49 protein-coding genes and 4 tRNA genes (2 of these 53 running past the window's edge) are annotated in these 57,671 nt (G+C 66.9%); 19 read left to right on the forward strand and 34 right to left on the reverse strand.

The window, feature by feature from the left end; genetic code table 11:
• From mutM to coaD, 5 genes are all read right to left on the reverse strand, one after another.
• Positions 1 to 100: the start of a bifunctional DNA-formamidopyrimidine glycosylase/DNA-(apurinic or apyrimidinic site) lyase gene (mutM, locus tag FB478_RS05120; protein ID WP_144599841.1), read on the reverse strand. The gene continues 869 nt to the left of window position 1, outside the view; only the first 100 of its 969 coding nucleotides appear in the window; it begins with the start codon at positions 98 to 100; its stop codon lies beyond the left edge, outside the window.
• 6 nt (positions 101 to 106) lie between these two features.
• The gene (gene rnc, locus FB478_RS05125; RefSeq protein ID WP_056387882.1) at positions 107 to 835 is read right to left on the reverse strand and encodes a ribonuclease III; all 729 of its coding nucleotides are present in this window, start codon (positions 833 to 835) and stop codon (positions 107 to 109) included.
• Positions 836 to 855: 20 nt separating this feature from the next.
• Positions 856 to 1,059 (reverse strand): 50S ribosomal protein L32, encoded by a 204-nt coding sequence (rpmF, locus tag FB478_RS05130; RefSeq protein WP_009356569.1) that lies wholly within the window; start codon positions 1,057 to 1,059, stop codon positions 856 to 858.
• 36 nt (positions 1,060 to 1,095) lie between these two features.
• Positions 1,096 to 1,620 (reverse strand): DUF177 domain-containing protein, encoded by a 525-nt coding sequence (locus tag FB478_RS05135; RefSeq protein WP_082581631.1) that lies wholly within the window; start codon positions 1,618 to 1,620, stop codon positions 1,096 to 1,098.
• 122 nt (positions 1,621 to 1,742) lie between these two features.
• Positions 1,743 to 2,243 carry a pantetheine-phosphate adenylyltransferase gene (gene coaD, locus FB478_RS05140; protein ID WP_056387888.1) on the reverse strand — a complete coding sequence of 167 codons (501 nt, stop codon included), beginning with the start codon at positions 2,241 to 2,243 and terminating at the stop codon, positions 1,743 to 1,745.
• 43 nt (positions 2,244 to 2,286) lie between these two features.
• Between coaD and FB478_RS05145 the strand changes: the two genes are divergently transcribed.
• Both FB478_RS05145 and FB478_RS05150 read left to right on the forward strand, forming a co-directional pair.
• Positions 2,287 to 3,516, forward strand: coding sequence for an aminotransferase class I/II-fold pyridoxal phosphate-dependent enzyme (locus tag FB478_RS05145; RefSeq protein ID WP_186447729.1), 1,230 nt, complete (start codon positions 2,287 to 2,289; stop codon positions 3,514 to 3,516).
• The gene (locus FB478_RS05150) at positions 3,516 to 4,304 is read left to right on the forward strand and encodes a spermidine synthase (RefSeq protein ID WP_186447730.1); all 789 of its coding nucleotides are present in this window, start codon (positions 3,516 to 3,518) and stop codon (positions 4,302 to 4,304) included. The genes FB478_RS05145 and FB478_RS05150 overlap by 1 nt, the downstream gene beginning before the upstream one ends.
• Positions 4,305 to 4,317: 13 nt before the next feature.
• Here FB478_RS05150 and rsmD read toward each other — a convergent pair whose 3' ends face one another.
• Genes rsmD through thiL form a run of 4 tightly spaced genes read right to left on the reverse strand, consistent with a single transcriptional unit; the run spans position 4,318 to position 9,305 of the window.
• Positions 4,318 to 4,947 carry a 16S rRNA (guanine(966)-N(2))-methyltransferase RsmD gene (rsmD, locus tag FB478_RS05155; RefSeq protein ID WP_056388174.1) on the reverse strand — a complete coding sequence of 210 codons (630 nt, stop codon included), beginning with the start codon at positions 4,945 to 4,947 and terminating at the stop codon, positions 4,318 to 4,320.
• Positions 4,948 to 4,989: 42 nt separating this feature from the next.
• On the reverse strand, positions 4,990 to 7,260 hold the full coding sequence (locus FB478_RS05160; protein WP_018768310.1) for an ATP-dependent DNA helicase RecG: 2,271 nt from the start codon (positions 7,258 to 7,260) through the stop codon (positions 4,990 to 4,992).
• Complete coding sequence (locus tag FB478_RS05165; protein ID WP_134163917.1) at positions 7,250 to 8,236, reverse strand: DAK2 domain-containing protein; 987 nt, start codon at positions 8,234 to 8,236, stop codon at positions 7,250 to 7,252. The genes FB478_RS05160 and FB478_RS05165 overlap by 11 nt, the downstream gene beginning before the upstream one ends.
• Positions 8,237 to 8,258: 22 nt before the next feature.
• On the reverse strand, positions 8,259 to 9,305 hold the full coding sequence (gene thiL / locus FB478_RS05170) for a thiamine-phosphate kinase (RefSeq protein ID WP_056387892.1): 1,047 nt from the start codon (positions 9,303 to 9,305) through the stop codon (positions 8,259 to 8,261).
• A 69-nt stretch (positions 9,306 to 9,374) separates the two neighbouring features.
• Here thiL and FB478_RS05175 point away from each other — a divergent pair, with 69 nt between their 5' ends.
• A complete protein-coding gene (locus FB478_RS05175) occupies positions 9,375 to 9,878 on the forward strand; it encodes a DUF3515 domain-containing protein (protein ID WP_018768313.1) in 504 nt (167 codons plus the stop codon).
• Positions 9,879 to 9,920: 42 nt separating this feature from the next.
• Here FB478_RS05175 and FB478_RS05180 read toward each other — a convergent pair whose 3' ends face one another.
• The 6 genes from FB478_RS05180 to leuC all read right to left on the reverse strand — a co-directional run bounded on the left by FB478_RS05180 (position 9,921) and on the right by leuC (position 16,447).
• Entirely contained in the window at positions 9,921 to 11,069 is a 1,149-nt protein-coding gene (locus FB478_RS05180; RefSeq protein WP_056387895.1) for a D-alanine--D-alanine ligase family protein, read from the reverse strand.
• 2 nt (positions 11,070 to 11,071) lie between these two features.
• Complete coding sequence (locus FB478_RS05185; RefSeq protein ID WP_056387897.1) at positions 11,072 to 12,121, reverse strand: NAD(P)H-dependent glycerol-3-phosphate dehydrogenase; 1,050 nt, start codon at positions 12,119 to 12,121, stop codon at positions 11,072 to 11,074.
• Positions 12,118 to 12,885, reverse strand: a complete 768-nt coding sequence (locus FB478_RS05190) for a 1-acyl-sn-glycerol-3-phosphate acyltransferase (RefSeq protein WP_144599842.1) — start codon at positions 12,883 to 12,885, stop codon at positions 12,118 to 12,120. Before FB478_RS05190 ends, FB478_RS05185 begins: the two co-directional genes overlap by 4 nt.
• Before the next feature lie 9 nt (positions 12,886 to 12,894).
• Positions 12,895 to 14,220, reverse strand: coding sequence for a UDP-N-acetylglucosamine 1-carboxyvinyltransferase (murA, locus tag FB478_RS05195; RefSeq protein ID WP_026265620.1), 1,326 nt, complete (start codon positions 14,218 to 14,220; stop codon positions 12,895 to 12,897).
• A 159-nt stretch (positions 14,221 to 14,379) separates the two neighbouring features.
• Complete coding sequence (gene leuD / locus FB478_RS05200) at positions 14,380 to 14,982, reverse strand: 3-isopropylmalate dehydratase small subunit (RefSeq protein WP_018768318.1); 603 nt, start codon at positions 14,980 to 14,982, stop codon at positions 14,380 to 14,382.
• Positions 14,983 to 14,992: 10 nt separating this feature from the next.
• The gene (gene leuC / locus FB478_RS05205) at positions 14,993 to 16,447 is read right to left on the reverse strand and encodes a 3-isopropylmalate dehydratase large subunit (protein WP_026265621.1); all 1,455 of its coding nucleotides are present in this window, start codon (positions 16,445 to 16,447) and stop codon (positions 14,993 to 14,995) included.
• A 113-nt stretch (positions 16,448 to 16,560) separates the two neighbouring features.
• Between leuC and FB478_RS05210 the strand changes: the two genes are divergently transcribed.
• Both FB478_RS05210 and FB478_RS05215 read left to right on the forward strand, forming a co-directional pair.
• Entirely contained in the window at positions 16,561 to 17,280 is a 720-nt protein-coding gene (locus tag FB478_RS05210; RefSeq protein WP_009356552.1) for an IclR family transcriptional regulator, read from the forward strand.
• Between the two features lie 44 nt (positions 17,281 to 17,324).
• A complete protein-coding gene (locus tag FB478_RS05215) occupies positions 17,325 to 17,870 on the forward strand; it encodes a DUF1697 domain-containing protein (RefSeq protein WP_056387902.1) in 546 nt (181 codons plus the stop codon).
• 23 nt (positions 17,871 to 17,893) lie between these two features.
• On the opposite strand, the gene FB478_RS05220 is transcribed toward FB478_RS05215, so the two are convergent.
• The 4 genes from FB478_RS05220 to FB478_RS05235 all read right to left on the reverse strand — a co-directional run bounded on the left by FB478_RS05220 (position 17,894) and on the right by FB478_RS05235 (position 21,730).
• Positions 17,894 to 19,510, reverse strand: a complete 1,617-nt coding sequence (locus FB478_RS05220; protein WP_144599843.1) for a GTPase — start codon at positions 19,508 to 19,510, stop codon at positions 17,894 to 17,896.
• Positions 19,507 to 21,273 (reverse strand): dynamin family protein, encoded by a 1,767-nt coding sequence (locus tag FB478_RS05225; RefSeq protein ID WP_018768322.1) that lies wholly within the window; start codon positions 21,271 to 21,273, stop codon positions 19,507 to 19,509. Before FB478_RS05225 ends, FB478_RS05220 begins: the two co-directional genes overlap by 4 nt.
• A gap of 180 nt (positions 21,274 to 21,453) precedes the next feature.
• Positions 21,454 to 21,529 (reverse strand) — tRNA-Glu (locus FB478_RS05230).
• A gap of 129 nt (positions 21,530 to 21,658) precedes the next feature.
• Positions 21,659 to 21,730, reverse strand: a tRNA-Gln gene (locus tag FB478_RS05235).
• Positions 21,731 to 22,032: 302 nt separating this feature from the next.
• On the opposite strand from FB478_RS05235, the gene FB478_RS05240 reads away from it, so the two are divergent.
• A complete protein-coding gene (locus FB478_RS05240) occupies positions 22,033 to 23,637 on the forward strand; it encodes a hypothetical protein (RefSeq protein WP_395858337.1) in 1,605 nt (534 codons plus the stop codon).
• A gap of 89 nt (positions 23,638 to 23,726) precedes the next feature.
• On the opposite strand, the gene FB478_RS05245 is transcribed toward FB478_RS05240, so the two are convergent.
• The 6 genes from FB478_RS05245 to FB478_RS05270 all read right to left on the reverse strand — a co-directional run bounded on the left by FB478_RS05245 (position 23,727) and on the right by FB478_RS05270 (position 30,129).
• A complete protein-coding gene (locus FB478_RS05245; protein ID WP_056387906.1) occupies positions 23,727 to 24,467 on the reverse strand; it encodes an HAD family hydrolase in 741 nt (246 codons plus the stop codon).
• Complete coding sequence (gene gltX / locus FB478_RS05250) at positions 24,467 to 25,981, reverse strand: glutamate--tRNA ligase (protein ID WP_018768325.1); 1,515 nt, start codon at positions 25,979 to 25,981, stop codon at positions 24,467 to 24,469. Before gltX ends, FB478_RS05245 begins: the two co-directional genes overlap by 1 nt.
• A gap of 56 nt (positions 25,982 to 26,037) precedes the next feature.
• Entirely contained in the window at positions 26,038 to 26,814 is a 777-nt protein-coding gene (locus tag FB478_RS05255) for a fumarylacetoacetate hydrolase family protein (RefSeq protein ID WP_018768326.1), read from the reverse strand.
• Between the two features lie 10 nt (positions 26,815 to 26,824).
• Positions 26,825 to 27,646, reverse strand: coding sequence for an MBL fold metallo-hydrolase (locus tag FB478_RS05260; RefSeq protein ID WP_056387908.1), 822 nt, complete (start codon positions 27,644 to 27,646; stop codon positions 26,825 to 26,827).
• A 216-nt stretch (positions 27,647 to 27,862) separates the two neighbouring features.
• Positions 27,863 to 28,975, reverse strand: coding sequence for a branched-chain amino acid aminotransferase (locus tag FB478_RS05265; protein ID WP_018768328.1), 1,113 nt, complete (start codon positions 28,973 to 28,975; stop codon positions 27,863 to 27,865).
• 104 nt (positions 28,976 to 29,079) lie between these two features.
• The gene (locus tag FB478_RS05270; RefSeq protein WP_144599844.1) at positions 29,080 to 30,129 is read right to left on the reverse strand and encodes a 3-isopropylmalate dehydrogenase; all 1,050 of its coding nucleotides are present in this window, start codon (positions 30,127 to 30,129) and stop codon (positions 29,080 to 29,082) included.
• 150 nt (positions 30,130 to 30,279) lie between these two features.
• Between FB478_RS05270 and FB478_RS05275 the strand changes: the two genes are divergently transcribed.
• The 4 genes from FB478_RS05275 (at position 30,280) to FB478_RS05290 (ending at position 35,619) form a co-directional block, all read left to right on the forward strand.
• Complete coding sequence (locus tag FB478_RS05275) at positions 30,280 to 31,473, forward strand: sensor histidine kinase (protein ID WP_056387910.1); 1,194 nt, start codon at positions 30,280 to 30,282, stop codon at positions 31,471 to 31,473.
• A 2-nt stretch (positions 31,474 to 31,475) separates the two neighbouring features.
• Positions 31,476 to 32,204 (forward strand): response regulator transcription factor, encoded by a 729-nt coding sequence (locus FB478_RS05280; protein ID WP_186447731.1) that lies wholly within the window; start codon positions 31,476 to 31,478, stop codon positions 32,202 to 32,204.
• Between the two features lie 101 nt (positions 32,205 to 32,305).
• Positions 32,306 to 33,082 carry an ABC transporter ATP-binding protein gene (locus tag FB478_RS05285; protein ID WP_056387913.1) on the forward strand — a complete coding sequence of 259 codons (777 nt, stop codon included), beginning with the start codon at positions 32,306 to 32,308 and terminating at the stop codon, positions 33,080 to 33,082.
• Between the two features lie 2 nt (positions 33,083 to 33,084).
• Positions 33,085 to 35,619 carry an FtsX-like permease family protein gene (locus tag FB478_RS05290; RefSeq protein WP_144599845.1) on the forward strand — a complete coding sequence of 845 codons (2,535 nt, stop codon included), beginning with the start codon at positions 33,085 to 33,087 and terminating at the stop codon, positions 35,617 to 35,619.
• 88 nt (positions 35,620 to 35,707) lie between these two features.
• Here FB478_RS05290 and metG read toward each other — a convergent pair whose 3' ends face one another.
• The 8 genes from metG to ilvD form a co-directional block, all read right to left on the reverse strand.
• The gene (gene metG, locus FB478_RS05295) at positions 35,708 to 37,267 is read right to left on the reverse strand and encodes a methionine--tRNA ligase (protein WP_144599846.1); all 1,560 of its coding nucleotides are present in this window, start codon (positions 37,265 to 37,267) and stop codon (positions 35,708 to 35,710) included.
• Between the two features lie 36 nt (positions 37,268 to 37,303).
• Positions 37,304 to 38,059, reverse strand: coding sequence for an ABC transporter ATP-binding protein (locus FB478_RS05300; RefSeq protein WP_018768336.1), 756 nt, complete (start codon positions 38,057 to 38,059; stop codon positions 37,304 to 37,306).
• Positions 38,056 to 40,854: an FtsX-like permease family protein gene (locus tag FB478_RS05305; protein ID WP_018768337.1), complete on the reverse strand. Its 2,799-nt coding sequence runs from the start codon at positions 40,852 to 40,854 to the stop codon at positions 38,056 to 38,058. Before FB478_RS05305 ends, FB478_RS05300 begins: the two co-directional genes overlap by 4 nt.
• A gap of 218 nt (positions 40,855 to 41,072) precedes the next feature.
• Complete coding sequence (serA, locus tag FB478_RS05310) at positions 41,073 to 42,662, reverse strand: phosphoglycerate dehydrogenase (RefSeq protein WP_144599847.1); 1,590 nt, start codon at positions 42,660 to 42,662, stop codon at positions 41,073 to 41,075.
• 125 nt (positions 42,663 to 42,787) lie between these two features.
• Positions 42,788 to 43,813: a ketol-acid reductoisomerase gene (gene ilvC, locus FB478_RS05315; RefSeq protein ID WP_026265624.1), complete on the reverse strand. Its 1,026-nt coding sequence runs from the start codon at positions 43,811 to 43,813 to the stop codon at positions 42,788 to 42,790.
• A gap of 83 nt (positions 43,814 to 43,896) precedes the next feature.
• On the reverse strand, positions 43,897 to 44,409 hold the full coding sequence (ilvN, locus tag FB478_RS05320) for an acetolactate synthase small subunit (protein ID WP_018768340.1): 513 nt from the start codon (positions 44,407 to 44,409) through the stop codon (positions 43,897 to 43,899).
• Between the two features lie 2 nt (positions 44,410 to 44,411).
• Entirely contained in the window at positions 44,412 to 46,319 is a 1,908-nt protein-coding gene (locus FB478_RS05325; RefSeq protein ID WP_056387920.1) for an acetolactate synthase large subunit, read from the reverse strand.
• Between the two features lie 376 nt (positions 46,320 to 46,695).
• Positions 46,696 to 48,414 (reverse strand): dihydroxy-acid dehydratase, encoded by a 1,719-nt coding sequence (gene ilvD, locus FB478_RS05330; RefSeq protein ID WP_056387922.1) that lies wholly within the window; start codon positions 48,412 to 48,414, stop codon positions 46,696 to 46,698.
• A gap of 261 nt (positions 48,415 to 48,675) precedes the next feature.
• Between ilvD and FB478_RS05335 the strand changes: the two genes are divergently transcribed.
• The 3 genes from FB478_RS05335 to FB478_RS05345 all read left to right on the forward strand — a co-directional run bounded on the left by FB478_RS05335 (position 48,676) and on the right by FB478_RS05345 (position 51,218).
• Positions 48,676 to 49,842 carry a hypothetical protein gene (locus FB478_RS05335; RefSeq protein ID WP_144599848.1) on the forward strand — a complete coding sequence of 389 codons (1,167 nt, stop codon included), beginning with the start codon at positions 48,676 to 48,678 and terminating at the stop codon, positions 49,840 to 49,842.
• A gap of 55 nt (positions 49,843 to 49,897) precedes the next feature.
• A complete protein-coding gene (locus FB478_RS05340) occupies positions 49,898 to 51,028 on the forward strand; it encodes a PQQ-dependent sugar dehydrogenase (RefSeq protein WP_144599849.1) in 1,131 nt (376 codons plus the stop codon).
• Positions 51,029 to 51,142: 114 nt separating this feature from the next.
• Positions 51,143 to 51,218 (forward strand) — tRNA-Lys (locus FB478_RS05345).
• 168 nt (positions 51,219 to 51,386) lie between these two features.
• On the opposite strand, the gene FB478_RS05350 is transcribed toward FB478_RS05345, so the two are convergent.
• A complete protein-coding gene (locus tag FB478_RS05350; RefSeq protein WP_018768344.1) occupies positions 51,387 to 51,845 on the reverse strand; it encodes a MarR family winged helix-turn-helix transcriptional regulator in 459 nt (152 codons plus the stop codon).
• A 96-nt stretch (positions 51,846 to 51,941) separates the two neighbouring features.
• On the opposite strand from FB478_RS05350, the gene bcp reads away from it, so the two are divergent.
• The 6 genes from bcp to FB478_RS05380 form a co-directional block, all read left to right on the forward strand.
• On the forward strand, positions 51,942 to 52,415 hold the full coding sequence (bcp, locus tag FB478_RS05355) for a thioredoxin-dependent thiol peroxidase (RefSeq protein WP_056387926.1): 474 nt from the start codon (positions 51,942 to 51,944) through the stop codon (positions 52,413 to 52,415).
• 120 nt (positions 52,416 to 52,535) lie between these two features.
• Positions 52,536 to 52,617, forward strand: a tRNA-Leu gene (locus FB478_RS05360).
• Positions 52,618 to 52,847: 230 nt separating this feature from the next.
• Positions 52,848 to 53,540 (forward strand): fasciclin domain-containing protein, encoded by a 693-nt coding sequence (locus FB478_RS05365; protein ID WP_056387927.1) that lies wholly within the window; start codon positions 52,848 to 52,850, stop codon positions 53,538 to 53,540.
• A gap of 160 nt (positions 53,541 to 53,700) precedes the next feature.
• Positions 53,701 to 55,368 (forward strand): ABC transporter substrate-binding protein, encoded by a 1,668-nt coding sequence (locus tag FB478_RS05370; RefSeq protein WP_261377347.1) that lies wholly within the window; start codon positions 53,701 to 53,703, stop codon positions 55,366 to 55,368.
• A gap of 79 nt (positions 55,369 to 55,447) precedes the next feature.
• Positions 55,448 to 56,950, forward strand: a complete 1,503-nt coding sequence (locus tag FB478_RS05375) for a malate:quinone oxidoreductase (protein ID WP_056387928.1) — start codon at positions 55,448 to 55,450, stop codon at positions 56,948 to 56,950.
• 68 nt (positions 56,951 to 57,018) lie between these two features.
• Positions 57,019 to 57,671, forward strand: partial view of an efflux RND transporter permease subunit gene (locus FB478_RS05380; RefSeq protein ID WP_144599850.1) — the 5' end (the start) only. The gene runs 2,578 nt beyond the window's last position; the window shows 653 of its 3,231 coding nt (coding positions 1–653); it begins with the start codon at positions 57,019 to 57,021; its stop codon lies off the right edge, out of view.

Here is a 57,671-nt window from a genome sequence, read left to right on the forward strand (position 1 = left end):
TGGAGCGGGGATCGATGACGTCCACGGCGCGGATGGTCCTGCCGCGGACCCAGTTCACCAGGCCGCGGCGCACCACTTCGACCTCTGGCAATTCAGGCACGGAGCGCTACTTGGCGGCTATGGAGCCTGCGGAGGTGCTGGGGTCAGCCTGGGCCCCGGCTCCGGAGAGCACCCGCCAGGCGTCTTCCGCTGCCTCCTGTTCGGCTTCCTTCTTGGAATGGCCGGAGCCCTTGCCGTAGGCCTTGCCGCCAATGTTCAGCACCGCCGTGAAGGTGCGGGCGTGGTCCGGGCCGGAGCCGTCCACTGCATAGTGGATGCTGCCCAGCTGCCGGCTGGCGGCGAGTTCCTGGATGCTGGTCTTCCAGTCGGTGCCGGCGCCCAGGACTGCGGCGTCCTTCAGCAGCGGACCGACCAGCCGCATGACCAGCTGGCGCGCGGTCTCGATGTCGTTGGAAACGTACGTTGCCCCGATCAGGGCCTCCATGGTGTCCGCGAGGATGGAGGCCTTGTTCTTGCCGTGGGTGAGCTTTTCGCCCTGCCCGAGGTAGATATACTCACCGATGCCAAGGCTGCGGCCGATCCCGGCGAGGGCCCGGGTACTGACGACGGCGGACCGGCGCTTGGCGAGTTCGCCTTCGGGCAGGTCCGGGTTGTCCCGGTAGAGGGCATCGGTGACGGAGAATCCCAAAATGGAGTCGCCCAGGAACTCGAGCCGCTCGTTGGTGGGTATGCCGCCGTTCTCGTATGCGTACGAACGGTGGGTAAGCGCAAGACGAAGCGTCCCGGCGTCAATAGTGACACCGAGACGCTTCAGAAGCTCTTCAGTTGAAGACATCAGTCAGCCTGTTGGGCCGATTAGACGTCAGCGACCTTGCGGCCCTTGTACTCAAGGAACAGCGCGGTGCCGGCAGAGTCGGTAACGACCTTTGCCTGGTGCGGCAGGCTGTAGGTGACCTGGCCGTTCTCAACGGTCTTCACCAGGTGGGGGGCGGTCGCCTTCCACTGCGAGCGGCGGGCGCGGGTATTCGAGCGAGACATTTTCCGCTTGGGAACAGCCACGGCTAACTCATTTCTCTCTAGACAAACACGTACAAATCAATTTTGCCGGTCAGGCTTAGCCATATCAGCTAGGGCAGCCCAGCGAGGATCCAGGACCTCGTGGTGGTGCCCCGGCTCGTCTTCCAGGCGAGCTCCGCATTCGGAGCAAAGGCCCTGGCAGTCTTCCCGGCACACCGGCTGGAACGGCAGATTGGTGACAACCGCGTCCCGCAACACCGGTTCAAGATCGATTACATCGTGCTCGACTCGACGTTGCTCTTCATCATCTTCTCCATCCGAAAGCTGAATGCCCTCGTAGAAGAAAAGTTCTTGCACATTGACCTCAAGGTCATACGCAAGGGGATCCAGGCATCGGCCGCACTCGCCAGTAACTTCGGCAACCACGGTTCCTGATACCAGAATTCCTTCGTGTACGGCCTCCAGCCTCAGATCCAGCTCGACATCCGAGCCTTCCTGAACACCAATGAGCGCCACACCAAGATCACCCGGTGCGGGTACATGTTCCTTCAGTGTCCGCATGCTTCCCGGGCTGCGCCCGAGGTCCTTGACGTCGAACGCCAAGGGCGAACCAGCATCTCTGTTAATGAGAACTCCTGTTGAACATATGACCGACGTACCATCTTAGCCTGAAGAGCCGCAGCGACTCAAACCGGCACGAGGAAGCGCCGAAGTACCGATCCAGCCTACCGCTTTGGCTGCTGATCCGCCGAAGGCTCGCCGGAAACCATGCGGCGGTGCACCGAGCGGGGCACGTAGTCGGACACGCTGCCGCCCAGGGACGACACCTCTTTGATCAGGGTGGAGGACAAATGGACGTAGCTGGCCTCTGCCGGGAGGAACACTGTCTCCACCCCGCTCAGCTGCCGGTTCATGGTGGCCATGGGCAGCTCGTAGTCAAAGTCCGACGAGGACCGGAGCCCCTTGACGATGGCCGACACGCCCCGCTGGCGGCAGTACTCCGCCAGGAGCCCCTCGCCCACCGGTTCCACCACGATGCCCCTGAGCAGTGCCAGCGTTTCGCGCGCCATTTCCAGCCGCTCTTCCAGGCTGAACATGTACTTCTTGGCGTAGTTGGTGGAAATGGCCACGATGACCTCGTCGAAAAGACCGGCAGCCCGTGCGATGACTTCGAGATGGCCGTTGTGGATGGGGTCGAAGGATCCGGGGCACACAGCGCGTCTCATGCTCCGAACCTACCCCATGGAAAGGCCGGGATACCATGACTGGATGCATCCACCACGGGAACTTTCCACCCCCTTGGCACCTGCGCCCTGGCAGCGTACGGCGCTCGGTGCCAACCTCCTGGCGCCCGACGGCGGGCTGGGTGTCACCATCTTTGAAGAGATGACCACCCTGGCCGTCCAGACCGGGGCCATCAACCTGGGCCAGGGCTTCCCCGATGAGGACGGGCCTGCCGAAATCCGGGAGGCAGCCCGGGCAGCCATCGCAGCGGGGGCCAACCAGTACGCGCCCGGCAAGGGCCTGCCCGAACTCCGCCAGGCGGTGGCCGCACACCAGGAACGGTTCTACGGGCTTGCGCCGGACCCGGCAACCGAAGTCATCATCACCACCGGAGCCACCGAAGGCATCGCCGCGGCCCTCCTGGCCTTTGCCGGACCCGGCGACGAGGTCCTGACGTTCGAGCCTTTCTATGACTCCTACGGCGCGGTCATTGGGCTTTCCGGCGCCTCCCACGTCACGGTGCCGCTCGCTGCCCCGGACTTCATGCCGGACATGGCGGCCCTGGAGGCAGCGTTCAACGGGCGGACCCGCGTGGTACTGCTGAACAACCCGCACAATCCCACCGGCGCCGTTTTTCCGCCGGCCGTCCTGCAGCGCGTGGTGGAGCTCGCGGAGAAGCACGGCAGCATTGTCATCACGGATGAGGTGTATGAGCACCTCACCTTCGGCGTGGCCCATACCCCCGTTGCCACCCTTCCAGGGGCCGCCGCCCGCACCATCACCATTTCCTCTGCCGGAAAGACCTTTTCCCTGACCGGCTGGAAGATCGGCTGGCTGAGCGGGCCCGAAGAGTTGGTCTCCGCCGTCCGCACGGTCAAGCAATTCCTTACCTACAGCTCAGGCACTCCCTTCCAGGCCGCGATCGCCAAGGGGCTGGCCCTGCCGGACAGTTTCTACACGGGCATCGCCGCCGCCCTTGAGACGAAACGTGACATCCTCAGCGCCGGACTTCGGGCGGCGGGCTTTGACGTTTTCACACCACAGGGAACCTACTTCGTCAATGTGGATACGGCTCCGCTGGGCATCACCGATGCCCTGGACCTCGCACGCCGCCTGCCGGCACTGGTGGGCGTCGCAGCCATTCCCGTTCCGGTCTTCTGCCATGCGGAAGGCGCGAAGCGGATGCGAAGCCTGCTCCGGTTCGCGTTCTGCAAAAAGACAGAAGTCCTGGAGGAGGCTGCGGCGCGGCTGTCCACCCTGCGCGGAAGGCTCTGATGTCCGGCGGCAGCGGCGTGCACGCCAGCCGCTTCCTGCGGACCACCGGCCGGCATGCCACCATCGAACCCGATGCGTTCACTGACGGGGGCTATGTACTGAGCATCGGCGGCTCCGAACAATCCCACGTCAACCTCGACCGGCCGGAGGACATCTTCTACGAATACCTCCGCAGGATCGGGCACCTGGTGGATCTGGCCGCCCCTCCCGGCGAGCCGATCAGCGCCCTCCACCTGGGGGCAGGGGCGCTGACGCTTGCGCGCTACATCCAGGCCACCCGCGCCGGTTCGCTCCAGTACGCGGTCGAGCTGGAACGTGAGCTGCTCGACTTTGTCCTTCGGCACCTTCCCATGCCCGACGGGACAGACCTGACCACCGTCATCGGCGACGCCCGCGAGGCGCTCGGTGCCCTCGATCCGGGACTCACGTTCGACGTCGTAATCCTGGACATCATTTCCGGCCCGGAAGCGCCGGCCCACATCGCCACCAGCGGTTTCTACCGCGAAGCCAGGGAGCGTCTGCGCCCGGACGGCCTGCTGATCGTCAACGTGGGCGACGAGGCGGCCCTCACACTGGTCCGGAGCCAGGTGGCGGCGATGCGCGCGGCAATGGCGGATGTGGGTGCCTTTGCGGAAGCGGGCATGTTCGAGGGCAGGTACCCGGGCAACATCATCCTGGCAGGCACACAGGGCCCCTGGCCGGAATCGTGGACAGCTGAGCTGACCGCCCGGGGGCCCCACCCTGCCCGTGTCCTGGCGGGAGTGGATCTGGACCCCTTCTCGGGCTGAGCGCCTTGGCGGGCTAGGTGCCCTGGGTGTCAGGTCCGGCAACATCGGCCAGGTCATCCGGAGCGATGGCGTCGGGCACGAACGGCTCGGCGAACCACAGCCGGGTTTCCCCGTACTTCTTTTCGGCGAACCTCGTCATCCCGTCCGGCCACTGCGGTTCCGGGGAGCGGGACGAGCGTTCCACCACCACAACGGCACCCGGGACCAGGTGCGCGGCGAGCTTCTGCAGCACCGCCGACAGTGCGGCTTCCTCCAACGGATACGGCGGATCCAGGAACACCAGGTCCCAGGCCGCAGATTCCGCGGCCCGGTCCAGGAAAGGTTCCACCCTGGAGCGGTGCACCGTGACGGCCTTTCGGCCCAGGACTCCGTTAATGAGGTCCGCGTTGCGCTGGCACACACCGCTGGCCTTGGCGTCGGATTCCACCAGGTCCACTGTCGCGGCTCCCCTGCTGGCGCTTTCCACCCCCAGGGAACCCGAACCCGCGTATAGATCAAGCACCCGCGCCCCGGAAATCACCTCGAAGGCGTCCAGGCGGGAGAACAGAGCTTCCTTCACCCGGTCTGTCGTAGGCCTGGTCAAGGACCCGGGAACCGCCGCCAACGGCGTTCCGCCACCAACGCCGGAGATAATCCTGGTCACCGTGCCCACCGCGATCCGCCGGCGCCCGCTCCGCTTTCTTTGCTAACCGCGTTCAAGGAACGCCTCCTTCTCAGGGTTGAGGTATTTCTCGATGGCGTCCGCGAGTTCCGGGTAGCCGGACAGCAACGGGTCGCCGCCTACGATCGCCTGGGCGTCCTCCCTGGCCCGGGCGATGACGTCTTCGTGTTCGAGCACCCGCAGCAGTTTCAATGTGGACCGTCCGCCGGACTGGGAAGCGCCCAGGATGTCGCCCTCGCGCCGCAGTTTGAGGTCTTCCTGGGAGAGCACAAACCCGTCGGTGGTGGCCGCCACGGCATCCAGCCGCCGCCGGCTTGGGTGGCCCGGTTCCAGGGCGGTGACCAGCAGGCAGGTTCCCGGCAGTCCGCCGCGGCCCACACGGCCGCGAAGCTGGTGCAACTGGGAGATGCCGAACCTGTCGGCGTCCAGGATGACCATCAGGGTGGCGTTGTGGACGTCCACCCCCACTTCGATCACGGTGGTGGAGACGAGCAGCTTGATGCGGTTGGCGGTGAACCCGGCCATGGTCTCCGTCTTCAGGTCGGGGTCCTGGCGTCCGTGTAGGGGAGCCAGCGGCACCCCTGCCAGCGAGGGCTCGCCCTGAAGATGGTCCACGACGGCGGTGACCGACGCGAGCTCCCGCGTCTCCTCTGTGTCCATGCCGGGAGGTGCCGCCTCCCCCGGGCTGAAGTCGCCGTCGTCGTCTGTTCCGATCTTGGGACAGACCACGTACACCTGGTGGCCGGCGTCGATCTCTTCCCGGGCACGTGCCCAGATCCGTGCCACCCAGCCGGGATTTTCCGCAAGGCCCACGAGGTAGGTGGTGATCGGGGCCCGGCCCTTTGGCAGTTCGTCGAGGGTGGAGGTCTCAAGGTCGCCAAACACGGTCATCGCTACGGTGCGGGGAATGGGCGTGGCGGTCATGACGAGCAGGTGCGGCGGTTTCCGGGCCTTCGCCCGCAGGGCATCGCGCTGTTCCACACCGAAGCGGTGCTGCTCGTCCACCACGATCAGGCCGAGGTCGTAGAAGGACACGTTGTCACTGAGGAGGGCGTGGGTGCCGATGATGATTCCTGCGGTCCCCGAGGCGGCGTCCAGCATGGCTTGTTTCCGTGCCGCAGTGGGCATGGACCCGGTCAGAAGCGTGACCTGCACGGACGGCCCGTTGCCCCCGGACGGCCCGCCGAGGAGTCCGTCGCTGGAGAGCACGCCCAGGGTGCGGCGGATGGAGTCGTAATGCTGGGCGGCGAGCACTTCGGTGGGCGCCAGAAGTGCGGCCTGGCCGCCGGCGTCGATCACCTGCAACATGGCCCGCAGCGCCACCACGGTTTTCCCTGAGCCCACTTCACCCTGCAGCAGCCGGTTCATGGGGGCTGCCTGCGCCAGTTCCGCGGCGAGGGTCTTGCCGACGGCGGCCTGGCCGGCTGTGAGCGTGAAGGGCAGGTCCTGGTCGAAGGCAGCCAGGAGACCGTCTGTGACAGGGCGCCGTGCGGTGGCTTCCTCGGCGGCGAGCTGGGCCCGGCGCCTGGCAAGCGCTGATTGCAGCACCAGGGCTTCCTGGTACCGGAACCGGTCCCGGGCGCGTTTCCAGTCGGCGGCGATTTCCGGCGCGTGGATGAGCCGGTACGCCTCCGCCACGGGCAGGAAGCCTTCCCTCGCGGCGACCGTAGGTGGAAGCGGATCCGGCAGCGCACCCAGGTCCACGGTTTCGAGCAGGGTGCCGATCACCTTCTGGATCCTCCAGCTGGGAAGCTTGGCTGTGGCGGGATACACGGGGATGGGCATCGCGGCGAGTTTCGCGGGGTCACCGGTGCCCTGCACGAAGGGGTCATCGTCCAGGAGCTGGAAGTCCGGGTTGGTGAGGCCCAGCTGGCCTTTGAAGCTGGTGACTTTTCCCGAGAACAGCGCCCGCCGTCCCTGCAGGAGCTCGGCTTTTGCCTTGTAGCCGTTGAAGAAGCTGATCTTGAGGGTCCCGGGCACTTTGCCGTGGTAGTCCCTGCCGCCCACCAGCCGGAGGCCCTGCTGCCCGTCGTCGTCGGAAACGATGACGTCCGTGATGGTCCCCCGCCGTGCCTGCATTGCCCGCGTGCTGCTGGACAGCACCCGGGCGATGAGGGTGACGTCCTCATTGAGCGGGAGCTCGCTGATGGGAGTCAGCTCACCGCGCATGAGGTAGCGGCGGGGAAAGTAATTGAGGAGGCCTTCGACAGTGGTGATGCCAAGGTGTTTTTCAATGACGGCCGCGGAGCGCTTTCCGATCCGGCGTTCCAGGGCGAGGTCCAGCTCAGCGTTCATGCCCGCCGGTGTTCACCTTTTCCGCATCCGGGTCCCGGGGAAGCGCCAACTCGCTGATGCTGATCTGGGACGGCTCCCCCAGCGACCTGATGATGTCCACGGCCGCGTCAGGTTCCGGAACGTGGACGTGGACCCGCCACCGGTAGTTGCCCTCGGGATCCGAGCCGTTGCCCACCTGGCTCATGATGACGGACTCGCCGATCTCGTCCAGCCGCTGCCGGAGGGTGGCGGCATTCAGGGGCGAAAGGTTGATGGTGCACATGACTTCCACGCCGTCGTCGTCCGGCATGGAAGTGTGGATGTGGGGGTCGGAGACGTCGTAGCCGTGCAGGCCATCGAGGAGTTCGCTCTGCAGTTCCTCGCCCAGGACGGCGGAGCGGAGGCAGTCGAGGATCAGCAGCATGCCCACGCCGCCCGCGTCCACCACATGGGCGGACTGCAGGGCATCGAGCTGCTCCTCGGTGTGGATCACGGCGGCCAGCGCACCCTCCACCGCCGCGTCCAGGGCCAGGCCCAGCGCATGGTTGCTGTCATCGCCGTCCTGGGCGGCGTCGACGGCGGCTGCCGCACGGGCTGCCGCTTCCATGACCGACAACATGGTTCCCGGAACTGGATCACTCAGTGCGGACCATGCGCGGATCTGGGCACGGTTCAGCGCTGCCGACAGGAGCGTGGAGGTCAACCGGGTATGGCCGGCAAGGGGTTCCGCGGCGGCGCAAAGAAACACGGAAAAAAGAGTTCCCGAGTTTCCCCTGGCTTCCTCCATGGCGGCCTGCCCGGCCGTGGCAAGGACTTCCCCGACGTCGACCGGGGCCGGCTGATCCTCGGCGAGCACCAGGGAGCGGGCGGCAGCGCGCACGGTGAGATAGAGGTTGGTGCCCGTGTCGCCGTCGGCCACCGGGAAGATGTTGATGGCGTTGAGCCGGTCGCTGTGGTTTCCCAGGGCAGTTTCAGCCTTGCCCAGCCACCTCTTCATCGCCAGCGCGTTGGCGGCAACCTTAGTGTGCAAAGTGATCCCATCCCCCGGTGTCCGCGGCCCGGCCCGCAATCAGGACGCCCGGGCCTTCGTCGGTACCGAGTGCATGTATCGAGCCTATCGCAGTGAATCCGGGTGGCAGCTGAACGCCCGCCGGGAATGTGGCCAGGAGCCCGTGGTCCTCTCCGCCGCCCAGCACCCATGCCGTGCCGTCCCCGCCCAGGCGGGCGGAGGCGGGGGCCAGGAGGCCCGCCAGTTGCGCCAGGCCGGCCGGATCGAGCGCGACGGCGACGTTGCTGGCGGCGGCCAGCCGCTTGCCGTCCCGCAGGAGTCCGTCCGAGATGTCCAGCATTGCCGTGGCACCCGCCGCCCGGGCTGCAGGCCCGGCATGCAGCGGCGGACGCGGCCGGCACTGCAGGTCCACGAAGGCGCGCTCGGCCGGGGTGAGGGTGTCCACGGCGATGTCCGATTCAAGCAGCGCCAGGCCTGCGGCGGCATGGCCTGCTGTTCCTGCCAGCGCCAGGATGTCCCCCGCCCGGGCGCCGGACCGCAGGACCGGCTGTCCGCCGTCGAGCGTCCCCAGCACCGCCACGGTTACCGAGATTTCGCGGCCCCGGCCCAGGTCCCCGCCGGCCACGGAGCAACGCGCGGCGCCAAGTTCACGGATTCCGGCTGTCAACCCGTCCGCCAGGTCCTCCACCCACCTCACGGGCGTGTCCACGGGGAGGGTGAGGCTGACCACCATGGATATTGCCTGTGCGCCCATGGCGTTGATGTCGCTGAGGTTTTGTGCCGCAGCCTTCCATCCGACGTCGAACCCGGTGGTGCGGTAGCCGTTGGGCCACAGGAGGCGGAAGTCCTGGTCCTGGACCTGGGTGTCGATGCTGATGACGGTTCTGCCGTCCGGGGCTGCGACGACGGCGGCGTCATCGCCGGGACCCAGCAACGTGCTGGCGGTGTGGCCCCCGGCCATCCGGAGGCGCGGAAAAATCCGGTCCAGCAGCTCGGCTTCGGAAAGGCCGGCGACGGTGGGCTGGCAGGCGACGCGGTTACGGAGGTCTTCAGGCACGCCACTACGCTACCGCGCCCGGCCGACATCGTGTCCGGGCGGGGACGACGGCGGCGATAGGCTGGGATCATGCACCATCCCCAGCTGCCCCTGTCCGCCCGTGCCGCCAGGATGGCGATGGTTGGGGGAATTGCCGCCCTTTCCTTGACCGCCTGCTCCCCCGCGGTGGACGTCACGCCCGCCAGGGACGCCGCCAATCCGCTGTGCGCACCGATGATGGTGGCCCTGCCGGACGCCATCGGCGATTCAAAGCTGCGGAAGACCAACAGCCAGGCCACCGCAGCCTGGGGCGACCCGTCGCTTGTCATCCTCCGCTGCGGCGTCAATGTGCCGGGCCCTACGACGGACCGCTGCGTGACCGTCAACGGCGTCGACTGGGTCATCAAGGAGGGCGACCCCGTGTGGACGCTGACCACCTACGGGCGGGAACCGGCCACGGAAATCCTGATGGACCCGGACAAAATCAGCTCCGCAACCGTACTCGCGGACCTGGCAGCAGCTGCCGAAAAGGTGCCGTCAGCACGGAACTGCGTGGGCCAGGAAGACCTGCAGAACCTGCCGAAGAGCCGGTAGGTCCAGGCGGGTGGGCCCACGCCGGGAGGGTTCCGGCGTGGATCAGCGAAGGCCGGTTTTGCGGTTCAGGGCCAGGTGGATGAGTTCGTCGATCAGGTCCGCGTAGCCCAGTCCGGACGCTGCCCACATCTGCGGGTACATGCTCTTGGGCGTGAAGCCGGGCATGGTGTTGATCTCGTTGATGATCAGTTCGCCCTCGGGGGTGTAGAAGAAATCCACGCGGCTCAGGCCCTCGGCGCCGACGGCGTCGAATGCGGCGGCCGCCAGCTCCCGGACCCGGGAGATCGCTTCCGCGGGGATGTCTGCGGGACAGCTCAGGGCTGCGGCATCATCCTCCACATACTTGGCGTTGAAGTCGTAGAACTCGTGCGTCCCCCCGGACACCGAGATTTCGCCCGGCATCGAGGTCCGGGGCGCATCGGTGCCCCTGCCTTCCAGGACAGCGCATTCGATTTCGCGGCCGACAATTCCGGCTTCAATGACCAGCTTGAGGTCGTGGCGGCGGGCCTCTTCGATCGCGGCGTCCAGGTCCTCAAGGGAATCAACCTTGGAGATGCCCATCGACGAGCCGGCACGGGCCGGCTTGACGAAGACGGGGAAACCGAGGCGGTCCACCTGCTTCCTGACGGATTCGGGATCCCGCTGCCACTGCCGGTCGGTCACAGCCACGTAGGGTCCCACGCGGAGTCCGGCGGCCTCGAAGACCACCTTCATGTAGTGCTTGTCCATGCCGACGGCCGATGCCAGGACTCCGGCGCCGACGTAGCGGGTGTCGGAAAGTTCAAGGAGCCCCTGGATGGTCCCGTCCTCGCCGAAGGGGCCGTGCAACAGCGGAAAGACCACGTCGACGGCGCCCAGTTCCTGCGGAACCTCGTTGGGGGACGCCACGATCAGCTGGTGTTCCCCGCCGATCTCAGCAAGCGTGACGGTCTGCGGGGAAGGTACTACCTCGGGGAGTGATGATGCGGCAAGCGACCACTGGGTGGTTTCGGCCGGGGCAAGAACCCACTGGCCGGTTTTGGCAATCCCGATGGGGATGACGTCGTACTTGTCCTTGTTGATCGCGCCCAGCACGCCTGCTGCGGTGACGCAGCTCACGGCGTGCTCGCTGGAGCGGCCGCCGAAAAGCACGGCGACCCGCGGCTTGCGGCTGGTGGCAGTTTCCCCTGTGTTGGGTGTGTCTTGGGACATGGTCAGTAATCGCCTTCAGGTTTCAATTCCCGGGACAGCAGAACCGGCCCCAGTTGGTCAACGGACAGCTTGCCCGCCAGCACCGCGACGACGGCGGCAGTGATGGGCATGTCGACGCCGAGCTTGCCGGCGAGTTCATGGACGGCCTGGCCGGATTTGATGCCTTCGGCGGTCTGGGTCATCTTTCGGCCCACCTCCTCCAGGGTCAGGCCCTGGCCCAGCAGCCTCCCGGCCGTGTGGTTCCGGGACAGCGCGGACGAACAGGTTGCCACAAGGTCGCCCAGCCCGGCGAGCCCGGCCATGGTCTTGGCCTCGCCGCCCAGCGCCAAGGCGAGGCGGGACGTTTCCGCGAGTCCCCGGGTAATCACCGAGGCCTTGGTGTTGTCCCCCATCTGCTTGCCCTCACAGATGCCTACTGCCAGCGCAATCACGTTCTTGACGATGCCGCCGATTTCGACGCCGACCACATCGGCCGTGGTGTAGGGCCGGAAGTAGGGGGCGGTGCAGGTCCGGGCGAGCCAGCCTGCAGTGGCGGAGTCAGCGCATGCCACGACTGATGCCGTAGGCTCTTCCCGCGCAATTTCCATGGCGAGGTTGGGTCCCGAGACAACTGCGATGCGTTCCAGCGGCAGGCCCAGTTCCTGTGCGATGACCTCGCTCATCCGCGCGTCCGTGCCCAGCTCCAGCCCCTTCATCAGGGAGACCACAACAGCTCCGGGAGCGATCATGTCCTTCCATTCGCGCAGCTGCGGGCGCAGCGACTGGGCCGGAACCGCCAGCACCACCAGGTCGGCTCCCGCCAGGACTCCGCGGACGTCTGTGGACGCCGTGATGCTCTCCGGCAGGACGATGTCCTTGAGGTACTCACTGTTGCGGTGGCAGTTGTTGATCTCTTCGACCACCCCGGCGCGCCTGCCCCAAAGCCTGATGACGCGCGGCGTTCCGGCGGCAATCGCAGCGTCCGCGAGGATCTTCGCGAAGGTTGTCCCCCACGATCCCGCACCCAGGACGGCTACCGTGCCCGCCGCCCCCGGCTTTCCGTCAGCGGTCACGGAGCTTCCGTTCCTGATTCGGGCTCGCCGCGGTCAACGAACCGTCCGTGCTTGGCCTGCGGCCGCTTGGCCGGGTCCCAGCGTTCGGCGGGAGGCTGCTCGCCGCGCAGGCCTGCCAGCAAAGCCGTGATCGCGTCCATGATCACTTCCGTCGCCTCCGTCAGGGTGGCCTTGTCCAGCGGGCGGCCGCGGAACGCACTCAGGTCCACCGGTTCGCCCACGACGACGCGTGAGTGCTTCCGGGGGAACACGTGGAACCGCTTGCCGTACCTGGGGAACACCTCGTGCGCGCCCCAGTGGGCAATGGGCACCACCGGAATATCGCCTTCGAGGGCCAGCCTTGCCGCGCCGGTATGCCCCTTCATCGGCCAAAGCCCGGGATCGCGTGTCAGCGTTCCCTCCGGGTAAATGATGATCGCCCCGCCCTCAGCCACAATCTCCTGGGCCACTTGCAGCGATCGGTTCGCTCCCGCCGTCGAGCGCTCCACCGGCACCTGCTTGGTGGCGCGCAGGAGCGCACCCAGGCCGGGAACCTTGAACAGCGCGGCCTTGGCCAGGAAGTGCGGGGCACGCTTCTGGTTGTAGAGCATGTGCCCCACAACAAGGGGGTCGATCTCCGTGCAGTGGTTGGGGGCTGCGATGAAGCCGCCGGCGGGAAGCTTTTCGGTGCCTTCCCACGTCTTGGACATCATCAGGTTCAGCAGCGGCCGGGCGATGCTGGCAATGAAAACAAATGTGGCCTTGCTTTTGGTCGATTCCTTCACGGTGCCGCGCTACTTCGTGGTGGTGATGTCGAAGTCGGCCCCAAGGCCGGCGAGCTTTTCCGTGAACCGCTCGTAGCCCCGGTTGATGATGTCGATGCCGGTGACCCGGGACGTTCCGGTGGCGGCCAGGGCGGCAATCAGGTGGCTGAACCCGCCGCGCAGGTCGGGGACATCAATGTCGGTTCCCTTGAGCTGGGTGGGTCCGGAAATCACCGCGGAGTGCAGGAAGTTGCGCTGGCCGAACCGGCACGGGACACTGCCCAGGCATTCCCGGTGCACCTGGATGCTGGCGCCCATGCGGATCAGGGCGTCGGTGAAGCCAAAACGGTTCTCATACACCGTCTCGTGCACGATCGATACGCCCTCGGCCTGGGTCAGCGCAACCACCAGGGGCTGCTGCCAGTCCGTCATGAAGCCGGGGTGGACATCCGTTTCAAGGACCAGCGGGTTCAGCTTTCCGCCCTTGTGGTAGAACCGGATGCCGTCCTCGCCGATGTCCATTCCGCCGCCCACCTTGCGGTAGGTGTTCAGGAACGTCATCATGTCGCGCTGGGATGCGCCTTCAACGAAGATGTCGCCGCGGGTCACCAGTGCGGCCGAAGCCCAGGACGCCGATTCGTTGCGGTCCGAGAGGGCACGGTGGTTGTAGCCGCCGAGGTCACGGACACCCTCGATGCGGATGGTCCGGTCCGTCTGCACGCTGATGATGGCGCCCATCTTCTGCAGCACGGCGATAAGGTCGATGATTTCCGGCTCGGTGGCGGCGCCGGACAGCTCCGTGATGCCTTCCGCGCGGGTGGCGCTCAGCAGGACCTGCTCGGTGGCGCCCACGGACGGGTACGGCAGCGAGATCTTGGCGCCGTGCAGGCCCTTGGGTGCAGAGATGTGGATGCCACCGGGGCGCTTCTCCACGACGGCACCGAACTGGCGCAGGACATCCAGGTGGTAGTCGATGGGACGGTCGCCGATCTTGCAGCCGCCCAGGTCGGGAATGAAGGCTTCGCCAATGGCATGGATCAGCGGTCCGCACAGCAGGATGGGGATGCGGGAGTCACCGGCATGGGCATCGATCGCGGTGCTCGGCGCCGTCTTTGCGGCCTTGGGATCGAGGGTGAGGTCACCGTTGACCGGGTCCTTCTCCACGGTCACCCCATGCAGCTGCAGCAGGGAGGTGACCACCTCCACGTCCTTGATCTCCGGCACGTTCCGCAACACCGAGGGTTCGTTGCCCAGCAACGCCGCCACCATTGCCTTGGGGACAAGATTCTTTGCCCCACGGACGCTGACGCGGCCTGTAAGCGGGACACCGCCGCGGATTGTCAGAACACTACTCATATACCGGTTTCCTCACGATCACTAGCCCCCAAAACCTTGCAAAGGCTCCAACCAAGCATAGGAGGTCGCGTTACCGAACCGAAATAAGGGGGTACCGGCGGCGGGGCGTGGCGCGGCCTTCGCCCGCTGCGCCACGCCGCCGGGATGGTGGCCCCGGGGCTAGGAAAGCTTCGCCGGCAGGGTCTTGGGCTTGAACGCCTGGCGGGTCGCCTCGTAGGCGGTGATGTCGGCTTCGTGCTGGAGGGTCAGCCCGATGTCGTCGAGGCCTTCCAGGAGCCGCCAGCGGGTGTAGTCGTCGATGTCGAACGGCGCCACGATGTTGCCGCAGACGACGGTCTTGGACTCGAGGTCCACGGTGACCTGGGTTCCCGGGGCGTTTTCGAGTTCCTTCCAGATGAGCTCGATGTCGTCCTGCGCAACCTGCGCGGCCAGAAGTCCCTGCTTGCCCGAGTTGCCGCGGAAGATGTCGGCGAACCGGGAGGACAGGACGGCTTTGAAACCGTAGTCCTTCAGCGCCCAGACCGCGTGTTCACGGGAGGAACCGGTGCCGAAATCGGGGCCTGCCACCAGGACCGATCCCGCGTTGTAGGGCTCCTGGTTCAGGATGAAGGAGGGGTCCTTGCGCCAGGCGGAGAAGAGCGCGTCCTCGAAGCCGGTCCGGGTGATCCGCTTGAGGTAGACCGCGGGGATGATCTGGTCGGTGTCGACGTTGCTCTGGCGCAGCGGGACGCCGATACCGGTGTGCTTGGTGAACTTTTCCATTTGTGCTGTCCTAGGCTGCGTCGATGCGGATGGCGGCGGGTTCGGGAGCCGGGTCAAGGTCCGATGGAGAGCTGAGCGTGCCCCGTACTGCCGTGGCTGCGGCCACCACCGGGGAGACCAGGTGGGTGCGGCCACCCTTGCCCTGCCGGCCTTCGAAGTTTCGGTTGGAGGTTGAGGCGCAACGCTCCCCCACCTCCAGCTGGTCCGGGTTCATGCCCAGGCACATGGAGCAGCCGGCAAAGCGCCACTCGGCACCGAAGTCCTTGAAGACCTTGTCCAGGCCCTCGGCCTCGGCTTCCAGCCGGACGCGGGCAGAGCCGGGGACCACCAGCATCCGGATGTTCGGATCCTTTTGCCGGCCGCGGATGATGTCGGCAGCGGCACGCAGGTCCTCCATCCGGGAGTTGGTGCAGGAGCCCAGGAAGACGGTGTCCACGCGGATGTCCTTCATGGGCGTGCCGGCTTCGAGTCCCATGTACTGCAGGGCGCGCTCGGCAGCGGCCTTGGCGTTTTCGTCACCGAAGTCCCCGGGTGACGGAACGGACTCGGACAGGGACACGCCCTGGCCGGGGTTGGTGCCCCAGGTGACGAACGGCTCCAGGGTGTTGGCGTCCAGGTCAACCTGCACGTCGAAGGTGGCGTCGTCGTCGGTACGCAGCGTATTCCAGTACTCCACGGCGGCGTCCCAGTCCTCGCCTTCCGGCGCGTGGGGGCGGCCCTTCATGTACTCGTAGGTGGTTTCGTCCGGGGCCACCATGCCGGCGCGGGCGCCGGCTTCGATGGACATGTTGCAGATGGTCATGCGCGCTTCCATGGACAGGGCGCGGATCGCCGACCCGCGGTATTCCAGGACGTAGCCCTGGCCGCCGCCGGTGCCGATCTTGGCGATCACGGCGAGGATGATGTCCTTGGCGGTGACGCCGGGACGCAGTGTGCCCTCGACGTTGATGGCCATGGTCTTGAACGGCTTCAGGGACAGGGTCTGGGTGGCCATGACGTGCTCCACCTCGGAGGTGCCGATGCCCATGGCCAGCGCACCGAAAGCGCCGTGGGTGGATGTATGCGAGTCGCCGCAGACCACCGTCATGCCGGGCTGGGTGAGGCCCAGCTGCGGGCCCACCACGTGCACGATGCCCTGCTCGGCATCGCCCAGGCTGTGCAGCCGGACGCCGAACTCCGCGCAGTTGTTGCGCAGGGTCTGGATCTGGGTGCGGCTGGTCAGGTCGGCAATCGGTTTGTCGATGTCCAGCGTGGGGGTGTTGTGGTCCTCGGTGGCAATGGTCAGGTCCGGCCGGCGCAGCTTGCGGCCGGCCAGCCGCAGGCCTTCGAACGCCTGCGGGGACGTGACTTCGTGGACCAGGTGAAGGTCGATGTACAGAAGGTCCGGCTGGGCGTTGGCACCATCGCCGTCACCTTTGCGCACCACATGTGCGTCCCAGACTTTCTCGGCCAATGTCTTTGCCATGGCCATCTCCCTTCACTGCTGTTTGGCTGATTGATCCAACTGAATCAGGACGGCTCCGCGCTGCGCCAGCCGAAAGATTTGCATCTCAGATATTGAGACGGCAATATCATTACATGGACAATTCTAGTGGAGTCGGTGTCATTGATAAAGCGGCCCAGGTGCTCGATGCCCTTGAGGCCGGCCCCACCACGCTGGCGCAGCTGGTAGCCGCCACCGGCCTGGCCCGGCCCACTGTCCACCGCCTCGCTTTGGCGCTGGTGCACCACCGGCTGGTCAGCCGAGACATCCAGGGCCGGTTCGTGCTCGGCAGCAGGCTTGTGGAGCTTGCCTCCGCCGCCGGGGAAGACCGCCTGATCGCCTCGGCCGGGCCCGTACTCATGCAACTGCGCGATGCCACCGGCGAAAGCGCCCAGATCTTCCGCAGGCAGGGTGACTGGCGCGTATGCGTCGCCTCCGCGGAGCGCCCCATCGGCCTGCGCGACACCATTCCCGTGGGCACGCAGTTGTCCATGAAGGCCGGCTCTGCCGCGCAGGTCCTGCTCGCCTGGGAGGATCACGACAGGCTCCTCGAGGGCCTGCAGTCGGCCCGTTTCACGCCGACCGTCCTGGCAGGAGTACGACGCCGGGGCTGGGGACAGAGCCTTGGCGAGCGTGAGCCGGGGGTCGCCTCCGTTTCGGCACCGGTGAGGGGTCCGTCCGGCAGGGTGATTGCCGCCGTCTCCATTTCCGGTCCAATTGAGCGGCTGACCCGCCAGCCCGGCCGCCTGCACGCCGAAGTTGTCTGCAATGCCGGGCGCATCCTCACCGAGGCCCTCCGCAAGAACAACGACTAGGCTCCTGCCGGCCCCACCGGGGCTCCGGCCGCTAGGCTGTGCCCATGGGCAGCTATGCGGTGTTCCTCCGCGGCATCAACGTGGGCGGGATCAATATCAAGATGGCGGACCTGCGGGACGCGCTGAAATCCTGCGGCTTCACGGACGCAAAGACCCTGCTGGCCAGCGGAAACGTGGTGCTCAGCAGCACCCTGGACGCGGCAGCGGTCAAACAGGAATGCGAAAAGTGCCTCCGGGCCGCCTTTGGCTATGAAGCGTGGGTTGTGGTCCTGGACGCCGGGCGGGTGGCCCAACTGGTGGATGGCTGCCCCTACCCGGACGACGACAGGTCCACCCACACCTATATCACCCTGTCCTCGGACACCGCCGTCCTTGACGAACTGGAGGCGGCCGGGTCAGCCCTTGAAAGCCAGGACCAGCAGCGGCTGGGGCCCGAAGCGCTTGCCTGGCTGGCCCCGGCGGGAGGGACACTGGACAGCCCCTTCAGCAAGATCAGCGCGAAAACGAAGTTCAAGGCCGCAACCACCACCCGCAACCTGCGCACCCTCATCAAGGTCCGGGACGCCGCGGCCGCCCTGGCGGGCGGCTAGGTCATTATGGGCCGGTAGCAGCCCTACGGCCCCATGGCCTTCTTCAGCGCCTTGTTGAAGGCTGCCAGCCTGGCAATCTCCTCCTCCACGGGCGCCACCACCAGCTCCTGCGCCGCCGCTGCCACGGCGCTGTTCAGCCGCCGTCGTGCCCTTGCAGCCCGCGCCCGGGCAGCACCGGACGCAATGAAACGGCCGGTGACCGCCAAAAATATCCCCAGCACCAGGCCGAAGGCGATCATCAGGGTGGGTACCGGCCAGCCTTCCGCGCGTGGAACTTCGGGCACCGGCAGCTGCAGGTAGGCCAGTCCGGCCAGGACGCCAAGCCAGCCCAGGCCGCCCAGCACCGTCAGCAGCGCCAGCCACTGAACCACGTTGAAGGCACCCCACCACCACGCCTTGCGGTTGGCCCCGATGTCGGTCCCGGCGATGGCCTGGTCCAGGGCGTCGGGCAGCCGGTCCCGGCCGGCCCTGGCCCTCCCCCTAATCGCTGCCCGCCAGGGTCCCGGAGCCCCCTCGCTGGCCGCGTCCGCAAATTCCCTGACGGCAGCGTCCGTCCGGGCCCGCTCCGGCGCGCCGGCGGCCGGCAGGGAGGTCCGGTTCAGCCCGGCAGGTGAATCCCTGCGGAGATTGAGGCGGCGCAGCGGGTCCGGGCGGAACCTGGAGAGCCAGCGGGTGACGGGCCAGCCGGTGCGCCGGACGGACTCCAGCCGGTAGGACTGGCCGACGGCCCGCACCACGGCAGGCACGTTCGCTGCCACAGCCAGTTCGCCCGCGAGCCGGGACCTGGCGGCCGGCCGGACCCCTGCGGCGTCGCCGTCCCCGGAAGCCTGCCGCAGGTCCTGCCCGGCCTTAGTGATATCCGCCTCCAGCCGCCGGGACTGGGCCTGGCGCTGGACGGCCACCTTCCGGATCGCCGCCCGCACTTCCCCGATCCCCGCCCCCGTCACCGCCGATGAAGGGAGGACCCGCACCTGTCCCAGCCCTTCACCTGCAAGGATTGCGTGCAGCGAGTCGAGCACGGGCTGCACATCGTGTTCCGGGAGCCGGTCCACCTGGTTCAGGACCACAAGCGTGACGGCCCCGTGCGAAGCGTGCGGCGCCAGGAACCCATGGTGGACGGCAGCGTCGGCATACTTCTGCGGGTCCAGCACCCACACCAGGACGTCCACCATCCCCACCATCCGCTGCACGATCTCGCGGTTGGCTGCATGGGTGGAGTCGAAGTCAGGCAGATCGAGCAGGATCAGCCCCGTCTGTTCGTCGGCGAAGCCGTCCACCGGCGCGGCGTGATGCCGGTTTCCCACTTCCAGCCAGTCGAGGAGGGCTTCGCTGCCTGCCGCTCCCCAAACACCTGCCAGTGGTTCCGATGTCGTCGGACGGCGGGCCGCCGCCGTCGCGATCTCCGCGCCGCTGACCGCGTTGAAGAGGGAGGACTTGCCGCTTCCGGTGGCCCCGAAAAATCCCACCACGGTGTGGTCGCCGGACAAGGAACGGCGGGAACTTGCGCGCTCCAGGACGTCGAACACGTCCTGCAGCGCCTGGTCCGGCAGGACCCCCTCCCCCAGCTCCCGGGCGTCCTGGAGCGCCTGGAGCCGGGCGTCCAGTTTGGAGGACGCGTGTGCCCCGCTGTGGCGGCTCACGCGCTCTCCGCCAGCCGGGCCAGTTCCCCGGCCTGCGCAGCAAGGCGTTGTGCGAGGGCGGGATTGCCTTCCGGCAGCCGCTGCAGGAACTTCTCCTGCTCGTCTGCCAGCAGGCGCCGGCACCGCGTGGCCAGATCTTCACGGGCTTTATCAGCCATGCGGCGCACGGCGTCCTCGCCGAACACCGCTTCCAGCAGGCGCTGGCCCACGACGGCGGTTCCGCCCGCCACGCCGATCTCCAGTCCGGTCAGGCCCGCAGTCATCGAAAACACCACGATCATCAGCGCGGCGCCGAGGCCGTTGATGCCAAAGGACAGCCACCGGGCCTGCGTCCGCCGTCCCTGGCCTTCCGTCCGGATCAGCTCCATCAGGGCTTCCTGCCACGCCCGGATTTCCGCTGCTGCCCGTTCGGCGAACCCGGGCGCCGTCCCCGACAGGTCGTCCGGACCCAGCAGCTGCCGCCCCGCGGGGTCTGAGCGCCACCGCTGGTCGGTGTCCTCCGCTGCGTTGGCTGCCTCGTCCACAATGACGGCCTGAAGCCCGGTTTCGATGGCCGCCTCAACCCCGACGGCCGGTGCCGGTTCACCGCGGAAGAAGGCCCCCAGCCTGTCCCGGAACCGCCCCACATTCTGCTCAAGGGCGCGGAAGAATTCACCGGTGCCCACAAAATCCTGCCACCGGGCCAGCACTTCGCCCCGGAGGAGTGCACCGTCGCGGGTGGCATCAAGGATCCGCTTGGCGGCATCCGCGTAAGCCGCCACGGCGTCGGCCTCAAGTCGCGAGGCGGCCAGCTCCTGCTCACGGACGGCGCCGGCGATATCCGGAATCCGATGGGCCAGGGCGCGGACGGTTCCATTCAGGGTCCGCCGTGCGACGGCGGCCCGGCCGGCAGCATCGGCGGCCAGGGCACCAAGCCAGTCCCGCAGCTCATTGACAGCGCCGGGAGGCAGCATGCCGTGCGGATCAAGGACCGTCTCGGCGATGATGAACAGCCGGCTCCCACCGAGCCCCTCCCGGTCGAGCAGGCCGCGGAGGTCCTCGCTTACCTCCGCCTGCGCGCCCGGCGGCACCCGGTCCAGCACCACTGCCACAGTAATGTCCCGCGCCGCCGCGTCCAGGAGGAGCTTCCAGGGAACGGCGTCCGCGTACCGGTTGGCTGTGGTGACAAACACCCACAAGTCCGCGGCGGCCAGCAGTTGCCCGGCCAGCAGGCGGTTTTGGTCGGAAATGGAGTCAACGTCCGGGGCGTCAAGGAGTGCGATGCCGGCCGGAACCGCCGGATCGGCCAGCAGCACCAGCGAAGCGGCGTCGCGCGGCTCCGGCATGGCGCCCGCGGCGGCCGGACTGCCGGCGAGGGTACCGCGGATCCGGCTTAGCCCGGGCAGGACCCGCTGCCCTTCAAACCATGTTCCCTCCGCGGGGTTGTGCAGCAGGATGGGCTGGCGGGTAGTGGGGCGGATGGCCCCGGCCCGCGTGACGGGATGCCCCACGAGCCCGTTCACCAGGGTGGATTTGCCGGCACCGGTGGAACCGCCGACGACGGCAAGCAAGGGGGCGTCCAGGCTCCGGTACCGCGGAAGGATGTAGTCGTCCAGCTGCGCCCTTGCGGCCGACGTTTCGCGGCGTGCCTGGTCCGCGCCCGGCAGCGCGAGCGGCAGCAGCACATCGTCCAGGCCGCTGCGGATCTCCTCCAGCAGGGTCACTGCCGCCATGGCGTGCGGCACCGGCGGGATGGGGCGGCCGTGCTCGTCATGGGAGGTCACAGCTACATCATGCCAGTTGAGTAGGGGGCGCGAAGTTCCACCGCGTGTCGTCCCCAGCAGGGAATTCCCCCGCAGCAGGACGATTTTCTTCGAAACGACAGGCGGTCTCGTCCGGCTGGAGGGGAACCGGCCTGATGCTCATAAAAAATGGCCCCGGGCTAATGCCCGGGACCATTTCGATGGTGACCCCAGCGGGATTCGAACCCGCGTTACCGCCGTGAGAGGGCGGCGTACTAGGCCGCTATACGATGGGGCCAGAGTACTTCCGGCAGCGTTTCCGCCGCTCAAGCTCAGTGAGTATTTCACACACTTTGCCGTGGTTTCAAATCGGCGAACCGAGTGGAAACCTACTGAATTCCAGCTGAAGCCAGCTTTCAAATCAGAGCTGGGATACCAGGACTCGAACCTAGAATGACGGTACCAGAAACCGTAGTGTTGCCAATTACACCATATCCCAATGGCACTTTCGGGCCGGTTTTCAGGGCTTTTTCCCTGCTCCGTGCGCCTCAGCACGAGAAATTACTTTACCCGAGACTTTCGGCTCGCACAAATCGGGATCGACGAAGTCGCCGGCAGCCGCATGGACTTCTCCATGCGGGCCCTTGCCCACGCTCCCGCCGTATGGTTACCCTCGAGTAAGTTACCCATCAGTAACAACTTCCCGTCCCGCTATCCGGGCACCCCCACGAGGAAACAGGATGGCCCTCCCACCAACGGTTTCGACCACCGGGCAGCGTCGCCCGGTGGCCCAGTTAGGAAGTGTCAGCGTTGACAACCCGCACAGAATCCATCGCAACAGCCAAGCCCAAAACCCGGTCCCAATCCATCGCCATCACCGCACTGTCCCTGCTGCTGGCTCTTTTCCTTGCGGTTTATACCTTCCTCACGGGCCAGATCGCCAACGGTGCCGCGCAGCTGATGGACGGAGCAGAGCAGGCTGCCGCGGGGGCCAACCAACTCAAAGACGGTTCGGGCCAGCTGGCAGCAGGAGCAGGGGCCGCGAACAAAGGCGCGGCGCAGGTGAAGGACGGCTCGGACAAGGTCAGGGACGGCAGCAGCGAATTGAATGCCGGCGCCGCGGCCCTGCAGTCGGGGGCCGGCCGGATCTTCTCCGGAGTCCGCGACCAGCTGGCACCAGGGGTGGACAAGCTGCACGCCGGTACCACCAAGCTGCAGAATGATGTGCTGAACAAGCTGGTACCGGGTGTCTACCAGGTGGACGACGGCGCACGGAAGCTTCAGTCCGGCGCCGTCGCTCTTTCCGCTGCGCTGACCCCAACGGCGTCCGGAAACGCACCCAACAACCTTGCTGACGGCGCGGGCCGGATCGCTGCAGGCACGGGCCAGCTCGCCGCAGGTGCCGGCGATCTTGATGCCGGCGCCACCAAGCTGCGCAGCGGGACCGCAGCGCTGAAGGACGGCACCGGCCAGCTGGCAGCCGGAGCAAACCGGCTCAAGGGTTACCCGGGTGCCGGCAACGACCCCGCACAGGGCGACGGGCTCGCCGCACTCAGCCAGGGACTGGACCAGCTCGAAGCGGCAGCGAACGGACCGCAGGGCCTGGTACCCCTTGCAGTGATCAAGGACCAGATAGCCAAGCTGGCCGACGGCGGCCGGAGGGCCTATGCCGGGGCGGTACAGCTTGACGCCGGCGCAGCAAAGGTCAACGGCGGGGCCGGGGCCCTGGACGACGGCGCCGGGCAGCTGAAGACCGGAACGGGCAGGCTGGCCACGGGAGCCGGCGAGTTGAACGACGGCGCCGGACGGTTGAAGGCGGGCTTTGCCACCCTGGCGGAAAAGCTCAATGCGACGGATCCGCAGAACCCGGGCGTGGTGCTGGGCACGTCGATGCTGGCCGAGGGGACGGCGAAGATCCGGGTGGGGATGGACGGTGTGCCGGGCGACCCCGACCGTCCCGGCCTGATCTACGCCGCCAACAACCTCCAGGACGGCACCACCCGGCTCAGCGCGGGCATCAACGGCGGCGGCGACCCGGCGAACCCGGGCCTGCTGGCGGGAACGGAAGCCCTCTCCGACGGAACCGTCAAGCTCAGCAGTGGGACGGGCCAACTGGAATCGGGGTCCGCACGGCTCGCCGAAGGATCCGGTCAGCTGGCCGATGGCAACGGCCGGCTGGACGACGGTTCCGGCAAACTGGCGGAAGGCGCCGGCAAGCTGGCGGACGGCAACGCGAAAATCGCTGCCGGCACGCAGGAGCTGCACACGAAAGTGGCGGCAGTGTCGCCGTCGTCCTGGCTGGACAACCCGGGCATCGCCCTGCTGCTGATCGCGCTGCTCGTGGCCGCCGCCGTCGCGGCCTACCTGCTCCTGCGCCGCCGTGCCGCGGGCCTGCGGGCCCCCTGACAGCTGACGCAGACAGGCCGGGACCGCGGCCCTGCAAAAAAGGGGGCCGCGGTCCCGGCCTGCAACGCCTATGTGGCCGGCTGGTCCGGTTAGGCCAGCAGTTCCTCCAGGGAAGCAACCATGCTGCCCTCGAAGCCCTCCACAACCTCACCCACGCGGTTCAGCCAGACGCCCAGCAGCCCTGCCGCCGTCGAACCCTCCGCATCCAGCAGCCGGTTATCGCCCACGTACAGCGTTTCGCCCGGGGCAGTGCCCAGCAGCCGGACGCCCTCAAGGTACATGGCCGGATCGGGCTTGGCCACGCCAAGCGTGTCCGTGCCCACCAGGTGCGTGATCCGCTCCAGCCCGGCCCCGTCCAACTTGGCGCGCTGGTAGTCATGGACGTTGTTGCTCACGGCGCCGTAGGGCACTCCCGCATTGTCCAGGACGTCCAGGAGGGGCAGCACATCGGGGAACGGCTTCACGTACGCGGGCTGCTTCTCCATGTAGGCCGCCAGCCACCGGTGCGACTCCTCGCCCTCGCCCAGGTCAACGCCGAAGTGTCCCAGTGCCGCACGCCCGCGGAGCAGGCGTTGTTCGTTGAACGTCAGCTCGCCGGCCAGGTAGCGGTCGTAGAAGTGGGTGGTCTCGTGGGTGAAGATGCGGCCGAACCGCTCCCACCCGGCCTGGTCCAGTCCGGGCAGGAGGTGTTCGCTGACCTCGCGCAGCGCGGTGGTCATCGAATACTCGAGGTCCACCAGGGTGTCGTCAATGTCGAACAGGACGCCCCGGACACGGCCGAAAGGTGTCTCCAGTATGCCGGCTCGGGCCGCTTGGCTGGGAGCGGTCATCAGCCGCGGAAGGCGCGGAGCCGGCGCAGGGAGGACTCCTTGCCCAGGATCACCATGGACTCAAACAGCGGCGGCGACACGCGGCGGCCGGAAACGGCCGTGCGCACCGGGCCGAAGGCAAGCCTCGGCTTGATGCCCATGTCCTCCACCAGGGCCTGCTTGAGTGCGGCCTGGATGTTGTCCGGCGTCCATTCCGCCACCGGTTCCAGCGCGGCGATGGCGGCATCAAGGACCTCGGGAAGGTTGGCGGGAAGGCCTTTGCGTGCGTCGTCGGCGATGTCGATGGCGTCATCGGCCTTGAACAGGAACGCCAGCATGTCCGGGGCTTCGCCCAGGAGCGTGATGCGTTCCTGGATCAGCGGCGCCGCCTCGGTGACGATTTCCTCTTCGCGGTCTGTCAGGATCTCCCCCACCAGGCCTGCCTCGCGCAGGTAGTGCGCAACGCGGTCACGGAACACCTTGGGCTCGAGCATCCGGACGTGGGTGCCGTTGATGGCCTCGGCCTTCTTCAGGTCGAAGCGGGCCGGGTTGGCCAGGACGTCGTGGACGTCAAAGTGCTCCACAAGCTGCTCCACCGTAAAGATGTCCTCGTCCGCGCTGAGGGACCAGCCCAGCAGGGACAGGTAGTTCAGCAGCCCTTCCGGGATGAAGCCCCGCTCCCGATGCAGGAACAGGCTGGACTCGGGGTCGCGCTTGGACAGCTTCTTGTTGCCCTGGCCCATGACGTAGGGAAGGTGGCCGAACTCCGGCATGTACTCGGCGACGCCGATGGCGTACAGCGCCCGGTACAGGGCGATCTGGCGGGGCGTGGAGCTGAGCAGGTCCTCGCCGCGCAGCACATGGGTGATGCCCATCAGAGCGTCGTCCACCGGGTTGACCAGCGTGTAGAGCGGAGCACCGTTGGCCCGCACCACGGCGAAGTCAGGGACGGAACCGGCCTTGAACGTGATATCGCCGCGGACCAGGTCGGTGAACGTGATGTCCTCGTCCGGCATGCGCAGGCGGAGGACAGCCTGCCGGCCCTCCGCCCGGTACTGCGCCAGCTGCTCCTCCGTCAGGTGCCGGTCAAAGCCGTCGTAGCCAAGCTTCGGGTCCCGTCCGGCCGCGCGGTGGCGCGCCTCGATCTCCTCCGGGGTGGAGAAGGACTCGTAGATGAACCCGCCGTCATGCAGCCGCTTGATGACGTCCTGGTAGATGTCGCCGCGCTGGGACTGCCGGTACGGCTCGTGCGGGCCGCCGACCTCAACGCCCTCGTCCCAGTCGATGCCCAGCCACTTCAATGCGTCGAGCAGCTGGTGGTAGCTTTCCTCGCTGTCCCGCGCCGCGTCCGTGTCCTCGATGCGGAAAACCAGCGTGCCCTTGGTGTGGCGCGCGTAGGCCCAGTTGAACAGGGCCGTCCGGATCAGTCCAACGTGCGGGGTACCCGTGGGCGACGGGCAGAAACGGACCCGGACGGGCGTCTCGGCGGTAACGGGCGGAATGGCTGCGGCGGGTGACGAAGAAGCGATAGTCATAGTGGCTTCAACTTTACCCGCCTGGCCGGGTCCGGCCTTCCGCCGGCCGGACAGGCCTAGCGGCGGACGATGGGGTTGGAAAGCCGTCCGATGCCCTCGATTTCCACCTCGAAGCGGTCGCCCTCCTTGACCAGGCCCACGCCGGCGGGCGTGCCGGTCATGATCACGTCGCCCGGCAGCAGGGTAAACGCCTGCGATACCACCGACACCAGTTCGCGCACGCCGCGGATCATCTGGCTGGTGCTGCCGTCCTGGCGCACTTCACCGTTGAGCCTGCCCTGGATCCGCAGGTCCTCCGTGTCCAGGTCGGTCTCGATCCAGGGCCCCAGCGGCGCGGAGGTGTCGAAGCCCTTGGCGCGGGTCCACTGCAGGTCCGTTTTCTGGACGTCGCGGGCCGTGAGGTCGTTGCCGCACGTGTAGCCGAAGATGACATCGTCCACGCGGTCTTCCGGCACGTCCTTGCAGATCCGGCCGATCACCACGCAGAGTTCAGCTTCGAAGGAGACCTCTTCGGAGAACTCCGGCAGCACTACGGGGTCGTTGGGGCCCACGACTGCGGTGTTGGGCTTCAGGAAGAGCAGCGGCTGGGCGGGGACCTCGTTGCCGAGTTCATGGGCGTGATCCACGAAGTTCCGGCCAACGCCGATCACCTTGCTCCGCGGGATGATCGGCGCCAGCAGCCGGACGTCCTCCAGCTTGTGGCGCACGGATGTGCGCTCCACGCCATGGAAGAAGGGGTCGCCGTGGATGACAGTGATTTCCTCACTGCCCGGTTCACCTTCCACAACGCCGTACAGGGGATCGGAATCGACTACAAACCTGGCAATACGCATGGCTCCTACCCTACCGTCCCGCCGGTGCCGCCTGGCCCGCGCTGCCGCCACCGCGCAGGTAGGACAGCTGCGCGGCCACGGACAGCTCGGCGGCACGCCGGACGGAAGGCTCGACGTCGGAATAGACGGCGTCGGCCACCTCCTCCGCGGCTGCGTCCTGGCCCAGCCGGTCCAGCGCGGCGCGGATCTGCGCCAGCCGTTCTTCCCGGTGTGTCCGGTAGTCCCGTGCGATGGCTTCAAGGGAGGGCAGCACCGGGCCGTGGGCCGGGAGGACGGTTGCGGGCCCCAGCGCTTCGAGCCGGTCCAGGGATGCCAGGTAGTCGCCCAGCGTGCCGTCCGGATAATCCAGGACGGTGGTGCCGCGGCCAAGGACGGTGTCGCCCGTCAGCACCGATCCATGGTCCCCGTCCGCAGGCAGGTGGAAACAGACGGAGTCTGAGGTGTGGCCGGGCGTGGCCAGGACGACGATCTCCAGCCCTGCGGCCTGGATCACCTCTCCATGGACCAGCGGCACTCCCCCGCCGTGGCAGTGGCCGGGCTCCGCCGCCCGGACCGGCGCGCCCGTCAATTCATGCAGGCGGGCGGAACCCGCCGTATGGTCCGCGTGCCGGTGGGTCACCAAAATCAGTTCGACGGCGGCGGTCCCGGCCAGTGCGTTCAGGTGCGTTTCGTCCCGGGGACCGGGATCCACGACCACCACGGAGGAATGGCCGGGGGCACGCACGAGGTAGGAGTTGGTGCCGTCCAGGCTCATGGGGCCGGGGTTGGGTGCCAGGATGAACTGTGTGAGCCCGGAGCTGCGCTGCAGCCGGGGGCCGGAAACTGAAGTCACCGGTCCATCCTTGCATCCGGCGCTGCCCCACCCCAGCCCCGCAGCGCGTCGGTGTGCCGGCATCCACCCCGCAACAGTCAGCAGCTTGTTCGCACAACCACGCCTTCAAGGTCAGGATCTGCGAACCAGCCCAGGAATGCCTGTTGGCCGGAACGCAGGACGGCGCCTGCCGGACCCAAGTCCGGCAGGCGCCGTCGTACATTGAAAACTGCCAGGCTATGCCAGGCGGGTCAGCCAGCCGTGGGTGTCCGGCTCCGTGCCCGTCTGGATGCCCAAGAGCTTTTCGCGGATGGCCATGGTGGTCTCCCCCGCCTTGGCGTCCTCGGAACCGATGAACTCGGTGGCGTCCTTGAGGACTCCGATGGGAGTGATGACGGCTGCCGTGCCGCAGGCGAACACTTCGGTGATGTCACCGGAGGCCACGCCGTCACGCCACTCGTCAAGGGTGATCTTCCGCTCGGAAACCTCGCGGCCCATGTCCTTGGCCACCTGGATGACGGACATCCGGGTGACGCCTTCCAGGATGGTCCCGGTGAGCGCGGGCGTTACCAGCGAGCCGTCCTTCATGACGAAGAACACGTTCATGCCGCCCAGTTCTTCCACGGCGTTGTCGTTGGCCTGGTCAAGGAACAGGACCTGCTTGCACCCGTTGGCCTCGGCCTCCTGCTGCGCGATCAGCGAAGCCGCGTAGTTGCCGCCGCACTTGGCGTCGCCGGTGCCGCCACGGCCGGCGCGGGCATACTGCCGGGAGATCCAGATGGACACGGGCTTGAGCTCGCCGCCGAAGTAGTTGCCGGCAGGCGAGGCGATCACCCGGAAGGACACCTCGCGGGCGGCGCGGACGCCCAGGAAGGCCTCGGTGGCGATCATGAACGGCCGCAGGTACAGGGCCTCGCCGTCGCCGGAGGGGACCCACTCCTTGTCCACTGCCACCAGTTCGCGGATGGCGCCGAGGAAGTACTCGGCCGGCAGTTCCGGAAGGGCCAGACGGCGGGCGGATTTGTTCAGCCGCGCCGCGTTCGCCTCCGGGCGGAAGGTCCAGATGGACCCGTCCGCGTGGCGGTAGGCCTTCAACCCTTCGAAGATCTCCTGGCCGTAGTGGAAGACGGCGGCGGAAGGATCCAGGACGATCGGACCGTAGGGTTCGATCCGGGCATCGTGCCAGCCGCCGTTGCCGTCCGCGTCCACGCTGTAGTCCACGATGGCGGTGTGGTCGGTGAAGTAGTTGCCGAATCCCGGGTTTGCCAGGATGGCTGCACGCTCTTCGGCGGACTTCGGGTTGGCCGAAGGCTGCCGGGTGAATTCGACGCCATGGGCGGTCTGGGTCATGGTTCCTCCACGATCGGCCGCCACCTCGTTCAGCGCTGAACGGCGGGGCGGCATTTGGTGATTCGAGACAAGCTTACGCCCGATGCCGGATGCCCCGGCGCGGGCTAAAGGCCGGCGGTGATGGCGTCGCCCACGGCCGTGGTGCTGCGTGTGCCGTCACGCTTTTCGACGTCGGCAACCACGGCAGCTTCAATCCTGCGGGCGGCGTCCGTGTAGCCCAGGTGGTCCAGCAGGAGGGCCGCGGAGAGGATCGCCGCGGTGGGATCTGCCTTGCCCTGGCCGGCGATGTCCGGCGCGGAACCGTGGACCGGTTCGAACATGGAAGGCGCGGTGCGGTCCATGTTGATGTTGCCGGAGGCGGCCAGGCCGATGCCGCCGGTGATGGCAGCGGCGAGGTCGGTGATGATGTCGCCGAACAGATTGTCCGTGACGATGACATCGAAGCGGGACGGGTCCGTGACCATGAAGATCGTGGCGGCGTCCACGTGCAGGTAGTCGTGAGTGACGTCCGGGAATTCCTGGGCGACGGCTTCGACGGTGCGCTTCCAGAGGTGGCCGGCGAAGACCAGGACGTTGTGTTTGTGCACCAGGGTGACGTGCTTGCGTTCCCGCGCGCTGGCGCGTCGGAAGGCGTCACGGACCACGCGCTCCACGCCGTGGGCGGTGTTCAGGGAAACTTCGGTGGCTACCTCGTGCGGGGTGCCCGCACGCAGGGTGCCGCCGTTCCCGACGTAGGGCCCTTCGGTGCCTTCGCGGACCACGATGAAGTCGATGGTGCCGGGGTTGGCCAGGGGGCTGCCGACGGTACCGTAAAGCCGGGAAGGCCGCAGGTTGACGTAGTGGTCCAGGCTGAACCGGAGCTTGAGGAGCAGCTCACGCTCGATGATGCCGGACGGGATCCGGGTGTCGCCGGGGGCGGCGCCCACCGCGCCGAAGAGGATGGCGTCGCGGGTCTTCAGGTCGGCCAGGACGTCGTCCGGCAGGGTCTCGCCGGTGCGAAGCCAGTGCTCGGCGCCGAGCTCGTAATGCGTGGGCTTGAGCTCCACGCCCTCCGCCGCAACAGCCTTTTCCAGGACTTTAAGGGCCTCGGCAATGACCTCGGGGCCGATGCCGTCGCCGGGAATAACTGCAAGATCGATGGAGGATGCGCTCATGTCTTCAGGGTAGCCAGACCATCCATATGCTGGTCAAGCCGTCCCATATTCCGGACACCGGGTCCGTCGGCGGCGTTGGAGTCCCGGACGTGTACAGCGATCAGCCCCAGGCATGAGGCACCCGCCACCGCATCAGCATAGAGTTTCGGGGTGGAATTACGGCACAAGGCTTATCACTGGCTCCGGGTCAACACCTTCCGGGTGGACCTGGTCCTCATGCTGGCGCTCCTGCTTTTCTGCGGCCCGGTGTACCTCATCGCGGACCGACCCTGGCACTTCGTGCTGTCGAGCGCACTGGTGGTGCCGCTGGCATGGCGACGCACCCGGCCGGTGCCCGCGGCGGGCGCCATTGTGGTGGCATCTCTGGCGTTATGGGCATCCGGGCTGGAGCCCCTGGCGGGATTGATGGCTGTTCCGCTGATCATCTATGCCGTTGCCGCCTACGGTCCTGCCCGGGCCAGCCGGTCGGTCCTGGGCCTGGGCCTGCTGGGCGGCGTGCTGCTGACCACCCGAAACCTCAGCAGCACGGCCCAAACGGGCGTGCTGGGCCTCACCATTAGTGCCGTGTACACCGTACTGATCTGGATGCTGGTGTTGTTCAGTTGGACCCTCGGGGACCTGACACGCGTCCGCCGTCAGCAACTGCAGACCCTCGCGGACCGTGCCCGTCGGCTCGAAACCGAACAACAGCAGGAACGCTCCCTGGCCGCCGCCGATGAACGCGCCCACATTGCCCGTGAGATGCACGACATCGTGGCGCATTCCCTGTCCGTGATCATCACCCAGTCCGACGGTGCACGATACGCAGCGGCAGCCAACCCTGCCGTGGCCACGGAAACGCTGGCCACCGTCGCCGCCACGGCACGGGAATCGTTGGCGGAAATGCGCCGGCTGCTGGGTGTGCTGCGGCACGGCGATGAGTCCACCACCCGCCCGTTGCCCGGACTTGTGGACCTCGATGAGCTGTTCCTGGGGTTCCGTGCGGCCGGCCTGCCGCTGGACGTCGAACGGCTGGGATCGCCGCGGCGCACCCTGCCTCCGGGCGCCGAACTCACGGCATACCGGGTCCTCCAGGAATCCCTGACGAACGTCCTCAAGCATGCAGGTCCGCGGGCCCGGGCCCGGGTTTTGGTGCGGTGGCAGCCACGCGGGCTGCAGCTCGAAGTGCACGACGACGGCCGGGGCGCTGCTGCCCATCCGGCGGTGGGTGCCGGGGAAGACGGCGGTAACGGGCTGCGGGGCATGCGGGAACGGATCAGCCTTTACGATGGTTCGTTGGCGGCCCGCCCGGCCGCGGGCGGGGGCTTCCAGGTTTCGGCCTTCCTTCCCTACACCGAGGCTTGAGCATGACATTGCCACTAGACCGCGACACAACCGCTCCGATCCGAGTGGCGCTGGTCGATGACCAGCAACTGGTGCGCTCGGGATTCAGCATGCTGATCAACTCCCAGCCGGACCTTGACGTCGTGGTCGAGGCCGGAAACGGGTTCGAGGCACTCCAGGCCCTCGGAGCAGCAGCCGCCGACGTCGTCCTGATGGACGTGCGCATGCCGGGAATGGACGGCATCGAGGCCACCCGCAGGCTTATCGAACGCGCCGCTTCCGCCCCCGCCGGGTCAGCCAGGGCTGAACTTCGCGTCGTGGTGCTCACGACCTTCGATCTGGACGAGTACGCACTGGCGGCCATCCAAGCCGGCGCCAGCGGTTTCCTCCTGAAGGACGCCCCGCCGGAGGAACTGCTGGAAGCCATCCGCACGGTCCACCGCGGGGACGCCGTCATCGCCCCCTCCACCACCCGCCGGCTCCTGGACCACGTAGCTCCGCTGCTGCGCGCGCACGGCAACGAACGGCCCGAGGACCACGAGGCCGTCGAACGGCTCACAGCCCGCGAGCGCGAAGTGTTCACCCTCATGGCACAAGGGCGATCCAACCCTGAGATCGCGGCAGACCTGTTTGTCTCCGAAGCAACCGTCAAAACGCATGTAGGGCACATCCTGGCCAAGCTTGGGGCACGGGACCGGGTCCAGGCAGTCGTGCTCGCCTACGAGACCGGGGTTGTCACTCCCGGGGGCTGACGCCTGGCGCGGTGGTCTCAGACCTGGGTATGAGGCCGGCCCCGGCAGGACCAGACCACCGGCCGATCCCCGGGCGCCGGGTGCGGCCATAGCGTGGAAACATGACAACTTCCGCGCATGCCCATACTGCTTTTAACAGGCAAAACATCACCTCCGCTCCCGCCGTGCAGGCCCTCTCCCTGGCCAAGACGTACGGCCGCGGCGCCACCCGCGTCAGCGCCCTGCGTGAGGTCAGCGTCACATTCGATGCTGGCCGCTTCACCGCAATAATGGGCCCTTCCGGCTCCGGAAAGTCCACCCTGATGCACTGCCTCGCCGGCCTGGACACCGCGGACTCCGGACGGATCCTGGTGGGCGGGACGGACATCACGGCCCTGAACGACAAGCAGCTCACCACTCTTCGCCGCGACAGGATCGGATTTGTCTTCCAGGCCTTTAACCTCGTGCCGACGCTGACAGCCGAACAGAACATCACGCTGCCGCTGGCATTGGCAAACAAGGCCACCGACACCGCCTGGTTCGACACAGTGGTGGCCACGCTTGGCCTTAAGGACAGGCTCCGGCACCGGCCGCACGAGCTCTCCGGCGGTCAACAGCAGCGGGTGGCCGTGGCCCGGGCCCTGCTGACCCGGCCCGACGTGGTGTTCGGGGACGAACCTACCGGCAACCTTGATTCGACCGCCGGCGGCGAGGTCCTGGCACTGCTGCGCCGCAGCAGCCGGGAAATGGGCCAGACGATCATCATGGTCACCCACGATCCGGTGGCGGCCAGCTACGCCGACCGCGTGGTCCTGATGAGTGACGGCGGTCTGGTGGGCGAGATCGCCGAGCCCACCGCCGGGTCCGTCCTCGCTGCCCTCGGCAAGCTGGGAGGCTGATCGTGCTGCGCGTTGCCTTCTCGCAATTCCAGTCCCACAGCCGCCGGTTCATTGCCGTCGGCCTGGCGGTGATGCTGTCAGTGGCGTTCCTGTCCACCACCCTGATGATGGGGGCGAGTACCCGTGCTTCGCTGGGTGCCAGCCTCGGAGAGGCTTACAGCAAGGCCGGCCTCATCGCCACCCCGGACACGGGAACCTTCAATGATGCCGCCCTGGCAGCAGTCCGTGCGGTACCTGGCGTGACCGAGGCCTATGGCCGGATGGAGGCGTACGCCGAGTTCACCGCCGGCGGCCAGGAGGTGTTTGCGCAGGCCCGGAACCTGGCGCCGATGGCCTTGGAAACCGCGGCCGTGACCGACGGCGCCCTCCCGGAGAGTGCTGACGGCGTTGCGGTGGACAGGGCTGCCGCCGCCCGCTATGGGCTGCGCGTCGGCGACTCCCTGACCCTCAGGGCCCCCGACGGCGCCACAACCGTGGCCATGACCGTCACCGGGATCCTTCGCGGCAGCAACGACCCCTTCACCTCTGCCCTCCCGCAGATCGTCGCCGGGACACCGGCCGTCAGTGCCCTGGCAGCCGGTGCCCGGGACCCGCAAGGTGGTACCGGCGCCGGCGCCGGCTACGGGACCATCCAGTTGGCCCTGGCTTCAGGCACCGACGCCGCCACAACCAGCAAGAACGTGCTGGCGGCGCTCACCGGCGTCGGCGCAGGCGCGCAGGTCAAAACAGCAGACGAACAGGTCACCGCCCAGGTGGCGATGATGACCGGAGGCCAGGATGAACTGACAATCATCCTGCTGGCGTTCGCCGGGGTCGCCCTGATTGTCTCCGGCCTGGTGGTGACCAACACCTTCGCGGTGCTGGTGGCCCAACGCACCAGGGAACTGGCGCTGCTCAGGTGCCTGGGGGCGTGCCGGAGCCAGGTACGCAACTCGGTCCTGGCCGAAGCCCTGGTGGTGGGCCTGGTGTCCTCTGCGGCTGGTGTGCTCGCCGCCGTCGCCCTGATGGCTGCCCTGATCGGCTGGGCCGGGACGCAGCCGGACATGGCGTTTGCCACCATGGCCGTCCCGTCGTCGTCCGTCATTGCGGGGCTGGCAGTAGGCACATTCCTGACCCTGGGCGCCGCCCTGGTTCCCGCGAAAGCTGCCACGGCCGTGGCTCCGCTTGCTGCCCTGCGGCCGGCTGACGATGCCGGAATCGGGAACCGGCGCGGCCGAGTGCGACTGGTGCTGGGCCTTGCCGCCCTTGCCCTTGGTATTCCGTTGCTGGCCCTCGGCGCCGCGGGCGTGATGCTGGTGGTGGCCTTCGCCGGCGGCGTGCTCTCCTTCGTCGGAGTCCTGCTCTGCGCCACCCTGTTCGTCCCGCAGCTGGTGGGCCTGGCGGGACGGTTGGCCTCCCCTGCCGGCGTCCCCGGGAAGCTGGCCGCACTCAATGCCGTCCGCAACCCGGCCCGGACTTCCGTCACCGCTGCCGCCCTCCTGATCGGCGTCACGCTGGTGTCCCTCATGATGACCGGGGCTGCCACTGCCCGCCAGGCGTTTGATGACGCCCTCGCCGGTACCTACCCCGTGGATATGGCCATCACCGGGGGTGCACTGACAGCCCTCGAGCGTGACGCAGTAGCACGGATCGACGGCGTCGCTACTGCGGCCTTGCTGCCGGTAGCAGGCACCATGGCCGGCGAAGGCATGGACAGCCCCGTCTATGCCCTCGACGCGGCGGAGGCCGGCCGGCTGCTCCGCGACACCACTATTACCCTTGAACCGGGCAGGATCTACCTGCCCGAAGGCTCCCCGGCCGGATCCGTTGAGGTCAACGGCGCCGCCGGACGGGCCACCTTGGAAGCCGTGGTGCTGCGGACCCGCAACATCCCGGCCCTGGTGTCCACCGACACCGCCCGCCAGTCGGGCCTGACGGGCAGTGGCGTTGCCCCAACAGACAGTGCGCGGACCGATGGCACCGGCCCCGCGGCCAGTGCCGTCTGGCTGCGCCTGGCGGACGCTCCCGGCGGCGCACCGCTGTCCGCAGACCGGATCAAGGACATCCAGTCCGCTGTTGCCCAGGCAGCAGGCGTGTCCGCGGGTGCGGTCAGCGGCGCCGCCATAGAGCGGGTCACCTTCAATGAGGTCATCGACGTACTGCTCCTAGTGGTCACGGGCCTATTGGGGGTGGCGGTGCTGATCGCGCTGATCGGCGTGGCCAATACACTGTCGCTGTCCGTGCTCGAACGGACCAGGGAGAACTCCCTGCTCCGGGCGCTGGGCCTTACCAAAGGCCAGCTGCGGGGCATGCTGGCCCTTGAGGCAGCCCTGGTGGCCGGCGTCGCCGCAGTGATTGGTGCTGTCCTGGGCAGCGTCTATGGCTGGCTGGGGGCGCGGTCCGCCCTCGGCAGCCTGGCCGAGGTCACACCCTCCGTCCCTTGGCTGCAGTTGTTGGGGGTACTGGCCGTGGCCGTGGTCGCCGGCCTGCTGGCGTCGGTCATTCCTGCCCGGCGTGCGGCACGGCTGTCGCCTGTCCAGGGGCTTGCCGCCGCATAGCCCGCCGACGGCCGGGCCAGGGCGCCGGAACGGGAAAGGGCAGGTGGCGCGGAAGTCCGCCTCACCTGCCCTTTCGTGCGCCGGAACCTCAGGCTTCGGCCGGTTCCTCGAACTTGGGGAACACAGGAGTGGGAGCCGGCAGTGCCGTTCCCGGGACGATCGGGCTGGCGATGGCGGCGAACTGGCGGGCTTCACCTTCTGCCTGGCCCAGGGCGTCCAGGAGCTTGGCCGTGGCGTTGGGCATGACCGGCTGGGCCAGGATGGCCACGATCCGCAGGACCTCCAGGGTCACGTACAGGACGGTGTTCATGCGTTCGACGTCGGTCTTCCGCAGGACCCAGGGCGCCTGATCGGCGAAGTAGGCGTTGGTGTGGTGCAGCACGCCCCAGACAGCTTCCAGGGCGCGGCTGAATTCCTGCTTGTCGAAGGCGGCGCGGGCGGCGTCCAGCAGGCCGTTGGCCTGGTCAAGGATGGCCTGGTCCGCAGCCGTGAACTCTCCGGGGGAGGGAACCGAGGCGCCGCAGTTCTTCGCCACCATGGACAGCGACCGCTGTGCGAGGTTGCCGAAGTTGTTCGCCAGGTCCGCGTTCATGCGCCCCACGATGGCCTCGTGGTTGTAGCTGCCATCGGCCCCGAACGGGACTTCGCGGAGGAAGAAGAACCGCACCTGGTCCAGCCCATAGCGGGCAACGAAATCGGCAGGAGCCACCACGTTGCCCAGGGACTTGGACATCTTGACCCCGTTGTTGTGCAGGAACCCGTGGATCATGACCCGCTTGGGCAGATCCAGCCCTGCGCTCATCAGGAAGGCGGGCCAGTAGATGGCGTGGAACCGGGAGATGTCCTTGCCGATGATGTGGACGTCGGCGGGCCAGTACTTCCGGAACTTGTCCGAGTCCACATCCGGGTAACCGACGCCCGTGAGGTAGTTGGTCAGCGCGTCCACCCAGACATACATGACGTGCTTGTCGTTGCCGGGCACGGGAACGCCCCAGTCGAACGTGGTCCGGCTGATGGACAGATCCTCCAGCCCGCGCTTGACGAAGCTGATGACCTCGTTGAACCGGTACTGCGGCGCGCCGAATTCCGGGTGGGATTCATACAGTGCCAGCAGTTTGTCCTGGTAGGCGGACAGCCGGAAGAAGTAGCTCTCCTCCGCAGTCCACGTCACCTCGGTGTCCGTCTCTTTCGAGTAGCGCACGCCGTCGTCCTTGACCACGGTGTCATCCTCGCCATAGAAGGCTTCGTCCCGGACGGAGTACCAGCCCTCGTACTTGGAGAGGTAGATGTCCCCGTTCGCTTCCATCTTCTTCCAGATGGCCTGCGAGGCAGCGTAGTGGTCCTCGTCCGTGGTGCGGATGAAGCGGTCGTAGCTGATGCCCAGCGCGGCGTGCGCGGCCATGTAGACCTCCGCGTTCCGGTCCACCAGCTCCTTGGGCGTGACGCCCTCCTTCTCCGCGGTCTGGGCAATCTTCATGCCGTGCTCGTCCGTGCCGGTCAGGAACATCACGTCATAACCGTCCAGCCGCTTGAAGCGCGCCATGGCGTCGGTGGCTATGTACTCGTAGGCATGGCCGATGTGCGGCACACCGTTGGGGTAGGTGATGGCCGTGGTGATGTAGAACGGCGTTTTTTCTGGAGCAGTCACGTTCGGACGGTTACCTTCAGTGCGGAGTGGGCGGGGCTAGATCAGTTCTGTCAGGGTATCGCTCAGCCGGACCAGTTCGTGGTCGTGGGAGGCCACCAGGACGGCGATCCCGTCAGAGGTGGTGTCCTTCAGGATACTGATAATGCGGTTGGCAGAGGCACGGTCCAGGCTGGCGGTGGGCTCGTCCACCACCAGGACCCTGGTGCCCAGGATCAGGGCGCGGGCGATCGCCACGCGCTGCCGTTCACCGCCGGACAGCTGGGCGGGACGGTGCCGCATCCGCCGGCCAAGGCCCACCAGGTCCAGGAGGTCCTTGGCCATGTCGCGCCGCTGGTCCACTTCGCCGTCCGGAACGGCAGGCAGGAGCACGTTCTCCAGTGCGCTCATGCCGTCGATCAGGGCACCGCCCTGGTCCACATAACCGATCAGTGCACGACGGCGGTCGGCGATTTCGTCGTCGCCCATGCTTTCGAGCGAATCGCCTTCCCAGAAAACGCGGCCCGACGTCGGCAGGGTGAGTCCCGCGCCGACGGTCAGGATGCTGGTCTTGCCGGAGCCGCTTCGGCCGGCCACACAGTGCATTTCGCCGGCGTGCAGGGTCAGGTCGAAGCCTTCCACCACGCTCACGGCCTCGGCGCCGCCCTTTCCACCGCCATAGCGGATGGTGATGTCGCGCATCTCCAGCGGGGTGGCGTGGTCGGCCGACTTGACGATGGTGTTGGCCCGGGTCTGCAGGGGGACCTCGTTGGAGCCGCTCCTGCGGCTGCGCTGGAGGTTCGTCGGGTTTGTCATTGGACCACTTTCGTTGCAATAGGTATCCAGCAAATTACAGCCACCAGGCCGGCTACGGCGGCCCAGATGGCCGCGTAGGGTGCCAGCAGCAGGCCGATGCCCAGGGCGCCCAGCACGCCCAGCGGCAGGGCCACGGTTCCCACCAGTGCGTTCTCGAACAAACGGACCTGGCGGAGCATGTCAGGGTTCCAGCCCATCGCCTGGAGGATGCCAAGGTATTGCCGCTTGGCGTTGAGCTCGAAGCGGCCTGTCACCAGGGTGAGCACCAGTCCCACGGCCACCCCCGCAAGCGCCAGCAGGATGCTCGGCAGGGTGACGCTGGCCGCCGCCAGGCCGCTCAGCGCGCTTGCACCCGCTGCCCGCGGGATGTCGATCAGCAGGGCGATCAGCCCGCCGACGGCGGCACCGAAGACGCCGACCGCAACCGCCAGGGACAACGTGTTGAACTTGTTGGTGCTCAGCTGCCGGTTGGCGAAGGTCAGCGGCGAATCCACCGGGATGAGCCGTTCGTCGTGCTGCGGCTCCTGGTCGATCACGTCGCGGTGGCGGAGCTGCTGCGCGGCGAAGAGGGCCGCGCCGCAGTACAGGACCAGGACGGCGGCGCACACCAGTGCGGTGGCAAGGCTCCAGCTCACCAGGCTCAGCACGATGCCGGCGGCGGCGAGCAGTACGGCCCCGACGCCGAATTCCTCAAGTACCCAGCTGCGGATCCGCCGCTGGGTCCAGCCCATGGCCCGCAGGGTTCCTGCCTCGCTGCGCCGTTTCCGGATGTAGCTCACGGTGGAGGCCCCCGTCAGCAGGGCGGCGCCGCACAGGGTGAGGAACAGCAGCGTGATGTTCGTTCCGGACAGTGCTCCGGCCACGGCTTCGGCAGCGTTCTGCCGGACCCAGGACTGCTGGACGGTGCCCAGGGCGGACTCCTTGCCGGCTCCGTCCTTGGAGTAGCCGGGAACGAAGATGCTGGTGTCCTCACGCGCCGAACCGGCCACCACGGTGGCGTCCAGGCCCATGTCCCTGATCTCGGCGGCGAGCTTCTCCACCTCGGGCTGGGCGTCCTTCCAGCTGCCCGGCGCCTTGGCGCGGACGCGCACGGCGTCGATGACGGCGGCGTTCTGCTTGTAGCCGCGCGCTGCTGCGAGTCCGTAGTAGTCGGTGATGGCACCGGCGGACTGGCTGGCCAGCCCGGTGGCGCTCAACGAGGGCTTCAGGTCTGCTGCGGGAACATCCTTGCCGGCAGCATCCTTGACCAGCGTGAACGGCGTGGGGTCGTAGCCGCCCAGCGGGAGCTTGTTGACGTCCCCGGAGGCCGCCTCGACAGCGGCGGGGTCGAACGTGCCGTACACCATGGGCAACGGCGTTGCCGCCTGCTGCTGGCCGGTGGACAGGTTGTCCCGGTAGGACCGCTCGTCCACCGGGTTCCGCTGGGTCTGGTCAACGGGCGCGCCGTTGGCGGCCTTGTCAGGAAGGCGGTTGACGGTGACCCATTCGCCGGGAACAGCGGTCTTGTCCACGGCACCGTTGGCCGCTGTGTCACTGTCGTTGTATTTGGGGGCGCCGGCGAAGTTGGTGCTCCACTTTGCCGGGGTGTACAGGCCCGCGTTGAAGTTGCCGTTGTTGCCCAGCAGCGACGAGTGGTCCGTGGAGCCCGGCCATGACAAAACGAACGGGTCCTTCGAGACGAACGGCAGGTAATCCTTGCCCAGGGACTTCGACACGGTGCCGACGTCCTTGACTACCTTGCCGGCGTCGTCAATCTCCTCAATCTTGACGTTGTACTTCAGGTCCAGGGATGTTCCGGAACGCACGATCAGCGGGACGGCCTGCGAGCCGCTGGTCAGCTGGCCGGTGCGCTTGGCCTGCTGGTACTGGGTCATCAGCGGAGCCCAGTACTTGAGCTTGACGCCCAGGAAGTCCGGACCTTCCTTGAGTTGGTCCATGCTGATGCCGTTGGTGAAGAGGCCTTCCAGGTAGCGGCCCACGGCGCCCGCGTCGCGTGCGTCGGCGGGCGGGGCCTTCTCCAACGGGGCCAGGAAGTCGCCCGCGGAGCCCAGCAGGGCCCGTTCAGCGGCCGGGTCCACTGCCACCACGGATTCGGTGACCTCGGGAGCCAGCGGGAGGGCGACGGAAAGGTTGAAGAGATTGTGCTCGGAGCCGCCGGCGGGGGCGGGGAATTTGATGCCGGTCTCCCCCGCCGCCGGGGCGATGCGGATGCTGCTGCCGCCCTGGGCCTTTTCCTCCACGAGCCGGGCCTTGCCCAGCGTGCCCTCGGCGGTGGTCTTGAAGAGGGTCTGCTCCGAGTTGCCGTCAGAGCTCACTGCGCTGGCGGTCAGCCGGTACTTCTTGGCGGCATCGGTCAGGACCGATTCAGCGGCCGGCCACTTGTCCGGTGAGGTGGCACCCGCCGCCTGGTCCGCGGTGGCGGTGCCGGCCAGCCCGGCGTTGTAGCCGAGGTAGTCCATGGCGTCGAGCCGGGGCGTCTCAAGGTTCTGGGTGACCCGCGAGACCAGGCTGATGGGGGCCGCCACGGACGTGCCGGACAGCTTCCGGATGGAGTCCAGCTGGTCGAAGCCGATGCCGCCGGCGCCGTTGGCGATCTCGGGCTGCAGGAGGGCCCCGGAGGGTGCCTTGGCCTGGACCAGGATGTCGTAGAGCCCCCTCGAGTTTTCATCAACCGTGCGGTTGAGCGCAGCCTGTGACTGGCTTTGAACGAGGACCGACAAGCACATGGCTGCGATCAAAATGGCCGCGGTCAACAGCAGCACCCTGCTTCTGATGAACCTCTGGACGGCGTTCATGGAACTCCCTGAAACCTGGATTGCGTTCGCACACTTCCATCCGCCCGGGCAGACGTGGACAATGACGGACGGATGTGCAAAAGGTATTGGCCGGTCTGCCGGCTACGGTCCTGAATCAGGACCAAGCCATTGTAAGCAGACCGGCCAATCATACGTGGCTCCGCAGTGGACGAGGCCTTGCGGAGGGGCGGCAGCGGCGTTTCGGCCGGTGTGTCGCGTTAGTCTTCCAGGTCCACTTCCCGGACCATCTCAGCACCGATGCCTGCCTTGATGGCGTCCAGCACCTGCTGCGGCACAGAGCTGTCGATGGTCAGCAGGGCAAGGACCTGGCCGCCCTCGTTGGAACGCGCCACCTGCATGCCGGCGATGTTGATGTTGTTCATGCCCAGGATGTGGCCGATGGTTCCGATCACGCCGGGGCGGTCGGTGTAGGCAACCACCACGAGGTGCTCGCTGATGGGGATCTCAACCTCGAAGCCGTTGATGCCCACCAGCTTCTCGATCTGCTTGGGACCGGTCAGGGTGCCGGCCACGGAGATCTGGCTGCCGTCGCTGAGGGCGCCGCGCAGGGTCAGGACGTTGCGGTAGGACTCGGTCTCCGGCGTGGTGATCAGGCGGACGTTGATGCCGCGCTGCTCGGCGATCACCGGGGCGTTGACATAGGACACCTGCTCGGTCACGACGTCGGCGAAGATACCCTTCAGCGCGGCCAGTTCCAGGACCTTGACGTCGAGTGAGGAGATTTCGCCGGCCACCTCGACGTCAAACTGGGTCAGGGAGGCGTGGGTCAGCGCGGTGAAGATGCGGCCCAGCTTCTCGATCAGCGGGATGCCGGGGCGGACGTCGGGGGCAATGACGCCGCCGGCAACGTTGACGGCATCCGGCACCAACTCGCCGGCGAGGGCGAGGCGGACGGACTTGGCCACGGAGACGCCGGCCTTCTCCTGGGCTTCGTCGGTGGAGGCGCCCAGGTGCGGGGTCACCACCACGTTGTCGAGCTTGAAGAACGGCAGGTCGGTGCTGGGCTCCTTGGCGAAGACGTCCACGCCGGCGCCGGCGATCTCGCCGTCCTGGAGGGCGGCGAAGAGGGCTTCCTCGTCCACCAGGCCACCGCGGGCCACGTTGACCACGTAGGCGGTGCTCTTCATCTTCTTGAACGCGTCAGCGCCCAGCATGCCCACCGTCTCGGGCGTCTTGGGCATGTGGATGGTGATGAAGTCCGACTGGGCCAGGAGTTCGTCCAGGGTCACCAGCTGCACGCCCAGCTGCGCGGCGCGGGCGGAGGTGATGTAGGGGTCGTAGGCAAGGATCTTGGTGTCGAAGCCCTTCAGGCGGGCTGCCACCAGGGCACCGATCCGGCCCAGGCCGATGATGCCGATCTTCTTTTCGAACAGCTCGATGCCGGTGTACTTGGAGCGCTTCCATTCGCCGTCCTTGAGGGCGGCGCTGGCCTGCGGGATGTGGCGGGCCAGGCTCAGGATGTGGCCCACGGTGAGTTCAGCGGCGGACACGATGTTGGACGTGGGCGCGTTGACCACCATGACGCCGGCCTGGGTGGCGGCCTTGATGTCCACGTTGTCCAGCCCCACGCCGGCACGGGCAATGACCTTCAGGTTCTTGGCCGCAGCGATGGCTTCGGCGTCAACCTGGGTGGCGGAGCGGACCAGGATGGCGTCTACGTCACTGATCGCAGAGAGCAGCTGGGAACGGTCGGCACCGTCGGTCTGGCGGATTTCAAAGTCCGGGCCAAGGGCCTCGACGGTGGCGGGGGAAAGTTCTTCGGCGAGCAGTACTACGGGTTTTGACACGGCTGATCCTCTGCGTTGCAGTCCTGGGGATGGAAACAAGTCTAGGCCGACGGAAAGGCCGGGCTCACATTGTTAAGTGTGAACCCGGCCTCACCGTTGCGGTCTATGTGGTTGGGCTGGCAGCCTTAGCGGGCTGCGGAGCCTTCCACGTAGTCGACGTCCTGCTGCTGCCAGGAGAACAGGGAGCGCAGTTCGCGGCCGACAGCCTCGATGGGGTGCTGCTCGGCCTTGGCACGCAGTTCCTTGAACTCCACGCCGCCGTTGTCCTGGTCCTCGATGAAGCGCTTGGCGAAGGCACCGGACTGGATGTCGGCCAGGACGGCCTTCATGTTTTCCTTCACCTGCGGGGTGATGACGCGCGGGCCGGAGACGTAGTCGCCGTATTCTGCGGTGTCCGAGACGCTCCAGCGCTGCTTGGCGATGCCGCCCTCCCACATGAGGTCGACGATGAGCTTGAGCTCGTGCAGCACCTCGAAGTAGGCGATCTGCGGCTGGTAGCCGGCCTCGGTGAGGGTCTCGAAGCCGTACTGGATCAGCTGGGAAACGCCGCCGCAGAGGACAGCCTGCTCGCCGAAGAGGTCCGTTTCGGTCTCTTCGGTGAAGGTGGTCTTGATGACGCCCGCGCGGGTGCCGCCGATGGCCTTGGCGTAGGACTTGGCCAGCTCCCAGGCGTTGCCGGACGCGTCCTGCTCGACGGCGATGATGTCCGGGATGCCGCGGCCGGCCTCGAACTCGCGGCGCACGGTGTGGCCCGGAGCCTTCGGGGCCACCAGGATGACGTCAACGCCTTCCGGTGCCTGGATGTAGCCGAAGCGGATGTTGAAGCCGTGGGCGAAGGCCAGTGCCTTGCCGGGGGTCAGCTTGTCCTTGATGGAGTCGTTGTAGATCGCGCGCTGGTGCTGGTCCGGCGCCAGGATCATGATGACGTCAGCCCATTCGGCGGCGTCGGCAACGTTCTTGACCGTGAAGCCTGCATCCTGCGCCTTGGCGGTCGACTTGGAGCCGTCCTTCAGGGCGATGACGACCTCGACGCCGGAATCGCGCAGGTTGAGCGCGTGGGCGTGGCCCTGGGAACCGTAGCCAACGATGGCAACCTTGCGGCCCTGGATGATCGACAGATCGGCGTCGTCGTCGTAGAACATTTCAGTCACTTGCGTAACTCCTCTTGAGTGGTTGTAGATAGTGGTCTTGCGGTGCTGCGGTTACGGGCGCGGGGCCCGCCTTGGGCAGGTGCCTAGGCGGAGCGGAGCGCCCGGTCACTCATGGAGCGGGATCCCCGTCCAACGGCCAGGGTGCCGGACTGCACAATTTCGCGGATGCCGAAGGGCTCCAGCACTGAAAGCAGTGCCGTGAGCTTTTCGGGGTGGCCGGTGGCCTCAATGACGACGGAGTCGGTGGAGACGTCGACCACTGAGGCACGGAACAGGTCTGCGGCCTGGGTTACCTGCAGACGTGTTGCGGCATCCGCACGTACTTTGACCAGGATGTGGTCGCGCTGTACGGAAGATTCTGGGGTCAGCTCAACGATCTTGATGACGTTGATCAGTTTGTTGAGCTGCTTGGTGACCTGCTCGATGAGGTCGCCGTCGGCGTCGACCACCACCGTCATGCGGGATACGCCCGGCACTTCGGTGGGGCCAACGGCCAGGGAGTTGATGTTGAAGGCGCGGCGGGCGAACAGGCTGGCCACGCGGGTCAGGACGCCGGGCTTGTCCTCAACCAGGACGGAGAGTGTGTGGCGGCTCATGCTCAGTCTTCCTCTTCCCATTCCGGGGTCATGTTGCGGGCAACCTGGATCTGGTCGTTGCTCACGCCGGCGGGCACCATCGGCCACACCATGGAGTTGGGGCTCACCACGAAGTCGATAACCACGGGGCGGTCGTTGATTTCGAGGGCTTTTTGGATGGTGGCGTCAATGTCCTCGTCGCGTTCGCAACGGAACGAGGCACAGCCGTAGGCCTCCCCCAGCTTGACGAAGTCCGGGATGCGGACGGTGTCGTGGCCGGTGTTGAGGTCGGTGTTGGAGTAGCGGCCCTCGTAGAAGAGGGTCTGCCACTGGCGCACCATGCCCAGCGAGGAGTTGTTAATGACAGCAACCTTGATGGGGATCTTGTTGATGGCGCAGGTGGCCAGTTCCTGGTTGGTCATCTGGAAGCAGCCGTCGCCGTCGATGGCCCAGACCACCCGGTCCGGCTCGCCCACCTTGGCGCCCATGGCCGCCGGTACGGCGTAGCCCATGGTTCCCGCGCCGCCGGAGTTCAGCCATGCGTGGGGGCGCTCGTACTTGATGAACTGGGCAGCCCACATCTGGTGCTGGCCCACACCGGCCACGTAAACGCCTTCAGGCCCGGTCAGGGCGCCGATCCGCTGGATGACCTTCTGCGGTGCGATGAGGCCGTCGTCAGGCTCCGTCCAGCCCAGCGGATAGGTTTCCTTGAGGTTGTTAAGGAAGGCCCACCAGGTGGTCAGGTCAGGGGCGCCGGAGGCCTCGAACTGGCCGCGTACGGCCTCGGTCAGTTCCGGGATGATCTCCTTGACGGACCCCACAATGGGCACATCGGCGGTGCGGTTCTTGGAGATCTCGGCCGGGTCGATGTCCGCATGGATGACTTTGGCGTTGGGTGCGAAGGTCTTCAGCACGCCGGTGACGCGGTCATCGAAGCGGGCTCCGAGGGTGATCAGCAGGTCGGACTGCTGCAGGGCCGTGACGGCGGAAACGGTGCCATGCATGCCGGGCATGCCCACGTGCTGCGGGTGCGAATCCGGGAATGCACCCTTGGCCATCAGGGTGGTGACGACAGGTGCCCCGGTTGCTTCGGCGAGTGCAAGCAGTTCAGCTGACGCGTGTGCCTTGACCACGCCGCCGCCCACGTACAGTACCGGCTTGGTGGACGCCGCAATGAGCTTGGCCGCCTCGCGGACCTGCTTGTTGTGGCCGCGGGTGACCGGCCGGTAGCCGGGCAGGTCGATCTTCGGCGGCCAGGAGAACGTCATCTGGCCCACCTGGGCGTCCTTGGCGACGTCGACAAGCACGGGGCCCGGACGGCCGGTGGAAGCCAGGTGGAAGGCTTCGGCCATGACGTGCGGGATGTCGTTGGGGTCGGTCACCAGGAAGGAGTGCTTGGTGATGGGCATGGTGATGCCCACGATGTCGGCTTCCTGGAAGGCGTCGGTGCCGATGACGCCGCTGGACACCTGGCCCGTGATGGCCACCAGCGGCACGGAGTCCATGTGGGCATCCATGATGGCGGTAACGAGGTTGGTGGCCCCGGGACCCGAGGTGGCGATGCAGACGCCAACCCGCCCGGTGACCATGGCGTAGCCTTGCGCGGCGTGGCCGGCTCCCTGTTCGTGACGGACCAGCACGTGATTCATGGTGGAGGCCATCAAGGGGTCGTAGGTGGGCAGGATCGCGCCACCCGGCAAACCGAAAATGTCGTCGACGCCGAGTTCTTCGAGCGAGCGGACGATTGCTTGCGAGCCGGTCATCACCGTCGGGGGTACGACGTTGTTCGGCCCAAGGACAGGAGAGACGGCAGCAAGGTCGGCGACGACGGCGGCGTGGTCAGCCGTCCGGTCGGCGCGTTCCGGAGCCTTGGCGGCTCCAGCGGACTTGGTGGCCATCAGCGAGGGGCTGATGGGCGATCCTTTGCTCATCGGACTCTTCCTTGTGGATCTTCTGTGGTTTCTGGCTGAGGGAAATAAAAAAACCCCTCAGCCGGGTGGCTCTGTGAGGGGTTTCGCGCGTGACGGTTCGTTACCAGTGGAGGCTAATGTGCCACGCGCTTGGTAAGGACGACGACGGTGCCGGCGGTAACGAAAGTCATGCGTTCAGTCTTCCCTCTCGGTGAGACAGGTGTCAACGAGCGACAATCCTATCTCACCATGTGGACCCCATTGTCCACTCTTTGATCCTATCTCGGAAGGACCGACCGAAACCCAACCGCACAGGCGGCAGGGCTTAATAAGGGGGATCCCGAGGGCCCCAAGTGATGCGGCGGCCGCGCCGCATCACTTGGGAAGGGATCACCCGTCAACCGGTGTAGGCGCCCTGGCTGGCGCTGTGCACCAGCTTGGCGTACTTGGCAAGCACACCCTTGGTGTAGCGGGCAGGGAGCGGCTCCCAGCCCACCTTCCGGGCTTCCAGTTCTGCGTCGTCCACCAGCAGGTCGAAGCTGCGGGCGGCGATGTCCACCCGGATCCTGTCACCGTCCTTCACGAAGGCGATGGGGCCGCCGTCGACCGCTTCCGGGGCAACGTGGCCGATGCACAGGCCGGTGGTGCCGCCGGAGAACCGGCCGTCGGTGAGCAGCAGCACGTCCTTGCCCAGGCCTGCCCCCTTGATGGCGCCGGTAATTGCGAGCATTTCGCGCATGCCGGGGCCGCCCTTGGGTCCTTCGTAGCGGATCACGACGACGTCGCCCGCCTGGATCTTGCCGTTGTCCAGCGCGTCCAGGGCGCCCTGTTCGCGCTCGAACACGCGGGCGGTTCCCTCGAAGACATCGGCGTCGAATCCGGCACTCTTGACGACGGCGCCTTCGGGCGCCATGGAGCCGTGAAGGATGGTGATGCCGCCGGTCTTGTGGATGGGATTGTCCAGAGCGCGGAGGATCTTTCCGTCCACGTCCGGCGGGTTGATCGCTTCCAGGTTTTCCGCAACGGTCTTGCCCGTGACGGTGAGGCAGTCGCCGTGGAGCAGGCCGGCGTCGAGCAGGGCTTTCATGATCACCGGCACGCCGCCGATCCTGTCGACGTCGGTCATCACGTAGCGGCCGAAAGGCTTCAGGTCGCCCAGGTGCGGGATCCTGTCGCCAATGCGGTTGAAGTCGTCAAGGGTGAGCTCAACCTCGGCTTCGCGGGCAATGGCCAGCAGGTGCAGGACGGCGTTGGTGGAGCCGCCGAAGGCCATGGTGACGGCAATGGCGTTCTCGAAGGCCTCCCTGGTCATGATGTCGCGGGCCGTGATGCCCTTGCGCAGGAGGTTGACCACGGCTTCGCCGGACTTGCGGGCGAACTCATCACGACGGCGGTCTGCCGAGGGCGGTGCGGCCGAGCCGGGCAGGGACATGCCCAGGGCCTCGCCGATGCAGGCCATGGTGTTGGCCGTGTACATCCCGCCGCAGGCGCCTTCGCCGGGGCAGATGGCCTTTTCGATGCGGGTGAGGTCCTCCATGCTCATCTTGCCGGCCGCGCATGCGCCGACGGCTTCGAAGGCGTCAATGAGGGTGACTTCCTTCTCGGAGCCGTCCTCGAGCTTGACCCAGCCGGGCATGATGGAGCCGGCGTAGAGGAACACGCTGGCAAGGTCCAGTCGGGCCGCCGCCATCAGCATGCCGGGCAGGGACTTGTCGCAGCCGGCCAGGAGGACCGAACCGTCGATCCGTTCCGCCTGCATGACGGTCTCAACGGAGTCGGCGATGACCTCGCGGGAAACCAGGGAGAAGTGCATGCCCTCGTGGCCCATCGAGATGCCGTCGGAGACGGAGATGGTGCCGAACTGCATGGGGAACCCGCCACCTGCGTGGACGCCTTCCTTGGCGCCCTGCGCAAGCCGGTTCAGTGAGAGGTTGCAGGGGGTGATCTCATTCCATGAACTCGCCACGCCCACCTGCGGCTTGGCGAAGTCGTCATCGCCCATCCCGACCGCCCGGAACATGCCGCGCGCGGGGGCCGCATGGATCCCGTCGGTCACGACGCGGCTGCGGGGTTTGATGTCAGGCGTGGTCTCGGAGGCGGTCTGGGCGTCACTCATAGGGGAAAGTCTAGGGCTCGGACCGTCGCGGAAACGACAGTCTGCGCAGACGTTGGGCCAAAAGGCACGGAAATGGTTGTCAAATAGTGGACATTCGTCTCATACTTCGAGACTCAGCGCAGCGCATGCCGGGTCCCGGCCGGCCGCAGGAGCTTCACGGCCATGACTCCCCCGGCGTGGCGCGGGATCTCTGGACAGCAGTGGTGACCCGACGTAGCGTCGGGGACAGGACACCGAGCCACTTGGACCGAAAGGCCTGCCATGGACATTGTTTTCTGGATCATTCTCGTCGTTATCGTCATCATCATCATCGGCTGGCTGGTGAACCGCAGCAGGTCCGCCAATCAGCGCGGCGGATCATCGGCGGGGGCAGGGACGGACAGGGTCCGGACCGATGGAGCGCTCGAAGGCGGCAGTGCCGCAGCCTCCGCCCAGGCTGCGGGCACCACCGGCATCCCCACGGCGGCGGGGTTCGGAAAGCCCGCCGAACCGGCCGTCCTTCCCACCGCTGAGGAACCGGCTGATTCCTCCGCTGCATCCAGCACCGGCACTCCGGCAGGCGGCACGTCGCCCCGCAGCACGTCACCCGGCAGCACAGAGGACGGGGACGGTCGCAGCCAGGACCAGGCACAGAACCAGGCGGCAGACCAGGCCGAGTGGGAAACCCAGTGGTCCGAGGCCGGCTCCGGGTCAGGCTCCTCCGCCGCAGGTGCAGCCGGAACTCCCGCGGAACAGCCGGCACAGGCCGGAGCTCCCGCCGGGGCGCCGTCCGGGCAGGCTTCACCCCCGGCGACCCGCCCGGTCCACCATGACGAGTACACGGCACCGCACGCCCCCACGCTTCCCGGCGCTGAAACGGCTGCACTGGAAGGCACGGACGACGGCGGCGCGGCGCCAGCGCAGCCGGCCGGCGGGCACGCGCCACGGCACCACGCCGACACGTCCGCATCACCGGCCCACCAGGAGCCGGCCGTGCCGCCAGCCGCCGATGGCACCGAGGGACAGGCCGCAGCGGCCGAAACACTGGACCGCTCCCAGTCCTCCGCCCTGGTGGAGAACGGGGCGGATCACCACCAGCCCTCCGGCCAGGACCAGAGTGTGCCCGCGGCCGGGCAGGACGTGGCAGCGGCCGGGCAGGGCGCGCCGCCACAAGGCGGGCACGCCCAGGGCGCCCAGGCACAGGGTATGGCTGCCGTCGAGCCGGCCGGACACCTCGCAGCAGATGAGCCCTATGGCGCAGGTTCGGCCGCGCCGGGCCCCGATGGGAGCGGACCGGCGGACTACACCGTGAAGGGCGATGCCGCCGCGATGGTCTACTACGAAGAAGGACATCCCGACTATGAGCAGATCCGGGCGGAAGTCTGGTTTGAATCTGCCGCACACGCGGAGGCCGCCGGCTTCCGCGCGCCCCGGCGCAAACGGCTCTAAGAAGAGGAAGGCCCGCCGCGTTGCGGCGGGCCTTCCTTGCCTGGACTCATCCAAGGTGCTGGCATCGTGCCTGGCGCTGGCCCTGTCCCTGGCGCTTGCCGCCTGCACGGGGACCCCCGGGCCGCCTGCACCGGCCACAGGCACGGCGAGCCGCGGCACCCCGCCGGAAACCGCCGTCGTTGTTCCCCCACTCTCTACCGCCCCTGCCCCTTCCGCTTCTTCTGCCCCCGTACCGGCGGTGCAGGAACGGCTGGACCTGCAGCTGAGCATCCCTTGGGCGGCGGTCTTCCTTCCGGACGGCACCGCCATCATCTCCGAGCGGGACACAGCGCTCCTGAAGGCCGTCCGGGAAGGAAAAGCCACAACGCTTGGCAAAATCCCGGGCGTGGTCCCCGCCGGGGAAGGGGGCCTGCTTGGCCTGGCACTGTCCCCGCACTTCGCCACGGACCACCTGCTGTACACCTACCTGACCGCACAGGAGGACAACCGCATCATACGGCTTACCGTCAAGGCCAATGGCGATGGTTCCCTGGCGCTCGGCCAGCCCCAGGTTGTGTTTTCAGGAATCCCAAAAGCCACCACCCACAACGGCGGCAGGATCCGCTTTGGCCCGGACGGCCTCCTGTACGTGGGCACCGGCGACGCCCAGCGCCGCGGGCAGCCGCAGGACCCCAACGCCCTGGGCGGAAAAATACTTCGGCTTACGCCCGACGGCAGCCCCGCCCCGGGCAACCCCTTCGGCAACGCCACCTACAGCCTGGGCCACCGGAACGTCCAGGGCCTGGCCTGGGATGAAGCCGGCAGGCTGTGGGCCAGCGAGTTTGGACCCGACGTGGACGACGAACTGAACCTGATTGTGCCGGGCGCCAACTACGGCTGGCCGCTGGTCACCGGCGCACCGCACCGGGCGGAGTTCCAGGATGCAAAAGTGGTGTGGCCGTCGACGAGCGATTCTTCACCCAGCGGACTGGAGATAGCCGGGGGCGTTGCCTATCTGGGTGCCCTCCGGGGGCAGCGCCTGTGGACGGTGCCGCTCAACGGGACAGAGGCGGGCACCCCTGTGGCCTATTTCACAGGCGGATACGGCCGGATCCGCGACGTGATTCGGACCCCGCAGGGAGGTTTGTGGCTGCTGACGAACAACGAAAACCCTGATTTCGTGCTGGTTTTGCGCCCATTCCAGTGATTCACGCACCGCCACCCGGGCCGATTTCACTTGCACCAAAAGTTCGTGTAGAGTTTCATGTCGTTGCGGAGATCAACGGGAAAGAAAAAGCCCGGGGATGGAAGCAAAAAAGATGCACCTCTAGCTCAATTGGCAGAGCAATTGACTCTTAATCAATGGGTTCCGGGTTCAAGTCCCGGGGGGTGCACCACTGGGAAAACAGCCTCCGGTTTGTGGAAACACAAACCGGAGGCTGTTTTGTTTTAGGGCTTCACGGCGTCCGGAACGGGCACCCTGCAGTCGGGCACCAAAAAAGCGCGGTCCCGGCTTTTCCATGCCGGGACCGCGCTTTTCCTTAAACGGCCTGCGGGGCCAACTGCTACTTGGCGGCGTTGTCCACCAGGTCGCCCGCGTTGCTGGGCGTGGTGGAGAACTGGCTGGCCAGTTCGCGCACTACGGCCTTGAGTTCCTGGCGCAGCAGTTCGGGGTCGATCGACGCCGATGCCAGCACGGAGCGCTCCATCTCCACCGCCTGGGCAACGGCTTCCTTGCCCTGCTCGGTGAGCGACACGACGTGGCTCCTGCGGTCCGAGGTGCTGCGGACCCGGACGATGTGGCCGTGGGACTCAAGCCGGCTGAGTGTCTTGCCCATGGTCTGGGCCTGGACACGGACATACTGGGCAAGCTGCGCCTGGGTCATGGGCCCTTGCGCGGCAAGGACCTCGATGGCGATAACACCGGCGTGGGTGAGTCCGATGGCGCCAAGTTTTTCGTTCCAGGAGTGTTCAACGAGGCGCGCAGCAGTGGACAGGAGGCGCCCTGTGGGCCAGTGATCCATATCAGGCATAGCAGCAAGTATAGCCAAATGCCGATTAGCACTCGCCCCACGTGCTTACTAGGCTGTTGTGTCCCGCCCGCAACAAGGAGAAAAACAATGGCTGAAAGACTCGTTACCGGCGACAAAGCACCCGCTTTCACCCTTCAGGATTCGACCGGCAAGGACGTCAGCCTGGCTCCCCGGCCCGGCCGCTCCACCATTGTGTATTTCTACCCGGCCGCCTCCACGCCCGGCTGTACCAAGGAAGCCTGCGACTTCCGGGACAGCCTTGCGTCGCTGCAGGCCTCCGGCTACGACGTCCTTGGCATCTCCCCCGACCCGGTTGAAAAACTGGCCAAGTTCGCTGCCAACGAGTCGCTGACGTTCCCCCTGCTCTCCGACGCGGACCACGCGGTGGCCGAGGCTTACGGCGCCTGGGGCGAAAAGAAGAACTACGGCAAGACGTACCAGGGCCTTATCCGCTCCACAATCGTCGTGGACCCCTCTGGCAACGTTTCCCTTGCCCAATACAACGTCCGCGCCACGGGACACGTCGCCAAACTGCGGCGGGACCTCAATCTGGACAACTGACCCCGCAGGCAACCGCCCCTGTCAGTTGTCCAGGCACCCTCCCAGCCACGTACCCGGGCAACGCTACAATGGACACTGGCATCCGCCGTCGAACCTTCAGGGTTCCTGGCGGGAAACCGCGCGCGAGTGGTGAAATTGGCAGACACGCAGGATTTAGGTTCCTGTGCCTTCGGGCGTGGGGGTTCAAGTCCCCCCTTGCGCACCTGGGATCCCCCGGCTTCGGCCGGGGGATTTTGCGTTAAAGGCATGACGGTGCTTGGGCCGGATTAGTGCCTCAAATCGAAAAACTCCAAAGATCACCCATCCACCACTGCCCAACGGCCGAATAGCCATTGAGACACCAGCCAAGGGCAGGTGCTTACCCCAAGGCAAACTGCAGGCCGCGGACATCCCATCCGGGGCGGCAGGCAAAACGATCCAAGGAGAACTGAAATGCAGACCTTCAAGCGCACAACTTTCACCGTCGCAGGCGTTGCAGCGGCCGCTCTGCTCAGCCTCACCGCATGTGGCGGTTCCGGCAGCACCTCCGGTTCGTCGGCGTCGTCGGCGCCGATGTCATCCTCCCCCAGCTCCAGCATGGCGTCCCCGTCCGCCAGTGCGTCGGCCAGCTCCTCGGCCGGCATGATGGACCCGGCCGCAAACCTGGTTGGCCCAGGCTGCGCCGCCTACGCCAAGCAGGTTCCCACCGGTGCGGGCTCGGTGGAGGGCATGGCCTTGGACCCGGTGGCCGTCGCCGCCTCCAACAACCCGATCCTGACCACGCTCACCGCTGCAGTCTCCGGCAAGCTGAACCCCAAGGTGGACCTGGTTGACACGCTCAACGGCGGCGAATTCACCGTCTTCGCGCCGGTGGACGACGCCTTCAAGAAGATCGACGCCGCCACGATCGAGACCCTGAAGACGGACGATGCGCTGCTCAGCAAGATCCTGACCTACCACGTGGTTCCCGGCCAGATCACCCCGGACAAGATTGCCGGCACGCACGCCACGGTCCAGGGCGGCTCCGTCACCGTCACCGGCAGCGGCGACAACCTCAAGGTGGACAACGCCAACGTGGTCTGCGGCGGCGTCAAGACCAAGAATGCGACGGTCTACCTGGTCGACTCCGTCCTCATGCCCAAGTAAGCCCTCTCTTCCCCACATGACCAAGGCCGGGTCCGCTGCAACGAGCGGGCCCGGCCCTGGCGCGTCCCGGACGTGCCTGGGATTGGCCCCATGCCTTGTCCTCTAGACTGGTCCCGGCCCGCAAGGGGCGGAGCCGGCAGCATCCAGAGGTGATAAACGAGTGCCCAGCAGTACATCGCGGCGAACGGTCATCAAGGCCGGCGCCGTCCTCATGGCGCTGGGCATGACGTCATGCACCGGGACGCCGTCCCCTTCCCCCACATCCGGAACGCCCAGTTCCGCGCGGGCGGAGCCTGATGCCACCTTCAGTTTCGGCACGGCCGCCCAGCCCCTGGGACTGGATCCCGCCCTGTCCAGCGACGTGGAGTCGCAGCGCATCACCCGCCAGATCCTTGAAGGCCTTGTGGGCGTGGACCAGACCACCGGCAAGCCGACCCCGCTGCTGGCCACGGAATGGAACGAGTCCAACGAGGGCCGGACCTACACCTTCAAGCTCCGCTCCGGGGTTACGTTCCAGGACGGCACGCCATTCAACGCCGATGCCGTCTGCGCCAACTTCAACCGCTGGTTCGCGTTTCCCGCCGAGTTGCGGAGGCAGGCGCCAGGCAGCTCATTCAAGAGCGTGTTCAAGGCGCACTCGGACGAGCCCGGATTGTCCATCTTCAAGAGCTGCACGGCGGTCTCGGCCGACACCGTCCAGATCGACCTGACGCAGCGCTTCACGGCGTTCCTCCAGGCCCTGACCCTGCCGGCTTTCGCCATTGCGTCCCCTGGGGCCCTTGCCGCCGGCACGGCAGACGTCCTGGACCAGAACCGGGGCGGCCAGGCCATGTCCAGGTTCGCCACGAACCCCGTCGGCACCGGGCCCTTCACCCTGGCGGCGTGGGGCAGCGACAGTGTCACCCTCTCCAGCAACAAGACCTACTGGGGTGACCGCGGCCAGATCGCCACCATCAATTTCCAGGCCTACAACCATCCCCAGATTCGCCTCCAGGCCCTGCTGGACGGAAAGATCGACGGCTATGACGCCGTGACCGTGGGGAATTTCGACCAACTGGTCAAGCGCGGCAAACAGATTGTGCAGCGCGACCCGTTCTCGGTGATGTACGTCGGCATGAACCAGGACATCCCGGTACTGCAGAACCAGAAGATCCGGCAGGCGGTGGAGCTTGCGATCGACAAGGAAACCCTGATCCGGAAGTTCTTTATCGACAACACGGCCAAAGCCACGCAGTTTGTCCCGCCCAAGATCAGCGGCTTCAACAATGACGCCCCGGCACTCGGGCACGATCCGTTGAAGGCCAAGGATTACCTCAAGGAGGGCGGCTACGCGGGCGAGGAACTGAAGTTCTACTACCCCATGAACGTCACCCGGCCCTACCTGCCCACGCCGGAAAAGGTTTACGCCGAGCTCAGCCGCCAGCTCACCGCCGTCGGCTTCAATATCCGTCCTGTCCCCGTGGACTGGTCGGACGGCTACCTCCAGAAGGTCCAGTCCGCCGGCGACCACGCGCTGCACATCCTCGGCTGGAACGGCTCGTACTCGGACGCGGACAACTTCGTCGGCCCTCTCTTCGGAGAGAAGAACGGCGAGTTCGGCTACCAGGATCCCCAGGTGTTCTCGAAGATCAACCGGGCACGGGGACTGCCTGACGGCAAGGAACGGGATGAGCTTTATCACACCATCAATGCCCAGATCGCCGCGACCGTGCCGGCAGTCCCCATCGCCTTCCCCATCTCCGCGCTTGCCCTGTCAGACCGGGTGCTGAGCTACCCTGCATCGCCGGTCTTAAACGAAGTTTTCACGAAGGTCCAGCTAAAGCCTTGACGGGCCCGGCCAATTTCAGTATGCGGGCCGCGCGGGGATATTCTGTGACAGCCAGAGCCGCTGCAATCGGAGACTGATCGTGACCTTCATTTCCAAGACCCCACACGCCGACGTTGTCCTGATAGGCGGCGGCATCATGAGCGCCACCCTGGGGGCATTCCTCAAGCAGCTGGAGCCGGACTGGACCATCTCCCTGTTCGAACGGCTGGACCAGCCGGGCCTCGAAAGCTCGGACCCCTGGAACAACGCGGGCACGGGCCACGCCGCCCTCTGCGAACTCAACTACTCCCCCGCAGCCAAAGACGGCTCGGTCAACCCCGGCAAGGCACTGCTCATCAACGAACAGTTCCAGCTCTCCCGCCAGTTCTGGTCCCACTTGGTGGACAACAACCTGATCGGTTCGCCCAAGGGCTTCATCAACACTGTCCCGCACATGAGCTTCGTGATCGGCGAGGACCACACCCGGTTCCTGAAGACCCGCTACGAGGCGCTGAAGCCGCACCCCCTGTTCCGCAGCATGGAGTACTCCGAGGACCACGCGCAGATCGCCAAGTGGGCGCCACTGATCGTCAAGGGACGCGACCCCCAGCAGCGCATCGCCGCCACCCGCGCGGCCGAGGGCACCGACGTCGACTTCGGGGCACTCACGCGCGAGCTGGTGACCTACCTTGGGCACAACGGCGTCGAAATCAACTACAACCACGACGTCACCGGGATCTCCCGCGCCTCCGACGGCGGCTGGGACCTGACGCTGAAGTACCCCAAGTCCGGGGAACACGGCAAGATCCACGCCAAGTTCGTCTTCGTCGGAGCCGGCGGCGGGGCCCTGCACCTGCTGCAGGCCTCCGGCATCCCCGAAAGCAAGGGCTATGGCGGCTTCCCCGTCTCCGGCCAGTTCTTCCGCTGCACGGACGAGGCCATCGCGGCCCAGCACAGTGCCAAGGTCTACGGCCAGGCCTCCGTGGGCGCTCCCCCCATGTCTGTTCCGCACCTGGACACCCGCTACGTCAACGGGAAGCGTTCGCTCCTGTTCGGTCCGTACGCCGGCTTCTCCACCAACTTCCTGAAGAACGGCTCCTACCTGGACCTGCCGCTGTCCATCCGGCCCGGGAACATCATCCCGATGCTGGCCGTGGCCAAGGACAACATGGACCTCACCGCGTACCTCGTCAAGGAAGTGGTCAAGCGGCACGACCAGAAGGTTGAGGCACTGCGCGAGTACTACCCCGAGGCAAAGGGCGGGGACTGGGAACTCATCACCGCCGGCCAGCGTGTACAGATCATCAAGAAAGACCCGCAAAAGGGCGGCATCCTTCAGTTCGGTACCGAGGTGATTGCCGGCCGCGACGGCTCCATCGGTGCGCTCCTGGGCGCGTCGCCCGGAGCCTCAACCGCTGTCCCCATCATGATCGAACTGCTGCAGAAGACGTTCCCCAAGAACTTCAAGGGCTGGCAGGGCAAGCTCAAGGACATGATGCCCGGCTACGGGGTGAAGCTGGATGAGAATCCGAACCTTGCCGCGGAGCTGGAACGGGCAACGGCCGCGTCCCTCCAGCTGGAGAGCGTTTCCGCCAGCCACTGACCCTGCGGGGCCAGCGGCTGGCACCCCCAGGGCATGTACCAGTCACTTAGACCCCCAGGAGACCACCCATGTTCCGGCTGGCGCACCTTTCCCTGGCAAACCGGGCCCTGATCGCACTGATCACCGTGTTCGCCTCGGTCTTCGGCGTGATCACCATGTCATCGCTGAAGCAGGAACTCATCCCTTCCATTGAGTTCCCGCAGATCACGGTGCTCAGCTCCATGCCGGGCGCGTCGCCGGAAGTGGTGGACAAGCAGGTCAGCGGCCCGCTTGAGAAGGCGCTGAACGGCGTGGAGGGGCTGGAATCCACCTCCTCCACGTCACGCACCGGCGTCTCCCAGATCACCATGGTGTTCACGTACGGGTCGAACCTGGACCGGGCCAGGAACCAGATCGACCGGGCCATCTCCAATGCCAAGCGGTCCCTGCCCAGCGATGTCCAGCCGCAGGCCATTGCCGGAAGCATCAGCGACTTCCCCATCGTCTTCCTCGCCGTCTCCTCGGACAAGACGCTCAGCGAGCTGAATGCCGACCTGCAGCGCCTGAGCGTTCCCCGGCTGCAGAAGATCGACGGCGTCCGCAGCGCCGATGTCACCGGCGGCGCATCCCAGCACATCGAGATCCTTCCCAGGGCCGACGCCATGGCAGCGGCGGGTACAGGTGTCACCTCCATCCGGGACGCGCTGTCCAATAACGGCGCGCTGGTCCCCGCCGGGACGCT

This window comes from Arthrobacter sp. AG367, from assembly GCF_007828995.1.
Classification (GTDB): domain Bacteria; phylum Actinomycetota; class Actinomycetes; order Actinomycetales; family Micrococcaceae; genus Arthrobacter.

Excerpts from the sequence above, each read along its gene's own strand:
- FB478_RS05160 (WP_018768310.1), bottom strand. The coding sequence starts at position 7,260 with ATGAACGCTGAGCTGGACCTCGCCCTGGAACGCCGGATCGGAAAGCGC.
- rnc (WP_056387882.1), bottom strand. The coding sequence starts at position 835 with ATGTCTTCAACTGAAGAGCTTCTGAAGCGTCTCGGTGTCACTATTGAC.
- FB478_RS05325 (WP_056387920.1), bottom strand. The coding sequence starts at position 46,319 with ATGAGCAAAGGATCGCCCATCAGCCCCTCGCTGATGGCCACCAAGTCC.
- FB478_RS05365 (WP_056387927.1), top strand. The coding sequence starts at position 52,848 with ATGCAGACCTTCAAGCGCACAACTTTCACCGTCGCAGGCGTTGCAGCG.
- FB478_RS05300 (WP_018768336.1), bottom strand. The coding sequence starts at position 38,059 with ATGACAAACCCGACGAACCTCCAGCGCAGCCGCAGGAGCGGCTCCAAC.
- ilvD (WP_056387922.1), bottom strand. The coding sequence starts at position 48,414 with ATGAGTGACGCCCAGACCGCCTCCGAGACCACGCCTGACATCAAACCC.
- FB478_RS05175 (WP_018768313.1), top strand. The coding sequence starts at position 9,375 with ATGCACCATCCCCAGCTGCCCCTGTCCGCCCGTGCCGCCAGGATGGCG.
- FB478_RS05285 (WP_056387913.1), top strand. The coding sequence starts at position 32,306 with ATGACAACTTCCGCGCATGCCCATACTGCTTTTAACAGGCAAAACATC.
- FB478_RS05305 (WP_018768337.1), bottom strand. The coding sequence starts at position 40,854 with ATGAACGCCGTCCAGAGGTTCATCAGAAGCAGGGTGCTGCTGTTGACC.
- FB478_RS05145 (WP_186447729.1), top strand. The coding sequence starts at position 2,287 with ATGCATCCACCACGGGAACTTTCCACCCCCTTGGCACCTGCGCCCTGG.
- FB478_RS05150 (WP_186447730.1), top strand. The coding sequence starts at position 3,516 with ATGTCCGGCGGCAGCGGCGTGCACGCCAGCCGCTTCCTGCGGACCACC.
- murA (WP_026265620.1), bottom strand. The coding sequence starts at position 14,220 with ATGAGTAGTGTTCTGACAATCCGCGGCGGTGTCCCGCTTACAGGCCGC.
- FB478_RS05265 (WP_018768328.1), bottom strand. The coding sequence starts at position 28,975 with ATGACCCAGACCGCCCATGGCGTCGAATTCACCCGGCAGCCTTCGGCC.
- FB478_RS05350 (WP_018768344.1), bottom strand. The coding sequence starts at position 51,845 with ATGGATCACTGGCCCACAGGGCGCCTCCTGTCCACTGCTGCGCGCCTC.
- FB478_RS05210 (WP_009356552.1), top strand. The coding sequence starts at position 16,561 with ATGGACAATTCTAGTGGAGTCGGTGTCATTGATAAAGCGGCCCAGGTG.
- ilvN (WP_018768340.1), bottom strand. The coding sequence starts at position 44,409 with ATGAGCCGCCACACACTCTCCGTCCTGGTTGAGGACAAGCCCGGCGTC.
- FB478_RS05280 (WP_186447731.1), top strand. The coding sequence starts at position 31,476 with ATGACATTGCCACTAGACCGCGACACAACCGCTCCGATCCGAGTGGCG.
- bcp (WP_056387926.1), top strand. The coding sequence starts at position 51,942 with ATGGCTGAAAGACTCGTTACCGGCGACAAAGCACCCGCTTTCACCCTT.
- leuD (WP_018768318.1), bottom strand. The coding sequence starts at position 14,982 with ATGGAAAAGTTCACCAAGCACACCGGTATCGGCGTCCCGCTGCGCCAG.
- leuC (WP_026265621.1), bottom strand. The coding sequence starts at position 16,447 with ATGGCAAAGACATTGGCCGAGAAAGTCTGGGACGCACATGTGGTGCGC.
- gltX (WP_018768325.1), bottom strand. The coding sequence starts at position 25,981 with ATGACTATCGCTTCTTCGTCACCCGCCGCAGCCATTCCGCCCGTTACC.
- coaD (WP_056387888.1), bottom strand. The coding sequence starts at position 2,243 with ATGAGACGCGCTGTGTGCCCCGGATCCTTCGACCCCATCCACAACGGC.
- FB478_RS05335 (WP_144599848.1), top strand. The coding sequence starts at position 48,676 with ATGGACATTGTTTTCTGGATCATTCTCGTCGTTATCGTCATCATCATC.
- FB478_RS05180 (WP_056387895.1), bottom strand. The coding sequence starts at position 11,069 with ATGTCCCAAGACACACCCAACACAGGGGAAACTGCCACCAGCCGCAAG.
- FB478_RS05255 (WP_018768326.1), bottom strand. The coding sequence starts at position 26,814 with ATGCGTATTGCCAGGTTTGTAGTCGATTCCGATCCCCTGTACGGCGTT.
- FB478_RS05215 (WP_056387902.1), top strand. The coding sequence starts at position 17,325 with ATGGGCAGCTATGCGGTGTTCCTCCGCGGCATCAACGTGGGCGGGATC.
- FB478_RS05165 (WP_134163917.1), bottom strand. The coding sequence starts at position 8,236 with ATGAAGAGGTGGCTGGGCAAGGCTGAAACTGCCCTGGGAAACCACAGC.
- FB478_RS05270 (WP_144599844.1), bottom strand. The coding sequence starts at position 30,129 with ATGAGCGCATCCTCCATCGATCTTGCAGTTATTCCCGGCGACGGCATC.
- FB478_RS05245 (WP_056387906.1), bottom strand. The coding sequence starts at position 24,467 with ATGACCGCTCCCAGCCAAGCGGCCCGAGCCGGCATACTGGAGACACCT.